This window comes from Candidatus Borkfalkia ceftriaxoniphila (assembly GCF_004134775.1).
GTDB lineage: Bacteria > Bacillota > Clostridia > Christensenellales > Borkfalkiaceae > Borkfalkia > Borkfalkia ceftriaxoniphila.
This window is the reverse complement of record NZ_SDOZ01000003.1, coordinates 1-57671: the sequence shown is the minus strand read 5'-3', so window position 1 is coordinate 57671 and position 57671 is coordinate 1. Positions and strand designations below refer to the sequence as shown.

Sequence of the window (57671 nt, the reverse complement as noted above, 5' to 3'; positions counted from 1 at the left end):
GTACGCAAGATAATCGTATTGATGTGCCCGCGGATCAGATCGCTGCTGATGGAAGCGGATTCGTTATTTTCTTTTTCTTTATCATTCGAGTCAAAATCCATTTATCTCAACCTCCTGTTGGCAGTATTATACAATATATGGCGGATTTTGTCAATATATTAAGTAATATGTCTGATATAATTTAAAGGATGGCAACGAGATGGGGAAAAAGAAAGTCTGTGCAAGTTATAGACTTTTTCTTCGTTTTGGTGTAAAATAATGGAGAGAAAAAGAGGAGTGCAAAACCGATATCCATGTCTTACGAAAAATACGAATGCGAGCATAAACTCGTTACTTCCGACACCGACTTTAAACAAGAATTAAAGCCCTCCGCAATCTTGAATTTTTTTCAGGAAACGGCGGGGATCAATAGCAGTTTGCTGGGAGTCGGCTATCCCGACCTGCGCCCGCGAGGGCTTTTTTGGGTGTTATCCAAAATTTATGTGGAATTGACCGAGCCGGTGTATTACGGCGATACGGTGCAGATTGCGACCTGGCCGCACGAGCCAAATAAAGCCATTTTCGAGCGCAGTTTTCTGGTGTGTAAAAATAACGAACCGCGCGTGCGCGCGCTTTCGCGTTGGTGTCTGTTGGACTCTGTAACGGGGCGGATCGCGCCCGCTTCCGCCATCAATCAGAAAACGGAGCGATTCATTGAAGAACGCGCAGTGGATTTTTGCGATTGGCGAATTCCTTTCGTTGAGGACAAAATCGAACCTTCGTTTACGCTGAAAATCGCGCATTCCGAATATGATTTGAATTATCACGTCAACAATATCAAATATGCCGATTATGTATTCAACTGTTTTTCCATCGAAGAACTGACTGCGCGGCGCGTAAAAAGTTTTCAGATCAACTACGTAAAACAGACGCATGAAAAGGACGTTTTGAATTTTTATCGGGATCAGATCTCGAAGGATGTCTTTATCGTAGAAGGCGTAAAAAACGGTGAAGAATCGGTGATTTCGGCAAGGGTGTGTTTTGCTTGATTTTGAATACACTGTAATGCGCTCGTCCAGACGTTCTCTCGGGATTACCGTTCGCGACGGAAGGGTGATCGTCCGCGTGCCGATGCGTTTTTCAAACGAGAGCCTTTGTCGGTTTTTAGGCGAACACAGCGACTGGATACAAAAGAAACTTGCCGAGCAGGAGCAATCGCGTCAACGCTTTGCTTCGGTAAAGGAATATCGAACGGTTTTAATTTGCGGCACCGAAAAGAAATTGTTGCTCGGCGCGGCGAAAAATTCCGAAAGCACCGATACTGTCTGCTTAAAAGAGATTGCTTATCTTCGTAAATGGCTGGAAAAGAATTATTCCTCCTGCATCGAGGAAGACGTTTACCGTCTGGGAAAGAAGATCGGAGTTATGCCTGAAGACCTGCAAGTGCGGGATTTTAAAGCGAAGTGGGGCAGTTGCGATTCCCGCGGCCTGATCAAAATAAATTGGCGCATCCTGTTTTTGCGCCCGCCGCTACGTGAATATATTTTGGTACACGAACTCTGTCACTTAAAGTTTCTCAACCATTCGGCTGACTTTTGGGCGGAAGTGGAACAGTTTTGCCCTTCATACCGCAAATTGAGGAAAGAGTTAAAAGATATGGCATTTTTGACGGAATTATATAGATAATTTCAATATGAATAGTACTATGTGTGACATAAACGGAGGTAAAGGTATGAAAATCAATGTTAAACCCTCTACGGATCTGGCACCCGTATCGGTGGTTATGGTGTCCTGCGGAGATATGGAAGCATCGGATATCGTTACGATTGCCTGGACGGGTACGGTGAATTCCGAGCCGCCGATGCTTTCGATTTCCGTGCGCCCCAGCCGCTATTCTTATGAATTGATCAGAAAGACGGGTGAGTTTGTCGTCAATCTGGTTACGAAAGAGTTGCTGCCCGTGTGCGACGGGTGCGGCGTAGTGTCGGGGCGATTGGTGGACAAATTCGATAAGTTTTCTTTGACGAAAGAGGCGTGCGAAAAAGTGCGCGCTCCCCGGATCGCGGAAAGTCCCGTTGCTTTGGAATGTGTCGTGAAAAATACGGTCGAACTGGGGACGCACGTCATGTTTGTAGCGGAGATCGTCAATGTCGCGGTTTCCGAAAAATATGTATCCGATAATAAGCGTCTGTTTATTCCCGACGGTGATTTGGTCGCTTACGTGCAAAATCGTTATGTGGCGACAGGGAAAACTTTGGGAACCTACGGTTTTTCTGTCAAAAAAGAGTAGCTGCGGGGTGCGCAAAAAAGAGAGGCGGAAAGGGTGTCACCATTAGGGAAACAGGCGTAGGCGAAAAACTTACGCCTGTTTTCTTGTCTTTTACGGCAACTCTATTTCGCCTACGTGGGTTAAAAATATTGTTACTGTTCTTTTGAATCCGTTTTCAGTTTTTACCTTTTCGGAAACAATAATTTTGTCTATTAACAACCTTACTATTTCGGGAGTAAGTTTATTTATCCTTCCCGTTTTGACGACAACCGAAACGAAATTATTTATATTGTCGTTTATCTCGTCGTAGCGTTCTATTTCGCACTTACTGTTTGCTATTGTTTCTTTTAATGTAAACTGCTCTTGTTCATATGTTTCAGCCATCAAGATGAACCGCTCTTCCGAAATCTTTCCTAAAACCTTATCTTCATAAAGACTTTGAATTACTTTATTCAGAGTCCTTATTCTGTTTTCGGCTTCGGATACCTGTTTCACTTTCTTTGCGATTTCTTTTTTTGAAAGCATTCGAGAGTGTTCGATAGCAACATCAATAAACTCTTTTTCGTGGTCGATAACAAAATCCGAAACTCTTTTCAAATAACTCAAAACAATTTTTTCAATTGCTTCTACCGTTATATGGTGAGAAGAACAGGTTGATTTCTTCTGTTTGCGATAAGACGAACAGTTAAAATATTCTTTTTGCTTCATTGTAGAACAACGACAAAGATACATTTTCTTTCCGCAGTCAGCGCAATATACCATACCCGAAAACACATTCATTTCACCCATCGGGGTAGGCCTGCGCCTCCCTTCGCGAATTTTTTGAACCGTTTCGTATGTTTGCTTATCCACGATTGCCTCTTGCGTTCCTTCAAAGGTAACCCATTTCGATGGATCGTTCCACAATTTCTTTTTGTTCTTGTAGGATTTTTTAGTCGTGCGAAAATTTACTGTACATCCCGTATAATGTGGGTTGCTAAGAATATTTTTTATTGTGTCAGAACACCACAGTTCCGGTGTAGCAGATTTGGCGGGATGTTTTATTCCGAGTTTATCATAGTGGCAAATGGGCGTTTCAACTTTTCTTTCGTTAAGAATACGTGCAATCTGAGTTGGTCCAAATCCTTGCATACAAAGATTAAAGATTTCCTTTACTGTTTTTGCCGCTTCTTCGTCAACAATCCATTTATCCTTGTCATTCGGATCTTTTATATACCCAAAAGGCGGAACGGTGCAAAGATGTTTTCCTGAATTGCCTTTTGAACGGAAAACGGCACGTATCTTCTTACTTGTGTCTTTTGCATACCATTCGTTGATAATATTACGAAATGGCGTAAAATCGTTATCAACTTGACTGTTGCTATCCACCCCGTCGTTGATGGCAATAAATCTAACTTCGGCTTCCGGAAACGTGATTTCTGTATATACGCCGACTTTCAGATAATCTCTTCCGAGTCTTGACATATCTTTTACGATTATTGTCCCGACTTCTCCGTTTTCGACTTTTTGCATTAGGCGTTGAAAATCCGGTCTTTTGAAATTCGTGCCTGAATAACCATCATCAACAAACGTTTCAATATTACGAAATTTATGTTCTTTCGCATACTTCATTAGTATTTCTTTTTGATGTACTATGCTGTTACTATCACCTTCTTGTTCGTCATCGCGGCTTAATCTGCAATATAATGCCGTGATTTTTTCTTGAATATTATTTTGTGTTCTCATAGTTTACTCCTTCTGAGAACACTCTGCAAGTTCGTTATATTTAACCGACAGCATATCTTCTACATAGGCTTCTATTATCCTTTTTGTGATATCAAAGATATTTGTCTTGGCGGTTACGCTTGGTTTGACAACGACAGTATAAACCGTGTTGCCGATTTTCTTATCATATACTATTTCTTTAATCGTGTTTTCCGTAATTTAATCTCCTTAGATCTTATTACGCAAACACGCTAAGAAGGGGAAAGATTACTTATTTTGCGTTGTGTTACTCAGTTCTCGCTTTAACGCTTCGTATCCTTCCACAATTAACCTAACTTTCGTTATGTTGTTCACCCGAAGAAACTCATTTATTTCATCATATAGGGCACGTGGAATCATCGTTCCAAAATTGCCGCTCGTTTGTTTTCTTCTTTCCTTGTGCTTTTCTTCATACTTCCTGCGGGTTATGCGTCTTGATGAGTCTTCCTTTCGTTCCATAGTTGCAATACTCCTTATGCGTAAACGATTTCGTTTAAGATTTCTTCTTCAATACGGTCTTGCATTTCTTTTATTCGTCTGACGTCTTCTAAATAATTGCCTGTCCGTTTGTATTTTTCATCTTTAGACAATTTGTCGTACATAACAGAATAAAGTTCTTCCGCTTGCCTGTCTATTCCGTGAAGATAATCGGGAAGATCGCCGCCGAGCACCCAATATTTTCCGACATTATGCTCTTGCAAATAGATTTTGGCAAGCGTACCGTATTTGCCGTAAACGTGTTTTATCGGTTTTACAATACTTTGATACACTTTGATTTCTTCAACCGTTAAGCCTTCACCGTTTTGGGCTTTCATTAAAATTTCGTCGTTATTCATAGCAAAACTCCTCATTAAACATTATCGTATCTATACGACAATATTATTTTATCGTATTCACTTATCGAAGTCAAGCTCTTTTCTGTGAACAAAGGCATAAAGAGTGCAAAATTTTTGTTTTAGGGTAGTGATTTTTTTCGTTTTGAGAAAAGTCGGTTTCCGACTTGTTCAAACCTGCGATTTTCCGATAGTTTGGAAAATCCTTATCCTGCTTGTTTTTTGATGCCGAATAACTAACTATTTTCTTGCTGATTTCGTGTTATTATCCTTTGATAATTCTTTAACTTGTGTTTGGTTTCATCGTTTTCGCTCCTTATTTCGTTTGTTTTTTTCTGTTATCCCTTTATGAGCAACAGCCGAGAAACTTCTCTCTACTATTATTGGAAAGTTGCCGACTGTCTGGCGGGGTATTTTACAAGAATTTTTCCAAACTCCCTTCACTATATATGGACATTCTAAAGCCATTTTGTTAGGGTATTTTACAAAAGTTTTTCTAAACCTCCTTCACTATAATTGGAAAGTTGTCGCAATAAATACAAGGTTTTATAAAACTTTTTTATCCTCTATAGACAATAAGCCATAAGCACGCCTTGATACTTATTCGGACACTTTGAAATACCCCCTCACTATTATTGGAAAGTTTTAAGCCGTTTGTTGGGGTGTTTTTGAAAAAATTCATAATTTTTTCACATAGGACAAACATTGGCTGGTTAAATTTTCCCGCATTTATGTTAGAAATTTCAACGCAAAAACTTCTTTCTTCTTCATAAAAGAACAGGAAGTCTGATAAGATCAAACTTCCCGTTTCGCTTTAAGTATTCTTTATCTTTCTAAACATTTTATCAATGCACTTCTTTTTCTGTTCGTAATTCGGATGCACATAGAGATTGAGAGTTGTACTTATATTAGAATGACCTAAAATTACGCTGACTGTTTTATAGTCGCATTTACTCTCAATACACCGAGTTGCAAAACTGTGGCGAAGTCCGTGAAATTTAATTGGCGGTATTCCTAATTTATCAAGCAACTTTTTATAGTAGTTACGATATGTTCGCGGTTCGGTTGGCGTTGCCTCATTAGTCAAAACGAAATAATCGTTGTTGACGACCTTTTTTAGTGGCTTTAAGATTTCATAAAGGTCTTTAATCATCGGAATATCTCGCATTGACGTTGCTGTCTTAGGCGTGTCAATTAACAGTTCCGTCTTCTTTATGCCGTTTTCCTTAACATAAATCCGCTGGATTGTTTTCCTGATATGTATAACACCGTTTTCCGTGTCGATATCATCCCAAGTTAAAGCACATATTTCGCCGATACGAATGCCCGTGCTTAAACAAATGAAGATACCGAGATTGCGAAACGTGAAGTTATCTTCTACAAACCGCATAATTTTCTTTTGGTTTGTGATGGATAACACTTCAAGTTCCTGCCGTTCCCGATCTGTCGGGAAGATAACGTCAATCGGAGCATAGACACAATAGTTTTTCTTTGCCCCGAATTTAAGAATCATCCGCAAAACGATAAGCATATCTTTAATCGTTTTTTGCGAAAGCCCTCCGTTCAACTTCTGCAAGACAAAATCTTGCACGTCCTTTTCGGTAACTGCTGTGAGATTACCGAACGCCGGCTGTAAGTGTGTTTCAACGATAAGAGAGTATGCTGCAAACGTTGATTTCTTCACGAACTGCCTTTTTTCTTCCTTCCATAAGCCTGCTATTTGGCTTATGTTTTTTTCTGTGACCATAATCGTTTTACCTCCTTGAAAATAGTCCACATAAATTTTAGTAAATTATTGAAGAAAGAAAATACGTTTAGGGACAGCGCACTCTCAATTAGTGATAAAAACGATAGCAAAATTTCGATAACTAATGAAAATATTAGCGATTTTCTATGTTTTATGATTTTGTTTTGGACAGCGATTCTATTATCAATCAGTTGAAGAAAATCAGCAATTTTATCCTGTTCGACTTTGCCTGTAATTGCAATCGGGTAACCTGAATATTCTTGCGAATTTATGCCGGGTTGTCCTGACCTCATAGACGTTAATTTAACCCATCTATCATACTTTTTGCTTTTGGTTTGATAATAAATGAAAGTTCCGTTATATTCTGGTTTTATTCTCGCGCGAATCAAAAATCCTGCGAAATATAATTCGCCATCGTTAGGGTTATATAAGTAACTTTTTCCAACGCTTGCACCTGTTCTTGCAAAAAGGATGTCGTTTTCTTTTACAAGATATTTTTGCTCAAATTCGCCATCGGGTGAAGATAATGGATTAGGTATAAAAGCACTCGTTTCTTCGTCGATATCTGTTATTCGGATATATTTATGTTTTCCGTCATATTTTACCGCAGCCGCATTCATTCCGTATTCAAGAGATATTGAGCATTTTCCTATGGTTGAATATTCCCATTCTTGCTCAAACGATTTGAATCTCAAAGTTGGAACATAACAAACATAATTTCTCAAAAGTTCCAACTTTGAGATTCAACGAATTTACAACAAATTGGCAAAGTACAACTCTTAAAAATGTTTGTGAATATAGGAAAATCCGTAGGACTACCGAAAAGAAAAACTATGTTTCCACGGAAAATATTATGCAAAATTTTCAAGGAGTAGAGAGATTTATATCCGCAGAGTACATTTCGGGTGATGGGTTCAATAAAAACGATATTCTTATGGGGAATATTCGTCCTTATCTCAAAAAAGTATGTTTTGCAGATTTTGACGGAGTATGCAATGCGGACGTGTTGGTGTTTAACAGCAAGACTATAAATCCCAAATTTCTTTATTATGTGCTTGCTAATGATAATTTCATAAATTACGTAATGAGTTCTGTTAAAGGCTCAAAAATGCCCCGTGGAGATAAAAACTTTATAATGCAATATCCACTTTCTTTACCGAGCGAAACAGAACAATTAAAAATAAGTGATTTTATTGGATGTTTAACAAAACGAATACAAGTCCAAAACAAAATCATAAAACATAGAAAATCGCTAATATTTTCATTAGTTATCGAAATTTTGCTATCGTTTTTATCACTAATTGAGAGTGCGCTGTCCCTAAACGTATTTTCTTTCTTCAATAATTTACTAAAATTTATGTGGACTATTTTCAAGGAGGTAAAACGATTATGGTCACAGAAAAAAACATAAGCCAAATAGCAGGCTTATGGAAGGAAGAAAAAAGGCAGTTCGTGAAGAAATCAACGTTTGCAGCATACTCTCTTATCGTTGAAACACACTTACAGCCGGCGTTCGGTAATCTCACAGCAGTTACCGAAAAGGACGTGCAAGATTTTGTCTTGCAGAAGTTGAACGGAGGGCTTTCGCAAAAAACGATTAAAGATATGCTTATCGTTTTGCGGATGATTCTTAAATTCGGGGCAAAGAAAAACTATTGTGTCTATGCTCCGATTGACGTTATCTTCCCGACAGATCGGGAACGGCAGGAACTTGAAGTGTTATCCATCACAAACCAAAAGAAAATTATGCGGTTTGTAGAAGATAACTTCACGTTTCGCAATCTCGGTATCTTCATTTGTTTAAGCACGGGCATTCGTATCGGCGAAATATGTGCTTTAACTTGGGATGATATCGACACGGAAAACGGTGTTATACATATCAGGAAAACAATCCAGCGGATTTATGTTAAGGAAAACGGCATAAAGAAGACGGAACTGTTAATTGACACGCCTAAGACAGCAACGTCAATGCGAGATATTCCGATGATTAAAGACCTTTATGAAATCTTAAAGCNAAATCAATAGTCCATTTGCAAGCAGATGAACTGAAAAAGATTTTTATTGCATACCCAACCATCGAGGAGCAACAAAAAATATCGGGGTTCATTGATAAAATTGACGAGCGCATAGAAGTCCAAAACAAAATCATTAGCAAGTATGAAACCCTAATTAAAGGACTTTGCGATAAAATCTTTAGACACGATAAATCGGTTTGTTTGTTCGATTTAGTAAAATGTAAGACTTCAACATTGCAAGAAAATGAAGTCGCAACATATTATAACGGCAAATATAAAGTTTTTGGTGCGAGTGGAATAATAGCAACCATTAACAAATATCAATTTGAAGAAGACGGTATCTTGGTATTGAAAGACGGTTCAAAAGCAGGGAAAATTCAATATGCCGAGGGTAAATATTCTGTTGTTGGAACGTCTGTTGTTTTAATCCCTAACAATGCCGATGACGCAAGGTATTTGTATTTTGCAATGCTGTCGATTGATTTTGATAAATATAAAGTCGGTTCTGGCATTCCGCATATATATTTCAAAGATTATTCTTGTGAACGAATTTATTATCCAAATTCAGCGTTGAGAATAAGGATTGCAAAAGTGCTTGATGCCTATGAACAAAAGGTTGAAATAGAAAAAGAAATGCTTTCGGCTTTGCAAAAGCAAAAAGCATTTCTCTTACAGTCAATGTTTATATAAACATTTTTGAGAGCAGATATTTTTTCTGCTCTTTTAATTTCTGTAATAGCATCCTTTCACAAGCGATTTTTTCATCTAAAACAGTTAAAAGAGCAATTCTCTTTTCTTGATGATTTATCTCTGGAATATGACAGATAATGCTGTTCAAATCTTTCAAATATGCACAATCCATAGTCCCCTTGACGGTAATACGTCTAACTTGCCCCCTAAAATAGGTTGTTTTCATATAGTAATAGAGATATTCCGTCATAACAATAGGCGATGGGACGATACCTAAAACGCCTTGTTTTGTCGCAATGGGATATGTGTTTATGGAAATTCGCCCGATTGTAGCGCCATTAGAAAAAATCACAGAGTTAGACGGAATAAGCCAAGCCGCCGATTTTTCTAGTCCCAAATACGTTATGTAATCTGAATTTCTTTTTATATATTTTTGAGATAAGTCATCTATTTTGATAAATGGTATTGTTCCATTTTCGTAGTAACTATCATTATCTGTCGTAGGCGTTCCGCCTTCACCTGCTTTCAGATATAAATCCTTAAACGTATAATAATTGTCTTCTTTTTTATTGAGTAAACAATCTATAATTCCTTTAATTAGGGTTTCATACTTGCTAATGATTTTGTTTTGGACTTCTATGCGCTCGTCAATTTTATCAATGAACCCCGATATTTTTTGTTGCTCCTCGATGGTTGGGTATGCAATAAAAATCTTTTTCAGTTCATCTGCTTGCAAATGGACTATTGATTTTCCTTGTGCTATTCGTGCAATATCATATTTTCTGACCGAATTTATTTGATTGCTCAAAAATGCACCGTCTAAATCGCTGCGAATAACGGTTAAATCGCCACCCAGTAAAATATCGTCGTAAGGAATGCAGACTGACGTCGCAATATCTTCGGCTGTTTCACCGGAACAAGGAATAATTACATCGTTCTTTTTGCTGTGAAATAACGTAGTTGGATCTAAACTCGTTTTGCTTTTTATTCTTTTTGCGATTGCGGTTTTATACGTCGTATAAAGTTCTCCATATAGAATGCACGGAGTTCCGTCACTTGACAAATTTTCCTTTGAAATGCCGTATCCTTTACGGAAAGTGCAGACCTTGCCCATAGACGAAACTTGCCATTCGCCACTGTAATTAGGAAATCTCAAAGTTGGAACATTAGGGGTTGTTTCGTTGCTTTTCGACATAATTAGTCCTCCAAAATTCCGAGTTCTTTCAGGTATTTGTCAATCTCCGCGTCAAGACTTGCACGTTGGCTTTCAAGGTCTTTTATTTCCGCCATAACGGCTTTGATATCAATTTCTTCTTCCTCTTCAAACGTATCAACGTAACGGGGTATGTTAAGGTTATAATCGTTACTTTCGATTTCTTCCATAGTCGCAACGTGGCAGAATTTATCTATATCTTTACGCTCAACGTAGGCATTTACGATACGGTCGATATCGTCAGAAGAAAGTTGGTTCATATTTTTGCCCGGCGTAAAATACTTACTTGCGTCGATAAAGCAAATGTTGCCGGCGTTGCCGTTACGGTATTTACGCAAAACAAGGCAGCATACGGGAATACCCGTGCCGTGGAAAAGGTTTGCGGGTAAACCGATTACGGCATCGAGAACGTTCAAATCCTTTATCAAATATCTGCGGATAGTATCTTCACTTCCGCCACGGAACAAAACGCCATGCGGCAGAAGAACCGCAACACGTCCGTCATCGTCCATATGATAAACCATATGTTCAACAAAAGCGAAGTCCGCTTTGCTTGACGGAGCAAGTTTTCCTGCGCCGCTGAAACGTGGATCGTCAAGGAATGAAGATGCTGCCGACCACTTTGCCGAGTAGGGCGGATTTGCAACCTGAACGGTAAATTTAGTCGTGCCGAAATTATCCTTTTCAAGTGTGTTGTCGTTGAAAAGATTGAAGTATTGATACGGAACGTCGTGCATTAACATATTCATACGAGCAAGGTTGTAAGTTGTTCCGTTGAGTTCTTGTCCGTAGTAATGACCTACGGCGTGTTCTGCCGTTCCACCGTTTGCGATAACTGCTTTGCGAACTTCCAAAAGCATAGAAGCCGAGCCGCAAGTGGGATCGCAAACACTTTTAACGGATTTCAGTCCGACGGTCGCAAGTTTACTGCAAAGTTCGGAAACAGCACTCGGCGTAAAGAATTCGCCGCCTTTTTTACCGCTGTCGGAGGCAAAAAGACCAATCAAAATCATATAAGCCGTTCCGAGAACGTCAAATTGAGCGTCATCGTAGGAAAACTCAATATCGTTTACACGGTTTATAACCTTTGCAATTTGCTTTGTGCGGTCGGAAACTTCTTTGCCCAAGTCTTTATCTTTCAAATCCATTGCGTCGAAAATACCGTCAAATGCGGCTTCCGATTTCTGACCGAGAGTAGATTGCTGAATAGACGCGATGGCTTTTTCGAGATAGTCAACCGAAAATACTTTGCCGTCGTATTTACCCGCAATCATATTGACGATATAGCCGAAACTATATTCGGGGCGAATGATATAACCAAGACTGTCAAGAGAATACTTGTCGAGAGCGGCAAGCAATTCTTCATTGTTGGACGCGAGAGCGTCGGCATAAGTCATACCGTCGTTTTTAAGTATTTCTTCCATATACTTTTCCGTCTTTTCGGAAAGGAAACGGTAGAAGATGATGCCGAGAATATAGTCCTTAAATTTGCTCGCGTCCATAGTGCCACGCAAATCGTTTGCGATAGCCCAAAGTTTATTAGAAAGTTCCTGTGCTTGTTGTTTATGAAGTTGGATATCTGTTGCCATAATTTTATACTCCTTCGGCTCTGAATTTTTCGTATTGTTCTTTAACAAATTCTTCTATTTCGGACGACAATTTGATTGTTTTAAGTAGTCCGTATCCTTTTTGACTTAATCTCTTTCGGATATCTTCAAGACTGATAACGTGCTTGAACTGATATTCCGACATAAATGACTTGATGGTATCGACGTCAATGCCTGTTTCTTCTGCAAACATTTCGATATCCATATTCTGCTGTTGAACTTCAAATTCTTCATATGCTTTTACGATATCTTCGTCCGGCGAAAGACTGAAAAACTTTTCCGTAACGAAACGCTTTAACATTTCCTGTTTTGCTCTCAATCTCTCGTTGTCTGAACGTTCGATTTCTCGCAAAATCAAGTCAATAGAGCGTTTTTTCTCGTTTTCGTCTTTCTTGATTACGTCTTTTAACAGGTTGAGAATGTAAACGACGTTGATTTTATCCGTGCGGATAAGTTCGATATTGAAGTCGATATCGACAAGCGTTGTTTTGACGTTTTTCTCTCTATCTTTCTTTGCTAAATCGTAGTAGTAGAGATACCACGATTTATATCCCAAGAACTCGTCTTCGTCCAGGACGTTTACAAGGTCGTTCCACTCGAATTTTGAGAATGTTTTTAACGTAGAAAGCGTTTGCGCAACCAAACGGAAAGCAACGATAAACTTTCTTTGGTCGTCTTCGGATTGCAATCTGCCCGCAATATCGTAAGACGGTGCAATGTTACGCAAGACTGCAACTCTGTCGGCATATTCGGCAACGTAATAATCGTAATTTTCAAGCAAATATGCGTTCGGATTGCCATCGCCCGAAAACAGTTTAAGGGCTTTGTCCTGTTCGTCTTTGATATTACGGAATGTGATTATTTGCCCGTACTGCTTTGTTTCTTTGTAAATACGGTTCGTGCGGCTGTATGCCTGAACGAGAGAATGCCAGAATAAAGGCTTATCCAAATATAACGTGTTAAGCGGCTTTGAGTCAAATCCCGTTAAGAACATATTTACAACAAGCAAAATATCAATCTGCGGAACTTCTTTTTGTTTCAAACGTTTCGCAATATCCTTGCGGTAAGCGTCGAACGTATCAAGACCGAAAGACAGTTTTTCTTTACCGTCAGAGAACATTTCGTTGTAGTCCTTGATACATTGTTCCAAAAACTCTCTCGATTGCGGTGTGTCTGCGCCTTCGTCCATATCTTCGTTTGCCGCATAAGTAAATATTGCCGCAATCTTCAAGCCTTTTTTGTTCAACTTCTTGAAAGCAGTGTAATACTTTTGAAGAAGCGGTACTGACTGAATTGCAAAGAGCGACGTATAGGTGTCCGTACCGATTTTCGTATGCTTTTCGTAATGTTCCAAAATGTTATTTGTAACGAGTTCGATACGTTGCTGGTCGCTATAAATGTTTGAAATATCAATATTGTTACGCTTGCAGTATTCTTCGAGATTGAAATTCGGATTATTGCTTTGCTCGTGAACGATACGCCTTACCGTCATATCGGCTGCGTTTGTCGTAACAATGTTGAATGTGTTTTGATATTCGACAGAGAATTTCAAAACGTTGCCGTCTGCGATGGCTTCCTTGATAAGATACTTATGCAAACAAGCGTCCATATTGCCGGCGTTAAATATATCTGCCGTTGTCTGACCTGTTGCTCCTTTGTTTTCTTCAAAAATAGGTGTTCCCGTAAAGCCGATAAAGTTAGCGTTCTGGAAATTTCTGCGAATATCACCGTGCATTTTACCGAACTGACTTCTATGACATTCGTCGATAACAAACACACATTTTTTCGTCTTGTACGTTTCCATAATAGCCTTATATTTCTCGTTACGAAGTGCGCAAGCGAGTTTCTGAATGGTCGTAACAAGCATTTTTTCGCCGCTGTTTTTCAAACGCTTAATGAGTTCCGCGGTTGAATCGGTGTTATCGACGCAATCTTCTTCAAATGAGTTGTATTCGTCAACGGTCTGGTCGTCCAAGTCTTTGCGGTCAACCAAAAAGAAAACTTTATCAATTCTGCCGTTATCACGGAGAAGGGACGCGCACTTGAAAGAAGTAAGTGTTTTACCTGAACCGGTTGTATGCCAAACATAGCCGTTTCGGTTTTCTTCCAACACACGACGTAAAACTGCTTTTGTTGCGTAAATCTGATACGGACGCATTACGATAATGTTTTTCATCGTGTCTTGTAACACGGTATAGTCCGTCAATAAAGCAGTTATATTGAATTTCGTGAAGAAATCGTCCGTGAACTCGTTGAGTTGATTGATACGCTCGTTATTTGCGTCCGTCCAGAAGAAAGCAAGACTTTTCAGTATGGCTTTGTATGTACCGTCCGCATTCGTTTCGTTTTCATTAGCAAAATATTTCGTCTGAATAGAGTTTGAAACGACGAAACATTGAATGAAATGGAACAGCCCTCTGAACGAATACCTACGATAGCGGTTTATCTGATTGATTGCTTCGTTGATTTCAACACCGGGGCGTTTCAATTCAATCTGAACAAGCGGTAAACCGTTAATGAGAACCGTAACGTCGTAACGATTTTTATAAACGACTTCATTCATATGGTCTTTATCCATCGTTACTTGGTGCGTAACCTGATAAATATTGCGGTCTATGTCTTTCGACAAAAACTCAATATAGATACGCTTGCCGTTGTCTAATTCCAAAACCTGCTTATCGCGCAAAATTTTTGCCGACTCGTAAACGGTTTTGTTTTCAATTTGTGTGCGAAGTCTGTCAAATTCAGCAATCGACAGTTCTGCAACGCCTTTGCCCTTGATGATTTCTTCTTTATTGAACTCTTCAAGTTGTGTCTTGAAGTTCAGCATAACTTCGGTGTAGTTCTTTAATTCGACATATTTGTAACCGATAGTCCCTAATCTTTCAATAAAGAGATTTTCAACTTCATACTCGCTTATCGCCATTTTGCAACTCCTTTTCAAATATTTTCATTAACTGTTGTGTTAAAATGTCCGTTTTTTTCGTTTCTATTGAATGTGTCAGTCTATCCCGCTGCCGTTTCAGTTCGCTTATCTTACCGATTGTTCGTTGCGTTTCGATAGGTAGTAGCGTTACTTCAAAACTTTTCAGCATACTTAACGGAATAATAGATACGGCGGTTGTGGCTTGTTTTAACTTTTTTAATTGTTTAAGTGCCGCTGTATTATTGTTGATAAACCAACATAAATAGTAGGGATCAACTTCCGACATATCATTTATTCGTATAATAGCAAGATTTGAAAGAATGAGTTTGTCAGCACGATTTCTTTCAATCACGATTGCTTTGCCCGAACTCAATCCGACAACTACGTCGTATTCTTTTGTTAAAGAATACGTCCCGATTTTATCGCCTTGAACGGTTATATATTTTGCGATAGGCAAATCGTCTGAAACGTTAACAATGTAGTTAAGTTCTTGCATTGTAATCGTTTCAATGGATTGACCTGTTGTAACTTCTATTCGTGTCGGAATGTTACCTTGAATTATATTTGCGAGAGATTGTAGTTCCACTTGACACACATCCTTTTTTGAAATTTACATAAATATCATACCACAAGAAAATTGATTTGTCAAGGACTTTTAATGTTAAAATTTTGAAATTTAATTAAATTTCCTTTTTGCGACGCTATTTAGCATAACAAAAGACTCGAAGTTGTGAAACTTCGAGTCTTTTGCCACTTGCAGGTGTCCCCATTAAATTAATTGATTATTTTATAATCCCTAATGGGGACACGAAAAAAGCCTCTCTTTTTTTAATCAAGAATATCGTCCAGAATTTTATCGTAATTTTGTTTGCTTTTTGTGTAGACGGTAGGGAGTACGACGCTCTTGCCGTATACGAGATCGCCTTCGGAGTTTTTCACGTAAGGGGTCACTGTATACGTATACTTTTTGTTTTTCACTGTATTTCTGTCTGTAAAATGTTCTTGATATTTTCCGTCATAAATTGTTTCAGTTTTACCGTCATATTGTCTTTTTATTAAATATGAATAGTACTCTGCATGACATAAATCAATTATTACATTGCCGTCTTTATATCGGATCGAGGGCGTCTGGATCTGCGGGCTTGTAAAGCGCGCGGAACTTTCCTGCGGGATCTTATCGGATTTGAAAAGATCGGTGACGACGTATTCCGTCGGCGCGTATTCGTCGGCGAGCACGATGCGATGATTGTTTTCATATTCGAATTTATCGAGTTTTAAAGATACGAGTTCGCCAGGTACTTCAAAACGGCTCGGCGCGCTGTCGGCATAAATTTTTTTGTGCAGAAGATATGCGTAGTGACAGGGCAGTCCGCCGCCCGTGACGTCGGTCACGGTGTTGTCGTAATTGCCCATCCAGACGGCAACCGTGTCTTCCGGGGTGTAGGAAATCGTGTAGGAATCCGTGTTTCCTTTTTCCGTGCCGCACGTTCCCGTTTTTGCGCAGACGGGAAAGGGAAGGTTCGAAAGTTTTTTCGCCGTTCCCGTTTTGGCTGTTTCGTATAAAATATCGTTGATCATGCCGACGGTATCCTTGCCGAAAACTTTTCGCGATGCGATCTCCGCCGTGTAGAGCACGTTCCCCCGACTGTCTTCGAGTTTTTTAATAAAGCGCGGCTGAGCGAAAAAACCTTCGTTTGCAAAGACGGTGTACGCGCCCGCGAGTTGCGTCAGGGTGTAGCCGCGGCTCATGCCGCCCAGCGCCAGGGCGAGGTGTTTATCTTCGTCTTTTAACGGCAGATTCATTTCCCGCAGATAATGTTCGCTTTTTTCGATGCCTAAATCGTTCAGAATTTTTACGGCGGGCACGTTCAGGCTGCGGGAAAGCGCGGCGCGCGCGCTCACGTAACCGTTGTAAACGTCGTTGTAATTGGACGGGGAATAACCGCCGAAATCAATTTTTTCGTCCAGAATCGGGGTTGCGGGCACGATCCTGTTTTCTTCGAATGCGGGCGCGTACACGGCGAGCGGCTTGATGATGGAACCGGGCTGTCTGCTGCTGTTGCCTTCGGTAGAATAAAATGCTTTGACGCCGCGCGTCTTGTTGTCGAGAATTACGATGCTTTTGCCCGAACGGTCGGCTGTGGTTTTCAGTTCTTCCGCGTATTTTTGCAGGGGGGCATCCATGTAAGTGTAAATTCTGCACCCGTCCAGAATGGCGTACGGGGAAACGCTGAGAACGTTTTCCAGTTCGTCGTACACGCTCTGTATATACGTCTGCGATTTGATGGCGTTGTCCGACTTTTCGGGGATAGGACTTTCCTTGGCGATTTTTGCCTCGCTCTCGCTGAGGTATCCGTATTCCTGCATCTTCGTCAGAACAAGGTTGCGCCTTTGCAGACATTTTTCGGGATGATTGAAAGGGGAATACGTGTTGGGCGCTTTGATGAGCGCGGCGAGGAGCGCGGATTCCGCGACTGTCAGATCTTTCGCCTCTTTATCGAAATAAAAATCGGCGGCGCTGGCGATCCCGAAACAACTGTGCCCGAAATAAATGGTATTGAGATACATTTCCATGATCTCGTCTTTGGAATACTTTTTTTCCAGTTTGACGGTCAGTTTGATCTCTTTGAGTTTTCTGGAAATGGTCTTTTCGTTGGTGAGGTGAGTATTTTTGATCAATTGCTGACTGATGGTGGACGCGCCTTCCTTGTAGGAGCGGCTTTTCAGGTTGTTGAAAAAAGCCTTTCCCATTCTTGCGACGTCCAGGCCGTGGTGCTTATAAAAATTTTTATCTTCGATGGATACGAAGGCGTTTTTCAGATGATCGGAAAGCGCCTCTATTTTTACGCTTTTATTCGCCTTGTTCGCGGAGATCTGTGCGATCTCGTTTCCGCCGTTGTCGCAGATCACGATATTGTTTTCGGATAAAGTCAGCTTTTCTTCGTTGAGTTTGCTGTCTTTGGTCGTGATCAGAAAAAAAGCCGCGGCCACAGCCGTCAGAACGAGCAGCGAACACAGGCCGATGATAAATATTTTCCTCAAAACTTTCATAGTCAACCCTTTTACGTTAGTATAAGAAAAAAAATAAAAATTATTTAACCATTCTATTTTTGAATAACTTGAAAAATTTCCGAAAAAAAGTTATAATGGAATCTGAAATATCATTGCTTACGGAAAATTATGAACGAGAAACATTATCATATCATTACATACGGCTGTCAGATGAACGTGCACGAATCGGAAAAAATCGCGGGCACGCTGAAAAAGATGGGCTACGAGCCTGTTGCTGACAGCGAAGACGCGGATATCGTCGTCTTTAATACCTGCTGTATCCGCGAAAACGCGGAAAATCACGCTTATGGAAACATCGGCGCCCTGAAAAAACTCAAAAAATCCAAAAAAGATCTTTTGATCGCGGTGGGCGGCTGTATGACGCAGCAGCCGGGCAAGGCGGAAGAACTGAAAAAGAAGTTTCCTTTCGTCGATATCGTATTCGGGACGCACAATCTCGACGAATTGCAGAAACTCGTCGAGTTGAAATTGAAACGCAAAAAATCCGTCGTGGACGTGTGGGAAAAGGAAGGGGAGATTTCCGAAAAAGACAAGCCTTTCCGCACCAGTTACCCGAACGCCTGGGTGAATATCATGTACGGCTGCAATAATTTCTGCACCTATTGCATCGTGCCGTATGTGCGCGGAAGGGAACGCAGCCGCCGTCCCGAACATATCGTTGCGGAAGTGAGATCCTTGCTCGACGAAGGGTATAAGGAGATTACGCTGTTGGGGCAGAACGTCAACTCGTACGGGAACGACGCGGACGGCGCTTTCAATTTCCCCGATTTGTTGCGGGAAATCTGCCAAGACAAGCGTAAGTTCCGACTCAGGTTTATGACGAGCAACCCCAAAGATTTCACCGAAGATCTCGTCGCCGCCATTGCCGAAAACCCGCAGATATGCCGCCTCGTGCATCTTCCCGTGCAGGCGGGCTCCGACCGTATCCTGCAAAAAATGAACCGTAAATACACATTCGACGAATATCTCGATAAAGTAAAAATGTTGCGGAAACGCATTCCCGATTGTCAGATCACGACCGATATTATGGTCGGCTTTCCCACGGAAACGGAGGAGGACTTTCAAAAGACGCTGGATCTCGTCGATGCCGCCGATTTTTCCACGGCGTTCACCTTTGTGTATTCCCGTCGGTCGGGCACCGTTGCCGCAGAAATGGAAGGCCAGATCCCGGAAGACGTGCAAAAAGACAGGATCATGCGTCTCGTTTCTCTGGTGAATTCGAAAACGCGTGAAAAATCCAAAGAATATTTGGGTAAGATCGTGGAAATTCTCTGCGAGGATTACGACGGGAAAAAGGGTGTTTATCTCGGGCGCGACGAATACGGGCGCATGGGTTATTTTCCTTCGTCCGAAAACGTGGTGGGCAAATTCGTAAACGTGAAAATTACTGAAGCATCGGGCGTATCGCTTACGGGCGAGATCGTCCGATAAAGGAAAGAGGTTCAAAAGATGAGCGGATTATCTCCGATGATGAGGCATTACCTTCAGATCAAAGACCAATACAAAGACTGCGTCCTGTTTTATCGCCTGGGCGACTTTTACGAGATGTTTTTCGACGACGCCAAGGAAGTGTCCGCGCTCCTCGATCTCACTTTGACGGGGCGCGACTGCGGTCTCGAAGAGCGCGCGCCCATGTGCGGTATTCCGTTTCACGCCGCGGATACATATATCGCCCGCCTCGTCGCGCTCGGAAAAAAGGTCGCCATCTGCGAGCAACTCTCCGATCCTGCCACGAGTAAAGGCATGGTGGACAGAGACGTGGTGCGCGTCGTTTCGGCGGGTACGCTCATCGAAGATGAACTTTTAGACGAGCGCTCCAACAATTTCATTGCCTGTGCTTATAAAAGCGGCGAAGAGTGCGCCGTCGCATACACCGATATCACGACGGGGGAATTCTGCGTGTCCTCGTTTTCGGGCGGGAATTGCGTGAGCGAGGCGGGAGAAAACCTTGTCAAATTATCGCCCGCCGAAATTATCGTCAACGACGAGTTTTTGCTCGCGGCGCGCGATTGTCCCGTATTGAAATACAATTCGCTCCCTTCGTTTTCCTGTTACGTTCCTTGGGCGTTCACCGTGCGGCGCGCCGAAAACAGCCTTTTGGAACAATTTCAAACGAAAACGCTCGCGCCCTTCGGCATTGCGGGCAAAGATATCGCGATCTCCGCCTGCGGTGCGCTCGTCGAATATCTGCGGGAAACGCAGAAACACGCGCTGAAAAATCTCGACGGTTTGAAATATCTCAACGGAAGAAAGACGATGATGCTCGACAGCATCGCGATCAAAAATCTGGAACTGACGAAAACGCTGTACGAAGGGAAAAAGCGCGGCTCTCTTTTGTGGCTTCTGGATAAGACGCAGACGGGCATGGGGGCAAGGCTGTTGACGAATCTCATACTCAACCCGCTCAATTCGCGGGAAGAGATCTGTTTTCGTCTGGACGGCGTGGAGGAACTTTTCAATGCGACGGTCATACGCATCGGGATCGCCGAAACGCTCAAAGGGATCCGCGATATCGAGAGGATCGCGGGCAAAATTTCCAACAACAATCTGACGCCGCGCGACTGCGAAAATCTTGCGCTTTCGCTTGCAATCGTTCCCAGCCTTAAATTTCAGTTGACGGGTTTTTCTTCGCCCGTTCTGATGAAGATCGTTTCCGAACTGCACGAATTGTCAGAAATACGCGACCTGTTAAAGGCGACCATCGTGGAAAACGCGCCCGTTGCGGTCAAGGACGGCGGCTTTATCCGCGAGGGCTATAATAAGGACCTCGACGAATTCCGCAGGATCCGCGACGGAGGGGCGGGCATGATCGCCGAAATGGAAACGCGGGAGCGCGACGCGACGGGCATCAAAAATCTGAAAATCAAATATAACCGCGTGTTCGGCTATATGATCGAGGTCACGAATTCCTTTAAGGATAAAGTGCCGTATCATTATCAGAGGCGGCAGACGATCGCCAATGCCGAGCGCTACGTGACCGACGAACTCAAAGAGGTCGAAGAAAAGATATTGACTAGCGAGGAGCGCAGCATCAAACTTGAACTTGCGATCTTCGAGGATGTGAAGTCCGCGCTTGCGGACAATATTTCCAAACTCAAAGAACTCGCGCAGGCGATTGCCTTCCTCGATTGCCTTGTATCCTTTGCCGCGGTTTCCAAAGAGCGCAATTACTGCAAACCGCAGATAGGCCCGCTCGGCGGCCCCTTGAAAATCATCGACGGCAGACATCCCGTCGTGGAGGCTCTTTCCAAAGAGCGGTTCGTGCCCAACGATACGACGATGGACGGCAAAGATACTTCGATCATGATCATCACGGGACCGAATATGGCGGGTAAGAGCACTTATATGCGGCAGACTGCGCTCATCGTGCTGATGGCGCACCTCGGCTGTTTCGTGCCTGCAAAGAGCGCGGAAATACCCGTGACCGACCGTATTTTTACCCGTGTGGGAGCGAGCGACAATCTGATCCTTGACCAGAGCACGTTTATGGTGGAAATGACCGAAGTTGCCTCCATCATTTTAAACGCGACACCCGATTCTCTGCTGATTTTAGACGAAGTGGGGCGCGGGACGAGTACTTTCGACGGACTTAGTATTGCCTGGGCGGTTTTGGAACACCTCGCGCAGAAGATCAAAGCAAAGACGCTTTTTGCCACGCATTATCACGAACTCACGGAACTGGAAGATAAGATCGAGGGTGTCAAAAATTATAAAGTTACGGTAAAAGAGGCCGCGGGGACGGTGATCTTCCTGCGTAAGATCATGCGCGGCGGCGCTAATAAGAGTTTCGGGATCGAGGTCGCAAAACTGGCGGGCGTTCCTGCGGAAGTGACAGCGCGCGCCAAAGAGATCCTCAAAAAATTGGAGAAAAACGATATTGCGCGCGGCGCGGCGCAAACGGAAGAGATCGCCGTTTCCGAAGAGGAACCGAGCCTTTCCGAAATCGAAAAAATCTTATCCGAATTGGATCTTGATAATCTCTCTCCCATGCAGGCGTTTATGGTCTTATCCGACCTTTCCGAAAAAGTCAAAAGATAAAGGAGTTTTATGGCAAAGATCAATATTCTGGACAGTTCCGTTTTTAACCGCATCGCCGCGGGCGAGGTGGTGGACCGCCCGTATTCTGTGGTAAAAGAATTCGTCGAAAACAGCATCGACGCGGGCGCGACGAGTATTTCTATCGAGATCGAGCGGGGCGGAAAGGACAGGATCTGCGTATCCGACAACGGCTCGGGTATTGAAAGGGAAGATTTTACTTCCGCTTTTTTGCCGCACGCGACCAGCAAGATCGCGCGCGTGGAAGATCTCGACGTCATTATGACGCTGGGCTTTCGCGGCGAGGCTCTCGCGAGTATCGCATCCGTGGCGAACGTGACCGTCAAATCCCGCGCGGCGGGCGGCGACTGCGCCTATCAGATCTCATGCAGCGGCGGGAAAATGGGAGAGATCCTGCCTTGTGCGCGCGACGTCGGTACCGAAATATGTGCCGAAAATCTCTTTTTCAATACGCCCGTGCGCGCAAAATTCCTGAAATCGGATAAAGGGGAAGAAGCGGAGATCACCAATTCCGTTTCCCGTTTTATTTTGGGAAATCCTGAAATATCCTTTCGCTACTTTGTGGACGGAAAACTGTGCCTGCAATCGTTCGGCGGAGGACTTGAAGAGGCTGTCGCCGCCGTGTACGGGGCGAGCGTACTTAGAGAATGTTACGAAATAAGCGCCGTCAAACACGGGATTGCTATACACGGCTATGTGGGGAAACCTTCCTTTACCAAAGCAAACCGCACGTATCAGAGCACTTTTGTCAACGGTCGCTACGTCGTTAACGCCACGATCGGTTCCGCCATATCCAACGCCTTTGCTTCTTATCTGATGAAGAGGCAATATCCTTTTTATATTTTATTTATCGATATTCCGCCCGAAGTGGTGGACGTGAACGTGCATCCCAATAAAGCGGACGTGCGTTTCGAAAACAATCAGGTCATTTACGGCAGTATCTATTCGATCATATCGTCTGTGCTCGACGGCAACGCCAGTGCGTTGGAATATATCGTCGGCGTCAAAGAAACGCCGCAAAAACAGGAAATCGAAGTTGTGCAAAATACTATGCCTGACATAAAAAGCATTGAAACGCCCAAAGATGTGCCTTCCGTGATTGCGGAAAAGAAAACCGAGCCTTTGCAGGAAAATTATACTTGGAATTATAGTTATGACCGTGCGCCCGCGCCTATCTGGCTGCATGATTCGGGCAACCGTGAAAATGAAAATTCGAAAGAGCCGCAAAGAGAAGAACAAGCCCCCGACGTTTTCGAGGAAAACAAACGGTTGATCCTCGCTGCGGAACAAAAGGCGAAACAACAGAAAATTATTTTTGAAAATGCAGTTTATCGCGGCTGTCTTTTCCAGACTTATCTTTTGTACGAGTTGGGCGACGACTGTTATTTGATCGATCAGCACGCCGCGCATGAACGGCTGCTGTTTGACCGTTTCCGGGAAGAAATGCGCAAGCGTGCCGTCGTCAAGCAGCCGATGCTGTTGCCGTATGTTCTCACGGTGAACGCGCAAGAGGCCGACTTTTTGACCGACCATTCCAAAGTTTTGGAGGAGATCGGTTTCGAGTGTGAACAATTCGGATCCAACAGTTTCAAAATTTCCACCGTACCGATGGAATTGCAGGACGTGTCGCTCGCGGACTTTTTCGCCGAAGTGCTTAAAAACGTAGGTACGCTGAAAGGCATTCGTCTCAACGAATTGCTGCGCGATAAATTGGCGATGACTGCCTGCAAACATGCGGTCAAGGGCGGTATGGCGCTGACCGATTCGGAAAAGGACAAACTTTTTGAAATGCTCGGCGGCGATATGGGGTTGAAGTGTCCGCACGGCCGCCCGATCGCCGTCAAACTTTCCCGTTACGAGATCGAAAAAATGTTCAAGAGGATCGTGTAGTGGAAACGAAAGCGCTCGTGATCTGCGGGCCGACCGCATCGGGGAAAACGGCGCTTGCCGTTTCGATGGCGAAACGCCTGCAAACGGAAATCATTTCCGCCGACTGTATGCTCGTGTATCGGGGGCTGGATATCGGCACCGCGAAACCTTCTTTGTCCGAACGGGAGGGTATTTTGCATCATATGATCGACGTTGCGGAGCCGACGGATTCGTATTCGGTCAGCGATTACGAAAAAGCGGCGCTTCCCGTCGTCGAAAGTTTATTGCAGAGAGGAAAAACGCCCGTCATCTGCGGCGGTACGGGGTTTTATATCAATGCGCTGCTCTTTGCGCAAAAATTCGGGAACGCGCCGGCCGATGCCGCCGTGCGGTTAAAATATGAAACCATCGCAAAGGAACGGGGACGCGAATACCTGCATTCTCTCCTGCGGGAATGCGATGCGGAAAGCGCGGCGAAACTTCATTATAACGACGTGAAACGCGTCGTTCGCGCGCTGGAAATATTTGAATTGACGGGACGAAAAAAATCCGAACAGAAGGACGAGCCGATCCCTCGGTTTCCCTATGTGGCGGTCTGTCTCGATTATCCGAGAAAGGAACTGTACGAGCGCATCGAAAAGCGCGTAGACGTCATGTTCGGGCAGGGGCTTGTCGAAGAGGTGCGGGCTTTGCTGCGCGGCGGTGTTCCCCCGACGGCGCAAAGTATGCAAGGGATCGGCTATAAAGAAACTATTGAACTTGTTGAAAATCCGAGTTTGCGAAGTACTGTGTCTGACATAATAAAGCAGAATACGCGAAATTATGCAAAACGGCAGATCACTTTTTTCAAAAAACTGCCGAATCTTATCTATCTTGCGCCCGACTGCGCGGATAACGAAAATATCATTATGGAGTATTTATGCAAGGAGCAGAACGGCTGATCGCAAAGAGCGAAGAACAACTGAAAGAAACGTTTCGGAAACTGGATGAAATATCCTATTTCAATCAGGTAAAGGTGATAAAGGCTTTTCATAAAAACCGCGTGGCGCTCCGCCACTTTTCGGGCAGTACGGGCTACGGCTACGGCGACGAGGGGCGCGATACCCTCAATCAGGTTTTTGCGGACGTATTCGGCGCGGAGAGTGCGCTCGTTTCACCCAATATCGTTTCGGGAACGCACGCGCTGACCGTCGGACTGTTCGGCCTTCTGCGCGCGGGCGACACGCTTTTTTCCATTTCGGGAAATCCTTACGATACGTTGCAGGACGTGATCGCGGGCAAAGATACGGGCTCTCTCGCAGATTTCGGGATTTCCTTTGAAAAAGCCGATCTGAAAGACGGCGCATTCGATTATCACGCCATCGAAAATGGACTGAGAAATCCGAAAGTCAAAGTGGTCTTTATCCAGCGTTCCCGCGGCTACGAATGGCGCGACGCGCTATCGCAGGAAAAAATCTCGGAGGCGTGCGCGTTCGTGAGAAAATGCGGCTTTCAAGGCTGTATTTTCGTGGATAACTGCTACGGCGAATTTGTCGAAACGAGCGAGCCGACGCAAAACGGCGCGGACGTCGCGGTGGGTTCTCTCATCAAAAACGCGGGAGGCGGCATCGCGCCTACGGGCGGCTATATCGTCGGACGGCAAAAATACGTCGAAAAAATCGCGGGCAGGCTGACGGCGCCTTCCATCGGCGCGGAGGTCGGTTCCTATTCTGCGGGTTATCAGTATTTTTACCAGGGACTTTTCCTTGCTCCGCACACCGTAAACCAGGCGTTGAAGGGAAGTTTCCTCATCGGCGCCTGTCTCGATCAGATCGGCTATAAAACTTCGCCGTCGCTGGAAAATATGCCGTATGATATCACCCGCGCCATACAGTTCCCTTCGGATACAAAACTGATCGCATTTATCCAGTCGGTGCAGGAGGCGTCGCCCATCGACAGTTTCGTGCAGTTGCAGCCGTGGGATATGCCGGGATATGAGGACCGCGTCATCATGGCGGCAGGCTGTTTCGTGCAGGGAGCCTCCATCGAACTTTCTGCGGACGCGCCCGTCAAGGAACCGTATATCGCTTATTTTCAGGGCGGCCTCACGTACGAACACTGCAAATACGCGCTCACGAAGATCATCGAAAAACTGTAAACGTCAAATTTCGCCCCGCCGAACTTCGGCGGGTTTTTTATTGCATAATTTATGAAAAGACGGAAATACTGCTTGTATGGATGATACGCTTTGCATACTCTCGTTCGTCGGATTTTTAAGTTTTTTGTTTCCGATTTTTTTGAACGTAAATGCCTTTGTCGACGGAAAAGAGAAAAAGGGGTGCTTCGGCATCTATCTGTTCCGTTTTTTCAAAATTTACGGCGGGTACGCCACTTTGTACAAAGAAGGGATCGCCTTTCATCTCACCAAAAAGAAAGCGGTCCTGCTGCCGTATAAAGAGTTGGGAAACACGCGAAAAAAGTTCGAGATCACGGACGGGTTTCAAGTCTATTCGTATCATCAGATCGTCGAAATCGGCAATCGCGAAAACGTCGGCGGGGCGGTTCTTGCCGCTGCGTTTATCGAATCGTTGGCGGGCGCGCTGTTCGCAAGATTTTTTGCGAAAAAAAAATATCTGTCGCTGAAAAGCGGCGTGATGCTGACGCCCGAAAGCGATACTTTAAAAGTATCCGTGAGTATGACCGCGATTTTTAATCTGCTCGTGCTTTCGATGGCGTCGACGAAAATTTTATTGGAGAAGGTAATTGAATATGAGCGTAAAAGGAAAAAACAAAAAAGTAGAAGAAATGGTGGAAACCTCACTTCATAATCTCAACGAACTCGTGGACGTGAACACGGTCATCGGCAAACCGATCGCGACGTCGGGCGGCTATCAGTTGATCCCCGTATCGAAGGTGACGATGGGATATCTTTCGGGTGGCGGCGAATACGGCGAGATCAAAATTTTGAAAGAGGACGAAAACTATCCCTTCGCGGGCGGCTCGGGCGCGGTCGTTTCGTTAAAACCCGCGGGATTCATTCTGGATACGGGCAGCGACTGCCGCTTTATCCACGTGGGCGACGCGCCGCTCGATAATCTCATCGACAAAGCGTCGGAATTGATGGGGAAGTTCGTAAACAAAAATGACTAAAAAGACGGTTTGTTTGCTGACGGCTCTGTTGGCGGGTGCGTTTGCGGTGGGCGCGGCCGCATATTCGCCCAAAGGCGCGAGCGCGGAAAGTTCCTATTCGGAAATCGTGATGGAAGCCGAAAGCGGACGCGTGTTATACGAAAACGACAGCGATAAGGTCATGCCCATGGCGAGCACGACCAAGGTTTTGACCGCGCTCATTATCGTAGAGGACTGCGATCTTTCGGACGTGTTCGAGATCCCCGCCGAGGCATGCGGCATCGAGGGTTCCTCAATCTATCTCGTCGCGGGGGAAAAACTGAAAATATCAGACCTTTTGTACGGGCTGATGCTCCGCTCAGGCAACGACTGCGCGGAAGCGCTCGCGATCTATCACAGCAAGAGCGTCGCGGCGTTTGCCGAAGTGATGAACGAAAGGGCAAAAAAACTCGGCGCTGTGCACAGCCATTTTGTAAATCCGCACGGTCTCCCTGCCGAAAATCACTATACGACCGCGCGCGATCTATGTACGATCGCCTGTGCGGCGATGCGTAATCCCGCGTTTAAAGAGATCGTGTCCACGCAGAAAGTTGTCGTACAGGACGGCGGCAACGGCAACCGCGTGCTCGTGAACAAAAATAAAATGCTGTACCAGTTCGACGGCGCGAACGGCGTTAAAACGGGATATACGAAGATCGCGGGCAGGTGTCTGGTAAGCGGCGCCGAGCGCGGCGGTATGCAACTTGTTTCCGTGGTTTTGAACTGCCATCCAATGTACGAACGCAGCGCCGAAATCCTGGAACAGTGCTTTGCGAAATACAGCCTTGTTTCGCTGTTTGAACCAAAAGAAATGACGCTTCCCACCGAGGTAAAGGGGAAATCCTGCCGCGTGGAGGCGAAAGAAGGTTTTTCTTATCCTTTGGCGGAAGGAGAACTTTCCAAAGTACAGATCCTCTTCGATTTGCCCGAACAGGTGAAACTGCCCGTAAAATGCGGCGACGCGTTGGGTGAAATGCAAATTCTTCTTGAAAATCAGTTGCTTTTTTCGCAAAAAATCGTTAGTATAGAGAATGTGAAAAAGAGCTTTATCGACATTTTACGCGATATCGCAAATAATTAGTTTTTCAAAGAGGATATATGAGGATCAACAAATATCTTGCGGGCTGCGGCGTCGCGGGGCGGCGCGCGTGCGACAAGATTATCGAAGAGGGCAGAGTCAAGATCAACGGAAAAGTCTGCAAATTGGGCGACGAAGTCAAAGAAAATTCCGATGCGGTATTCGTGGACGGGCAGCGTGTATCGATGAAATCCAAACATCAGTATTATCTGATGAATAAACCCAAGGGATGCGTATGCACCGTCAAAGACGACAAGGGGCGCAAGACCGTCATGGATTTTTTGCCCGCGGGCGTGGGCAGAGTTTATCCCGTGGGGCGGCTCGATTACGATACCGAAGGAATGCTGATTTTGACCGACGACGGCGATTTGGCTTTCCGCTTGACGCATCCCAAAAACGAGATCCCCAAAACGTATCTCGTACGGATCGAGGGCACGGTGGGCGAGACCGAACTCAACAAATTGCGCGGCGGCGTGGAGTTGGACGGGAAGACTACGGGCAAGAGCAACGTGCGCATCGTGGAAACGGATAAAAAGTTTACCAAACTGCACGTTACCATTACCGAAGGGAAAAACAGGCAGGTGCGCCGTATGTTCGAAAGTATCGGCAAGAACGTGGACTTTTTAAAGCGTATCAAAATAGGCGACATGGGACTCGGTTCTTTAGAGCGTGGCAAAGTGCGTAAACTGACCGCGGAAGAAGTTTTCTATCTGACCAATATTTAAAAAAGACGGCCGAATATCGGCCGTCTTTTTTTGTATGCGATTAGTAGAGTCGCTTTCTTTTCCAAAAGTATTGCACTTTCTTTGTCGCCGTGGCGGAGCACCTTTTTTCAATTCGTGCTGAATCTGTTCGTTTCCCGTCAAGGGAAAGTCCTGCACGGCAAAAGGGACTGCCGTAAGGCAGCCCCTTTTTTTTATTTAAGAATATTTACGATAAACTCGCCGTCTTTGGTGTCGATTTGAAGGGTATTGCCCGCGTCGAGGTCGTTCGCGAGAATGGTTTTCGCGATCAGCGTTTCGATCTTGCTCTGCAGATATCTCTTTAAAGGACGCGCGCCATACACGGGGTCGTATCCGTTTTCGACGATCGATTCTTTCGCCCGCTCGGTGATATCCAGTTTCAGTTGTTTGTCGCGCAGCCGTACCGCAAGGTCTTCGATCAGAAGGTCGATGATCTTGGTCACGTTGTCTTTGGTCAGCGGTTTATAATAGACGATCTCGTCCAGACGGTTTAAAAATTCGGGACGGAAACTGCTCTTCAAAAGTTTATCCACCTGTTCTTTCGCCTCTTCGGAAATTTCGCCTTTTTCGTCGATGCCTTCCAAAAGATAAGAGGAGCCGAGGTTGGAAGTCAAGATGATGATGGTATTTTTAAAGTCCACCGTGCGTCCCTGCGAATCGGTGATACGCCCGTCGTCGAGTACCTGCAATAAGATGTTGAACACGTCGGGGTGTGCCTTTTCTATTTCGTCGAAGAGTACCACGGAGTAGGGCTTTCTGCGCACCGCCTCGGTGAGTTGTCCGCCTTCGTCGTAACCGACGTATCCCGGCGGCGCGCCGATCAGACGGGAAACCGAAAATTTTTCCATGTATTCGGTCATGTCGATACGCACGAGGTTGTGTTCGTCGTCAAAGAGGCTCTCCGCGAGCGCTTTGGCAAGTTCCGTTTTGCCCACGCCGGTCGGTCCCAAAAAGAGGAATGAGCCGATCGGGCGGTCGGGATCCGCGATGCCTGCGCGCGAACGGATGATCGCTTCGCTCACTTTGGTCACCGCCTCGTCCTGACCGATGACTCTCTTATGCAGGATATCGCCGAGATGCAATATTTTTTCGCGCTCGCCCTCCATGAGTTTTGCGAGGGGAATACCCGTCCAGCGCGATACGACGCGCGCGATCTCTTCTTCGGAAACGGTGTCGCGGAGCAACGTCGTCTTTTTGTGCGAATCCTGTTTCTGCGCCTCTTCCAGTTTTTTCTGCAAGGCGGGCAGGGCGCTGTATTGCAGTTCCGCCGCCTTTGCGTAATCGGAAACGCGCTTGGCCGCCTCGATCTGCGCGTTGATTTTTTCGATCTCCGCTTTTGTGTCGGATACGGCGTGTATCTCCTGTTTTTCCTTTTCCCATTGCGCTTTCATGGCGCGGAATTTTTCGCGAAGGTCGGCAAGTTCTTTCCTAATGGATGCCAGCCGTTCCTGCGACAGCGTATCGCTTTCCTTTTTCAGCGCCATTTCCTCGATTTCCAACTGCATGATCTTGCGGGAAATGTCGTCCATTTCCGCGGGCATCGAGTCGATCTCCGTGCGGATGGTCGCGCACGCCTCGTCAACGAGATCGATCGCCTTATCCGGAAGAAAACGGTCGGTGATATAGCGGTTGGAAAGGGTTGCCGCGGCGATGAGCGCCTGGTCGTGTATCTGCACGCCGTGGAAAACTTCGTAGCGCTCTTTTAAACCGCGCAGAATGGAAACGGTGTCTTCCACCGTCGGTTCGTCGACCATGACGGGCTGGAATCTGCGTTCGAGCGCCGCGTCTTTTTCGATATATTTGCGATATTCGTCGAGCGTGGTCGCGCCGATGCAGTGCAGTTCGCCGCGCGCGAGCATGGGCTTTAAAAGGTTGCCCGCATCCATTGCGCCGTCGCTCTTGCCCGCGCCGACAATGGTGTGCAGTTCGTCGATAAAGAGGATGATCTTGCCTTCGCTCTTTTTGATCTCGCCGAGCACGGCTTTCAAACGCTCTTCGAACTCGCCGCGGAATTTTGCGCCCGCGATGAGCGACCCCATATCGAGTGCGAAAATCGTCTTGTCTTTCAATCCTTCGGGAACGTCGCCCCGCACGATCCTTTGCGCAAGCCCCTCCGCGATGGCAGTCTTGCCGACGCCCGGTTCGCCGATGAGCACGGGATTGTTTTTGGATTTGCGCGACAAAATGCGGATAACGTTTCGTATCTCGTTGTCGCGCCCGATGACGGGATCGAGTTTCTGTTCTTTTGCGCGCTGTACGAGGTCGAATCCGTATTTGGTAAGCGCGTCGTAGGTGCTTTCGGGATCGTCGCTCGTCACCCGTTCGCTCTTGACCTTTTTCAGTTCAGCCAGGAATTTTTCTTTTGTGACGGAAAGATCTCTGAAAATCTGTTTGATGTCTTCCGTCGCGTAGTCGAAGAGGGCGAGCATGATATGTTCGACGGAAACGTATTCGTCCTTCATGTTTGCCGCGAGCCGTTCCGCCTGCGCGAATATTTTGTCCGTCACGGGGGAAATATAAATCTTATCGGGTTCCCGCCCGCTCCCGCTCACGGCGGGGATCTTTCCGATCGCCGTATCCAGGCGCGCGAGCAACAAGTCGATATCCGCGCCCGATTTTTTCAAAAGGGAAGGGATCAGTCCGCCTTCCTGATCCGCGAGCGCGTATAAAAGGTGCTCGGGCATGATCTGCATATTTTGGTTTTCCAGCGCGATATTCTGTGCGGCAGTCACCGCCTCCATCGCTTTTTTCGTCAATTTTTGTGCGTTCATAAAAATTCACCTCCTTCAGATGATCTGAACGCCGCTGTTCAGATATTGCAAATAGCGCTTTTCCAACGCCTCGATCGAGCCGTATTCGCCGCCGAGAAATCCTTTGAGCATTTCGTCAAAGGTGGCGATATAGTGGCCGATCGCGTTTCCGATCTGCTCTTCGGTGTAATCCGAATCGTTGGGCACGGCGAAACTGCGCAGAAACTTTCCGTTTTCCAGGCTGTATTCGATCGCGTCCTTTGTAAAAAACTGTTTGATGTAAATCGTTTCGAGTTGCATCCACATCTTAAAAAATCTCGTCAACTCCACCAATAGTTCGGGGGATTGCGTACGGAAAATGATCTTCAACTGCCCGATGGTTTCCTTGGGCGTGCGGTACATTTCCACTTCGTAGCGTATGGTGGGGCGGTAGTGATATTTCAAAGAACTTTTGATCGACATCGTCAGATCGTTGGGCTGCGAATACAGCAGAAAGTTGCCGCGGTTTCCCATCATGTTGCCGATGATCTCGAAAATGTTCTGTATATGTTTTTCGGGGGTGGTGAGGGAAACGTATTCCGCCAGAATCTGATTTACCAGATTGGAACGGTTTGTATTGTTCTGTTCCGCCAGTTTGTCGATTTCGCGAATGACCTCCTCGGCGAGCATCAGGCTGTACATATTTTTTTTCATGGTTTCCTCCCTTGCTTGATTTGCCTCCATTATAGCGCGTTGCAAGAATTTGTCAAGCATTTTATATAAAATAATTTACAAATTTATTCGGCGCGACGTACGATTGAAATTTGAAAAAGAATATGGTATAATTTCGGAAAGAGGAAACGATATGAACGAAACGGGAATTGCCGCGATCGGCATCGCTTTGATATTTTTGATGACTACTGCGGGTTCCGCGCTGGTATTCTTTTTCAAAAAAGACATTTCGGCCAAGGTCAACGCCGCATTTTTGGGGTTCGCCTCGGGCGTGATGGTCGCGGCGTCGGTGTTCGGGCTGTTGGTGCCCGCCATGGAGCAGGCGGAAAATTTCGGAAAATTCAACTGGGTGCCTGCGGCCGTGGGATTTCTGGCGGGCGGCGCGTTTCTGATCGTATTGGATAAGATCGTTCCGCACGCGCACGAGGGCGGCGAACACGAGCACGGCGTGCATGCGGCGCTCAAAAAACCTACGAAAATGTTTTTGGCGGTCACGATCCACAATATCCCCGAGGGGCTTGCCGTCGGATTCGCTTTCGGCGCGGCGCTTGCGGGCGGGGAAATGTCCTCCGTCTATGCGGCGCTGGGATTGGCGATCGGGATCGGGATCCAGAATTTTCCCGAGGGCGCTGCGGTCAGCCTGCCCATGAAAAACGCCATGGGCAGCCGCTCTAAAGCGTTTTGGTACGGCACGGCGAGCGGCGCCGTGGAACCGATATTCGCGCTCATCGGCTTGTTTTTGGCGGCGTTTTTAAGTTCCGCCATGCCTTGGCTCCTGTCGTTTGCGGCGGGCGCGATGATCTTTGTCGTGGCGGAAGATCTGATCCCCGACGCGAAACTGGAAAAAAGCCCGTATATAGGCGGCATAGGCGTCATGCTCGGATTCACTTTGATGATGATCTTGGACGTGGCGCTCGGCTGAAAGGAGGTTTTATGGAAGAAGAGAAAGATATCAAGCAGTTTTTTCCCGAAGCGGAAACGATTATTTTGCTGCGCGAGGGCACGGAAAAAATACTCGGTGAAACGGCGCGCAAAAAAGTGCTGTCCGCGTTGGAGAGCATGAGCGAGAACGCCGTACAGATGCCCGCGTTCGGCGTCAGTATCGACGAACTCACCCGCAAGGATATGCAAAAGGGCGTATGGCTGCGATTATCGTACGCCGAAAATCAGTCGTGTTTCGGCATGGATTTCAGCGAACTCGCCTTCGAGGTCGTTCCCGAATACATGGGATTCAATCTCTGCCGTCTGTATGAAGGCGCGTACACGGGGCGGTGTTTTTACCTCGATCTGCGCGGCGGCGATATGCGCGCGCTGTACGAAGTATTGACAAGTTTATAAAATAAAAACGGCGGACGTCGCGTCCGCCGTTTTTTTATAGTTCGATGTTCGAATAGGCGTCTAATATGGTTTCCAGTTTTTTGTCCTCGGCGGCGTTTTCTACGAATTTCTTGTAGCAGTCGCACACGTTTCCGTTTTTGTCGAATCCCGTATCCCTGCATTTTTTACAGCGGTATTGCGGCGTCAGTTTGTCTTCGGAAAGCCGCATGGAAACGAGCAGGGCAGCGCGCTGCTTTTTCAGTTGCGTCAGATTCTGCGCAAGCGCCGCGCCGTCGCCGCCGAGTGCTTCGGCTTTGGCAAGTTGGATCTCCGCGGAGCGCAGTTCTTCCTCGTTCTTGCAAAAATCAGGATTGTGCCTTGCAACGGAAAGATAGTACGCGGCTTTATCCTGCGCGCGCTCGCGCAGATTGAAATAGTAGGATTGCACTTTTTTCTTGAATTCGGCGCTCTTGTCCGCGTTTTCCGCCGTACGGAAGGCGGTGCGGGCGTCCTTTTCCAGAGCGTCGGGCGAGAAAATATTCTGCGATTTCCAGGAAGACAGCACCGAAGTTATGTAGGGCACGGGGCTGGATTTTCCCGCGGCGAGTTGTGCCGCTTTTAAGATCATCTCGTCGGAAAAATTCCAGTTTCGCCAGTTTTTCAGGCATTCGCGGTCCCAGTTGTTCACGCGGCGGGTGAGCCCGCAGGCGGCGAGCACCTCCGAAAGAAAATCCTGTTCCGTCGCCTCGCCCTGCATATACGTGACGATGCTTTCCGCGGAGATCACGCCGATTGCCGCCAATTTTTTGATGAGTTCGTCCATCTTTTCGAAAGATTTTTTCTCCCTTTTGAAACAGTATTTCGCAAGGCTTATGAGCGACGCGTCGTCATAACCGAACGACAGCCAGACGCTGACGAAATTGTCGACGTAAGTATCTATGATCTGGCAGTACACGCCCAGTTCTTTGGCGATGGAAAGGGTGAGATTTTTGATCTGCGCCTTGCGCGAAAGATATTCTTTGATCTCGGCGCGGTCGAATTTTTTGTTCGCGTACAGTTCCTTTAAGATCTCGTCCAGTTTGTTCATGCCGCATTTTTTAAAGAGCGACGCGACGAATTCCACCGTATCCGTTTCGAAGAGGAGTTCGCCTGTCCAGCGCTTTAAAAGATTGTAATCTTCCGGTTCTGGCTTTTTCGTCGAACCCATCGCGCGCAGGATGCGTCCGATATCGCCGCTTCTCAAAACGTAATCGGAAAGTTTCTTTTCGATCTTTTCCACGGTGGTCACGCCTTCGTAGGCGAAATTGCGCGCCACCTGCAAGATATAATTCTGCGCGATGGTTTCGCCTTTCAGATCGATACAGTATTTGACGATGAGGATCATCGCCTCGGGCTTGATGGAGTACTGTTCCATGACGGCGAAATACTTTTCGAATTCGCTCGTGGAGATCATCTTTTGCGGCATGAGCGACTGCACCGCCTTGTTGAAATCGGAATATTTTTCCGTCCTGATCTTTTTCGGTTTACCCTTGCTGTAATCGGAAGGGAAGTATTTCACGCAGAACGGCTCGATCGAAACGATCTGCAATAAATCGAAATCTTCCCAGAAACGGAACAGATCCATTATTTGTTTCTCGCTCATATTCAGATCCCGCGCCGCCTCGGTGAGAGTAAATTCTTCCTGTACGTTCTGGCACAGATACAGCCCGTACAGGTATACTTTTACCGCGTCGCCGTCGGCGAGCGCCATATATTTGGTGATAAACTGATTTTCGACGTTGGTGTAAGAGGATGCCGAAAATTCTTTGGAATACGAACAAAAACCCATGTATAAAACTCCGATGTAACACTTGATTTATTTTTAGAATTGCGCTATACTATTATATAAGCAATTTTCCGTAAAATCAAGGTTATTTACAACATTTTTTTGAGTTTGTCATTGAAAGAGGTACTATGAAGGTTTTGCACACGTCCGACTGGCATATCGGCAAGCGGCTTTTGGGCCGCGAGCGCATCGGCGAACAGCGGGAAGTTCTGCGTGAAATCGCGGCTCTTTGCGAGCGCGAGAGGGTGGAACTCGTACTGGTCGCGGGGGACGTGTTCGATACTTATCTTCCTTCTTCCGAGGCGGAAGATCTCTTTTATACCTCGGTCAGGGAACTTGCGGGCAAGGACCGCGCGGTGGTCATCATCAGCGGCAATCACGACGATCATATCCGCTTAGCCGCGGCGACTTCGCTTTCCGAAGAATTCGGCATCTACATTTACGGCAACGTTTCGCACGTGCCCGCTCTTTCCGCCGTGCGCAAGACGCATCCCGTCCGCGCGGGCGCGCATTTTATGGAAATGGAAAACGAGGCGGGCGAACGCGTGTTTCTCAATTTACTGCCGTATCCCACGGAAGCGCGCCTAAAAGAGGATAAAAACCCCGACGAAAGTTTTTGCGACAAGATGCGCCGCTGGATCGAGGCGGGCGAGGCGGAAAATACGGAAAAACTTCCCTCCGTCTTTGTGTCGCATCTCTTCGTGGCGGGCGGAAAGGTGAGCGAGGGCGAGCGGGAAATAGACCTCGGCGGCGCGCGCGCCGTGCCTTTGGAACTTTTGCCCGCGAGCGATTACGTCGCGCTCGGGCATCTTCACCGCAAACAGCACCTCGGCGGCCGCAATGTATTTTACAGCGGTTCCATTCTGCAATACGCCTTCGACGAGGCGAACGTAGATAGAAAGGTGATGCTGTTCGATCTCGGAAAAGAGGGCGTCTATAACTTAAAGGAAGTGAAACTGACCTCGGGCAAAACGCTCGTGCGGCTCGCCGCGAACAGCGTAGGCGAGGCGGAAGAACTTTTAAAACGCTACGAAAATTGCTTTATCGAACTGACGCTCTTTTTAAAGGAGCCGCTCATTCCTTCGCAGATCAAAGAATTGAAGGAAGCGAACGAGGGGCTCATCTCCATCATCCCCGAGATCAAGGCGGACTGCGCGCTCGGCGAGTTTGCCAGCCGCAAAAATCTTTCCGCATCCGAACTGTTTACGGAATACTATAAGAGCATGTACTCCGACGAGCCGCCCAAAGACCTTTTGGAACTGTTTATGGAGATATCGGAGGCGCGGGATGAAACCTAAATATCTGCAATTTTGCGGCATCAACAGTTTTTCCGAGCCTGCGGAAATCGACTTCGAAAAACTTTTGCGCGGCGGCATATTCGGCATATTCGGCGATACGGGCAGCGGCAAGACGACCATTCTCGACAGCATCGTGTTCGCGCTCTACGGCAAGATAGAGCGGGCGCGCGGCGGCGTCGGTTCGGATATCATCAACTACGGTTGCGACCGCGCTTACGTGAATTTCGAGTTTGAAACGGAAAGCGATGAAGGGCGGAAAGTTTATCGCATCGAGCGCGAGATCAGGCGCAAAAATTCACTGCAAAAAGCCGAGTTGATACTCATTGACGGCGACAGACGCACGAGCATCGGCGACGGAAAGGTTTCCGCCGTGAACGCGCTCGTGCAGGAGATCGTAGGGCTTTCCTTTGATGATTTCAAAAAGTGCATCGCATTGCCGCAGGGCGAATTCGCGCAGTTCGTCAAAGCGGAAAAGAGCGAGCGGCTCAAACTGATCGCGCGGCTGTTCGGACTGGAAGAATACGGTGAAAAACTCAACGCGCGCGTGCGTGAGAAATACGGATTTTACCTCGGGCAGACGCAGTTCTGCCAAGGAAAACTTTCGGGCATGGAGGACGTTTCCAAGGAAGCGGAGAACTCTTTAAAGTCGGCGCTCAATGAGAGCCTTTCTTTGCAGAAAGCGGCGGAAGAAAATTTTTCGCGCGCGCAGGAACGCTATAATCTGCTGCGCTCCGCGTACGAGAAAGGCGTGCGTGCGGCGCAAGTGGAAAAGCGTCTTGCGGAATTATCCGCGAGAGCGGAAGAAATTTCCGAAAAGCAACAAGCGATCGCCCGTTACGGCGGCGCGGCGGCGGCAAAAAAATACGGGGAAGAAATTCAGTCGCTCCGCGATAAAATACTGCGCGAACGGGAAAAGAGCAAAATGTTCGAAGAGCGCGGGAAAAGCGCCGCGCAGAAACTTGCAGATCTTGAAAAACGCGCCGAAACGGAAAATTTCGACGCTAAGATCAACGAATGCGGCGCAAGTCTTGCGCGCGCGGAATATATTAAGCAGGACAGCGAACTGTTGAAGAGCAAACAGACCGAACGGGACGCTCTCAAAGCCGAATATAAAAAATTCGCAATGCAGGCGGAGAGCGCGGAACGCGAGTTATCCGACCTTACCGAAGAAAAACGATCTCTTGCCGCCGAACGGCAAAAAGCGGCGGCGCTCGGCGATCCCGAAACGCTGCTGCAAAAAAATTTCGGGGGCGCGCTTTTGCGCGGGGAATATTCGAAGTCGTTCGAATATTTCGGCGGCAGGCTGGAAAAACTGCGCGCCGATTATCCCGCCGACGGCAAATTGTATTTTGCCGTGGAAAGGGAACTGACGGAAAAGCAAGCGCATTATCGGTCGCTATTAGAGCAGACGGTGGAAGGGCGCTCGCCCGACGAAATTTTTAAAAGTTTTCAGAACTTACGCGAAACGCGGGACGCATTGACGAAACGGGAGCACAGGCTCGAACTCGCCGAACAGGAAGCGCGGCGGCGCAAAGAGGAAGCGGGATCGAAACTTGCGGAAATCACCGAAAAGGGCGCGCGCGCGAAAGAGGAGATCGATTCGCTGCAAACGAAAATAAACGAAGTTTTGGGCGGACATTCCGATTATAACGCTTTCACGGCGCATCTCCGCGCGTCGGTCAGTTCGTACGAAAAGGCGAAACAAGAGATCGCCGGGGCTTTGGAAAAAGCCCGCGCCGCGCAAAACGAAGCCGCGGCGGCGCAAAAGGAGTGCGAGGCGTCCGTAAAATTGTTTACGGAAAATCTCGCGGCGGCGGAAAAAAATCTTGCGGAAGAACTGGAAAAAAACGGATTTCAAGACCTTACAGAGGCGCAGGGTCTGCTTGCGCGCTATCCCGATATCCGCAAAACGCAGGAAGAAACGGAAAACTTCCAACGCGAAAAACTTTCTCTGGAAGGGCAGCGGTCGGCGTATGCCGACGCGGCGTCGGTGAGCGAAGAAGAACTTGCCTCGGCTAAAGAGGAATTTGAAAATTTTTCCGCGGCGAGGCAGAAACTTTTTTCCGACATAGGAGTTTTCGAAAGCAGGCTGAAAGAGGTGAGCGGCAAACTCACCGAAAAACTGCTCATCGAAAAACAACTGAAACATTTTCAGGGGCGGCTCGATCTTTTAGAAAAACTTCGCTCGCTCATAAAGGGCAACAATTTTATGGAATTCATCGCCTCCGAATATCTTTCCGATATCTCGGCGTCGGCGAGCGAGACGCTGTTGAAACTGACGGGCGGGCGCTATTTTATCCGCTATAAGCAAGGTTTTTTCGTGGGCGACAATTATAACGGAGGCGAACTGCGCGCAGTATTTACCCTTTCGGGCGGCGAAACCTTTTTGGTTTCTCTCTCGCTCGCGCTCTCCCTCTCGGCGGCGATCTACGCGAAATCTCTGCGTCCCATCGAATTTTTCTTTTTGGACGAAGGGTTCGGAACGCTGGACGAAAAACTCGTGGACACCGTCATGGACAGTTTGGAAAAACTGAAAAACACGCACTTTTCCATCGGACTGATTTCCCACGTAGAGGAGTTGAAACACCGTATCGACAATAAAATTATCGTTGTCGGCGCGGCGGAGGGCGGAAGTTCGAAAATACAGATCAATTATTAAATCGGGAGTTTGCATTTGGCTAACAAAATTTTAACACCGTCAACTTTATGGAACGATTTCGACGATACGCTCGGACTTTGCGCGGAAGAAGAGGCGATCTCTTCCGAAAACGGCATGCGTTTGAACCGCGTCCGCTTTTCGGGGCGGGAAACGGGCAAGGGGAGAGTGCGTATTTTCGCGAATTTCGCGCTTCCTGCGGAAGGGACGAAATTCCCCGCGCTGCTCATTCTGCCCGACGCGGATAAGACCGTGTGCCCCGCGCTCATGCAGCGCTTTACCGCGCGCGGGTTTGCGGTGCTCATGCCCGATTACCGCGGTAAATTTCCCGATTGCGAAGAATACACCGAATATCCCGAGAACGTGCCTTACGCGAATTTCGCGGAGGCGGGCAGACACATCGCCTACGCCGACGAAACGGCAAAGGAAACTTCCTGGTACGAATGGGTGGCTGTGGCGCGTTACTGTATGCGCTATCTCAAATCGCGCGAAGAGATCGGGCGCGTGGGCGTGCTCGGCATCAAGCGCGGCGGCGAGATCGCCTGGCAGTTGATGGCGACTTCTTCCGATCTTTCCTGCGGCGTGAGCGTATGCGCGGGCGGCTGGATGACTTACAAGGGCAAATACAAATTCGGCGAGAGTTCGGAAGTCAAACTGGACGACGAGCGTTACCGTTTTCTGGCGGCGGTCGATTCGCAGGCATATGCGCCCTATGTGCGCTGTCCCGTTCTCATGCTCAATTCCACCAACGATCACAATTTCGACGCCGACCGCGCCTTCGATACCTATGCGCGGATCAATCCCGAAATGGAAAAAACTTTTCATTTCGCTTCCCGCTACGACGGGCATATCGGCAATACCAGCCTTGCCAATCTCGATCTGTTCACCGACAAATTTCTGAAAGACCGCGCCGTATTCATGCCCGCGCCCGTGGATATCGTCATCGAAGAGGACGCGGACGGCGAACTCGTCGCGCGGCTCACGATGGACACCAACGGCGAATTTACCGAATGCAAGGTATTTATGGCGGAGGACAATCTCGATTCCGCAACGCGCAACTGGGCTTCGTGCGAAATGAAAAGGGAAAACGACGACGAAGCCGTGTTCCGCCTGAATGCCTACGAAAACGCCAAGATCGTGTTTGCGTTCGCCAAGGCGAAATACAGTTGCGGGTTTTACGTTTCTTCCAAAATCGCGGTCAAACGCGTGGAAAAAAAGTACAAAAATCTACAGCCTTCCGGTCGGATTTTATACAGCAGTTTGAACGGGACGGACAGTTTCACTTTCGACAAAGCGGATAAATATTTTCTCGCCGATTGCATTGCGGACGACGAGAAACCCATCGTAAAACTGTACGAAGGCGCGCACGGGATCAAAGGCGTGTGTTCGCCGCTCGGTCTGAAAACTTTTAAGATCAGCGATTCCATGTACCGCCCTGCGGACAACGCTTTTTTGAAATTCGATCTGTACGCGCCCGAACCGTGCATCGTGGAGATCGCCGTCAACGTCGTAAAGGACGGCGTTTCGGAAGCATACGTATGCAACCTGAAAACGGGCGGCGGAGAGGCGTGGTATAATCATATTCTCTACGCCAGGGATTTCAAGAACAGCGTCAATAAATCTTTGGCGCAACTGAACGAGGGGATCTCGCTCACGTTTAACAGTGCGGAAACGTTCGCCCTCAATAACTTGCTCTGGGTTTAGAAAATTTCACACAGTTTTCGTAATTATGGTGTAAAATATGATATACTCGATCGGAGATAAGGTCATAACTAAAAAGAAACACCCCTGCGGTTCGGACGTCTGGACGGTCATCCGCGTGGGCGCCGACGTCAAGATCAAGTGCGACAAGTGCGGCCGCGTGGTCATGCTGGGCGTGGAAGAATTCAAAAAGGCGATTAAACAGCCGAGGCGGGATTGATGGAAGAAAACGAAAATTACGGCGAGTTGATACAAAGAAGAAGAGACCCGAACGGCGAAATGCGTTCGACCGCGCGGTTTTTGCTCGTACTGCTCGCGATCATGTTTTGCGTTACGATTTTATTCACGCAAATTTTCAACGGGGTGGTCGTCATCGGGGATTCCATGAAAAATACTCTGTACGACGGCGATTACCTGTATATGAACGTAAGTTATACGCGGCTCGAGCGCGGAGATATCATAGTGATAGACACGCACGAAAAGACGGCTGCGGGTATCGAAAAATATCTGATCAAGCGCTTGATCGGGCTTCCCGGCGACAGTCTGTACGCCGAGGACGGCAAATTATACCGTAAAGAAGCGGGGAAAGAGGACTTTACCCTTTTAACAGAAAATTATCTTCCCGAGGAATGGGACAGGAACAACGAGATCGCCTCGAAGGCGCATCCGTTGATACTTCAGGAAAACGAAATCTTTTTTATGGGCGACAACCGCAACATCAGCGAGGACAGCCGCGGAAAATACCGCAACCTGACGAGCGAGGACGTCGTAGGCATCGTCGCCCCGTGGTCAATTGCCTGCAAAGGCTTTTTGACCGCGCTTTTCAATATATTTTAAGATTTATGGAGAGTTACAAATGGAAGGAAAAATCATCATCACGTCGGACAGCACTTGCGATTTGAGCCCTGCGCTCTTAGAGGAAAATCATATCTCGCTCGCGCGGCTCAGCGTCATTCTGGGCGATACTACCTATCGCGACGGCGAAGGTATCGAGCCGCAGACGATTTTCGATTTCGTGGAAAAAACGGGCGATCTGCCGAAAACGGCCGCGCCCAGCCTGGAAGATTATCTGCACTTTTTCAGATCGTTCACAGATAAGGGAAATACGGTTATACACTTTAATATTTCCTCCAAAGCGTCGGGTTCGCACGGGTTCGCCGTGGCGGCGCAAAAGGAGATCGGAGAGGACAAGGTGTACGTTGTCGATTCGTACGCGCTTTCCACGGGGCAGGGGCTTCTGGTCATGAAGGCTTGCGACCTTGTTAAAGAGGGAAAGTCCGCAAAGGAGATCTATGACGCCGTGATGAGTCTTCGCGACAAAGTAAATACTTCCTTTATTCCCGATACGCTTTTGTATCTTTTCAAGGGCGGACGCTGTTCGCGCCTCTCCTTTTTCGGGGCGAAAGTGCTCAATATCCATCCCTATATCGACATGAAGGACGGAGAACTTTACCCTAAAAAGAAATATATCGGCAATATGTCGAGATGTTTGAAAAATTACGTCAAAGATTTGGTCGCGGAGTATCCCTCTTACGACGATACCCGATGTTTTATTACGCACAGCAGCGCGGAGCCCGAACTCGTGGAAAGCGTGCGCAAGATGGTCGAAGAAAATTTCCGTTTCAAAGAGATCATCGAAACGGTCGCGGGGAGCATCATTACCAGCCATTGCGGAAAAAACACCATAGGCGTGTTGTTTATTACGAAATAAGAAAAACGGAGCGTTTTACATGACAGTTATTTTCAACGACAGCGATCTACTTTCGGCATATTCGCAAAAGCGCAAAATCTTTTGGTTTTATATGCTCGTCCTCGCGGTATTTGCGGCGCTTTGCATCACCTGCCTCGTCGTATTCATGAATATGCCGTACAAAGCCCCCGCGCAGGCGATCCCTAAATGGATCGTGTACGTCGCGTCGGTGCTGTTCGTCATTTTCTCGTTCCCTTACCTGGGGATCAAATATTTGCGTATCCGCAAATATTACAAACTGATCGCGTACTTATCCGTCGGGCTCAAACAGGTCAACGAGAGCAAATTTCTGCGCTACGAGGATTACGAAACCAAAGACGGCGTCGACCTGTACATCCTCATTTTCTCCGAATGGAATGCGAAAAAATCCGAATACATGGACCGCAAGATCATGTTCGACAAGGAAAAACCGCTTCCCGAATTTCAGGGAGGGGATATCGTACGCTATCTTTCGCAGGGAAATCTGATGGTTGCCTACGAGGTGATCGGCCACGACGATTCCTTTGTGGACGAGAAGGGAAAAGAAGACAAACGAAACAATTTACAGGAGATATAATATGCGTGCAGTAGTTACGGTTACGGGAAAAGACAAAAAAGGCATTATCGCAAAAGTGAGCGCGTTTCTCGCGGAGCGCGGCGTCAATATCGAAGATATCAGTCAGACGCTCCTGCAGGAATACTTTGCGATGATCATGCTCGTGGATATCAGCCAGAGCAAACTGGAACTTTCCGCGCTTTCCAAAGATTGCGAGAAACTGGGCGACGAGATCGGTATGTCTATCCGTTTGCAGCATGAGGCGATCTTCAACGCCATGCACAATATTTAACGGGAAGCGGAGTAAGATATGTTTAACAAGAACGACGTATTGGAAACTATACACATGATCGAGCGGGAGCATCTGGATATCCGCACGATCACTATGGGGATATCGCTTCTCTCCTGCATCCGTGCGACGGCGCAGGAAACCGCGGCAGCCGTTTACGATACCGTCTGCCAAAAGGCGAAAAACATCGTAAGGGTCGCCTCCGATCTTTCGGGGGAATACGGCATACCCATCGTCAACAAGCGCGTATCGGTCACGCCCGCAAGTCTTATCTCGGCGCCCTTTCCCGAACAGGCATATTTGATAGGCGAAGCGCTCGACAGGGCGGCGAAGGAACTCGGCATAGACTTTTTGGGCGGTTATTCGGCGCTCGTACATAAAGGTACCGCCGATTACGAAAAGATCTTTCTGGAAAGCATTCCCGAAGTTTTAAAAAATACCGAAAGGCTCTGTTCGTCGGTCAATATCGGTTCTTCCAAATCGGGTATCAATATGGACGCGGTCAAACTGATGGGCGAGATCGTGAAAAGGACTGCGGAACTCACCGCCGACAAGGACGGTCTCGGGTGCGCGAAACTGGTCGTGTTTGCCAACGCGGTGGAGGATAATCCGTTCATGGCAGGCGCGTTCCACGGCGTGGGAGAGAGCGACACCGTCATAAACGTCGGCGTTTCGGGCCCGGGTGTCGTCAAACACGCGTTGGAAAACATTCCCGACGCCAACCTCAACGACGCGGCGGAGATGATCAAGCGTACGGCGTTCAAGATCACCCGCGCGGGCCAGTTGGTCGCTAAAGAGGCGGCAAAGCGTCTCAACGCGGAGTTCGGTATCGTCGATCTTTCGCTCGCGCCTACGCCCGTCATGGGCGACAGCGTCGCGCACATTCTCGAAGAACTGGGGCTGGAATGCGTGGGAGGACACGGCACGACGGCGGCGCTCGCCATGCTCAACGACGCGGTGAAAAAGGGCGGCGTGATGGCAAGTTCGCACGTGGGCGGGTTGTCGGGCGCGTTCATTCCCGTCAGCGAAGATATCGGCATGATACACGCGGCGGAGAAGGGGCTTCTGAACATCGACAAACTCGAAGCGATGACCGCGGTGTGTAGCGTGGGGCTGGACATGATCGCCATTCCCGGCAAGACGCCCGCCACGACCATCAGCGCCATCATCGCGGACGAAGCGGCGATCGGCATGATCAACAATAAGACGACCGCTGTGCGCGTCATTCCCGTTCCGGGAAAGGACGTAGGCGACAGCGTGGAATTCGGAGGGCTTTTGGGCCGCGCGCCCGTCATGCCCGTCAATACGACGGACAGTTCTCGTTTCATTCTGCGCGGCGGAAGGATTCCCGCGCCCATTCACAGCAATAAAAATTAGTAAGGAGATAATATGGAAAGAAGTTCGGTCGAAAACAAATACAAATGGAAAATAGAAGATATTTTCGCCTCTGACGAGGAATGGGAAAATTACTTCAAAGAGACGGAAAAATATCTCGATTTTAAACATTATGAGGGAACGCTGACAAGCGCGGAAAACGTGGCGAAAATGTTCCGCGCGCAGGAAGAGGCGTCCATACGGATCGAGCGCCTGCACCTGTACGCCCATATGCGCCACGACGAAGATTCCCGCGCGTCGGAATACACGTCCATGCAGTCGCGCTCCATGTCGCTGTACGTGCAGTTTTCTTCGGCGATCTCCTTTGTCGATCCCGAACTTACGGCGCTTCCCGCAGAAATTTTACAATCGTTTGCGACCGATAAACGCCTTTCCGATTACGACTATTATTTCCGTCAACTCATCCGCGGCAAAGAGCATATTCTCTCCGCGAACGAAGAAAAGATCCTTGCCATGGGCGGCGAAGTGTATTCTCAGTTTCACGAAATTTTCGGCATGATCGACAACGCCGATATCAAGTTGGGCTGCGTGACCGATGCCGACGGCAATGAAATTCCGCTCACGCACGGCATGTACGGCGTGATTTTGCACGGCGAGGACAGGGAACTCAGGAAAAAGGCGTTTGAAGCATATTACGACGCTTATATCTCCCTGAAAAATACCATTGCCGCGACGTATTTCGGTAACGTCAAAAAGGACGTATTCTTGAGCCGCGCGCGCAACTATTCGTCGTGCCTCGAAAGGGCGCTCGACGGCGAGGACGTGAACGTCGTCGTCTATAAAAACCTTCTCGATTCCGTGGACGCGAGCCTGCCTTCCATGCACCGCTATATCCGCGACCGCAAGAAGATCATGAAACTCGACGAACAGCACATGTACGACATTTACGCACCCCTCGTTTCCGATGCGGAAATGAAACTTTCGTATGAAGAGGCGTGCGATCTGGTCGTCCGAGGGCTTGCGCCTCTCGGCAAAGATTACCAGGCGCTCCTTCAAAAGGGATTTAGCGAAGGCTGGGTCGACGTGATGGAAACAACGGGCAAGCGCAGCGGTGCGTACAGCACGGGTATTTTCGGACTGCACCCTTACGTGCTTTTGAATTATCAGCCGACCACGCACGACGTTTTCACCATCGCGCACGAGATGGGGCATTCGCTGCATACCTATTTCTCCAATCAGAATCAGCCCTACGCGAAAGCGGATTACCGAATTTTCGTGGCGGAAGTCGCAAGCACGGTCAACGAAGTTTTGCTTTTGAAATACGTGCTTTCCACGACGGAAGACGTGAATCTCAAAAAATATTTGCTCGCCTATTATCTGGATACCATCCGCACGACGCTGCACCGTCAGACAATGTTTGCGGAATTCGAATACGTCGCGCACGATATGGTGGAAAAAGGCGAAGCGCTCACGAGCGACAATCTCTCCGCCGCGTATCTCAAACTCAACGAAAAATATTACGGCGACGGGATCGTGCACGACTGGCAGATCGCCCACGAATGGTCGCGTATCCCGCATTTCTATACTTCTTTCTACGTCTATAAATACTCGACGGGCATCATCAGCGCGATTTCCATCGCCTCGCGCATTCTCAAAGAAGGGGAAAGCGCCGTGCGCGATTACAAGGCGTTTCTCTCGTCGGGCGGCAGCGACAGTCCCGTGGAACTTTTAAAGATCGCGGGCGTCGATCTAACCGAGCGCAAGGCGTTCGACACCGCCATGCGCGAATTCGACGACACGCTGAAAGAATTCGAAACATTGAACGGAATCGAAAACTGATTTAGTTTACGAAGGGTAAAGATGGTCAAGGCACATTATCAAAATGATCTGAACGAATACAAGCGTTTCGGTATTTTTCATACGCTGCGCGCCCGTTGGTGGTATATCGCCATGCTGTCAGGGCTGTTTTTGGTGTGCGGAGCGGGACTTCTTGCGCTCGGTATTTTGCGCGGCGATGCGGGCATCGTCAGTTGCGCGGCGATCTGTTTCGTCGTGGCGTGCGGATTTCCCTTTTTAAATTGTTATTTGCAGGTCAGCCGCATCAAGCAGAGCGTGGCGCGCAACCGCAATTTCAATGAAACCGAACAGCATTTCACCTTTTCGGAAGAGGGACTCTCTCTGCAGATCCGCATCGGAAACCGCGCGAGCGATTACGAGGTTCCCTATGCGCAGATTTTGAAAGCGTATGAAACAAATACGAATTTTTACTTGTATATCGGCAGGGCGCAGGCTCTGATCATCAACAAAAAAGACGTGGACGAGGGGAGCGTGGACGAGTTGTGCGCGCTGCTCCGCAAAGGGCTGAAAAAGCGGTTCCGCGAAAAGAAGAAACTGCGGAAATCGTAAGTTTCTTCGGAGAAATACTATGGCAAAAGAAAACGAAAACAACGAAATCAATAAAACGAGCGTAATGCCGAACAATCTCGAAGCGGAACAGGCGCTGCTGGGCTGTCTGCTCATCGATATCGACACGCAGACGGATATTCTCGATAAACTCACCGAAGAGGATTTTTATCAGGAATCGCACAAACTGATCATCGGCGCGATGAAACGCGTGTTCAACGAACGCAAGCCCGTCGATCTCGTAACGCTGTCCGACGAACTGGAAAATTCGCAATCGCTGGACAAGGCGGGCGGGCTCACCTATATCACGGATCTTGCGAAACTGACCCCTTCGGCTGCGAATTACAAATATTATCTGGACATCGTCAAGCGCGACAGCGTGAACAGAAAACTGATCCGCGCGTCAAAAGACATCATCGAACGCGCAATGAGCGGCGCGGAAGCGGCGGAAAGCGTATCGTATGCGGAAAGCCTCGTCTTTGACGTTTCCAAAAAGATGGATACTTCCACGCTCGTGGATATGCGCGAAGACGACAGTTACGACCGCGTACTGAGCAAATTCGAGACCATAACTACGGATAAGAATGCGCTTCGCGGCATATATACGGGCTTTACAAAGTTAGATAAAATGACGAACGGGCTGCAAAAATCCGACTTTATCGTTCTGGCAGCCCGCCCCGGCGTCGGTAAAACGACGATTGGCATGAATATCGTCGAGCACGCCGCGCTCGTGGAAAATAAGGTCTGCGCCGTTTTTTCGCTGGAAATGCCGCGTATCCAACTTGCCCAGAGGCTCATGTGCTCGTATGCGCGCGTCAGCATGTCCAAAGCGCTTTCGGGCGAACTTTCGCAGGGCGACTGGAAAAATCTTTGGAAAGCGAGCGCCGCTTTGAAAAAAGCAAAGATTTACATAGACGATTCATCGAAAATTTCTCCCGCCGAGATCCTTTCCAAATGCCGCAGATTGAAGACGCGCAAGGACGGGCTGGATATGATCATGATCGACTATATTCAGTTGATGGAAATGGGCGGCAGGCTCATTGAAAACAGACAGCAGGAAATCGCGAATATTACGCGAAATCTGAAAATCATGGCAAAAGAACTGGACGTGCCCGTTCTGGCGCTCTCGCAGCTCAGACGTATTTCTTCAAAGGAAGAACCGCAACTTTCCGACCTTAGAGAATCGGGCGCGATCGAGCAGGATGCGGACATGGTCATGTTTATTCACCGTCCCGACGTGGCTGCGACGGAAGAGGAGATCAAGAGCGGAAAGATCATCAAAGACGCCGCCGATCTCATCATTGCCAAACATCGTAACGGCGAGTTGGGACGCGTCAAACTGCGTTTCCGCGGCGACCAGGTCCGTTACGTCAACCCGCCTCCCGGATTTCTGCCCGACGAACCGGGTGAGGTCGGACGCGACGATGTGCCCGAAACGAACGATTCCGAAGGTTTCGTCGATCCGGACGACGTGCCTTTCGATTATATGGCGGAATACGCCGTCGCCGATGCAGGTTCCGAAAACGGAACGGACGACGACATGCCGCCGTTTGACGATTTCCCGCCCGACGAGGAGTAGACGATGCAGACGCTGCTGAAAAAAATCACGCCGCAGTCTCTGAAAGAGGCGAAAGAGATTTTACTTTCCGGCGGGGCCGTCGCTTTTCCCACCGAAACGGTGTACGGTTTGGGCGCGGATGCGCGCTCGGACGACGCAGTGGAACAGATTTTCCGAATCAAGGGCAGGCCGTCGGACAATCCGCTCATCGTACACGTGCACAGCGATTACGATCTGAGCGTACTCGTCAAAAACGTAAAGCCTTATGTGCAGGCGCTGCGCGAAGCCTTTTTGCCGGGGCCTTTGACTCTCGTGTACGAAAGCAGAGGCACGGTCAGTCCCAAAGTTTCCTGCGGGCTGGAAACGCTCGCTGTCCGCGTGCCTTCGCACGCGGGGGCACAGGAACTGCTGCGATACGTGGATATGCCGATCGCGGCGCCTTCCGCCAATATTTCCAAGCACGTAAGTCCCGTGACTGCGGAGCATGTGTATGCCGATCTCGCGGGCAAAGTACCGCTCATTCTGGACGGAGGGCAGTGCAGCGGCGGCATCGAGAGCACCGTTTGCGACGTGACGGGCGATATACCCGTCGTTCTGCGCAGCGGGCTTATCTCCCAAGAGATGATCGAAAGCGTGGTGGGGTGCTGCGAAACGTACACTCTCCGCGCGGGCGAAGCCGCACGTTCGCCCGGCATGAAATATAAACATTATTCCCCGCGATGCCGCACGAAATTATTTCCGAGCGAGGCGCTCGCCGATGCGGAAAATTGTTTTCGGGAAATCGTCGAAAGCGGCGAAACATGTTATATCCTCTGCGAAAATGCCGTCTGCGAACGGTTTCCGTCCGATCGCGTTTTGGATTTAGGCAAAAATGAATTTGAAATGGCAGCAAATCTCTACGATCTTCTGCGCCGCGGCGAGCGCGAGGCGGACGTGATCGTTGCGATCGAACCCGCAAAGAAAGACGGCGTGATGGCGGGTGTTTTGAACCGCCTGCGCAAAGCGTGCGCGGAATAGGCAGCCTATGAAAAGAAGAAAAGTATTATTTATATGTACGGGAAATACTTGCCGCAGTCCCATGGCGGAATCGATCCTGCGCGCAGAGATAAAAAGACGGAAAATAAAATTCGTGGATTCCGCATCTGCAGGTATTTTTGCGGAGAACAGTCTGGAGATCCATCCGAACAGCGCCGCCTGCCTTACCTGTCACGGCATTGATTTTTCCAAATTCCATCCGCGCCAACTCAATCACAAAATGATCGAAAACGCGTATGCCGTCATCTGCATGACGGACGCACAAAAAGAACTTTTAAACGGTTTTTCCAACGTATATTCCATTCGGGACGTCGCGGGATTCGATATTCCGGACCCGTTCGGGCGGGGCGCGGAGGAATACCAAAAGACTTACGAACTTTTACTCGTAGCGGTCGATAAAATCATCGAAAAATTTTTCACGGAGGCTTGATATGAAAATAGCGATAGCGTGCGACCACGGCGGTCTGGACTTAAAGAGGACGGCAGTCGATTATCTGCATACGCACGGATATGAAGTCGTCGATTTCGGTACGAACGAGGCGTGTTCCTGCGATTATCCCGATTTCGCGCTTCCCGCGGCGGAAGCCGTTGCAAACGGAACGTGCGATCGCGGCGTAGTGATCTGCGGTACGGGCATCGGCGTTTCGATTGCGGCGAATAAGGTCAAGGGAATACGCTGTGCGCACTGCCACGATACCTATTCCGCAAAATATACGAGACTGCACAACGACGCGAATATGCTCGCGTTCGGCCAGCGCGTGATCGGCGAAGGGTTGATGCTGGAAATTCTGGAAACCTTTTTGACCACCGGTTTCGAAGGCGGCCGCCATCAGAAACGTATCGATAAGATCACGGCGATCGAAAATAAATATTTCAAATAGAAATTCAAATTTATACAAAGGGAGAATTGAAAATATGTCCAAGGTTTACTTAATGGAGCACCCGCTCGTGCGGCATAAAGTCACGATGCTGCGCGATAAAAACACGAGCACGAAAGATTTCAGGGAACTGGCGGAGGAAATTTCTCTTTTGATGGCGTATGAGGTCACGAGGGACCTTCCGTTGGAAGACGTGGAAGTGGAAACGCCGATCTGTAAAACGACGGCAAAAGTAGTATCAGGGCGCAGTCTCGGCATCATTCCCATTCTCCGCGCGGGGTTGGGTATGGTGAACGGCATGCTGAAACTCGTGCCGAACGCGAAAGTCGGGCATATCGGGCTGTACCGCGATCCGCAGACTTTAAAACCCGTGGAATATTATTGCAAACTCCCCGCAGATGCGACCGAGCGGACATTGATCGTCGTCGATCCTATGCTCGCGACGGGCGGCAGCGCTGCCGCAGCCATCGGTTTTTTGAAGGACAGGGGCTGTAAAAATATTAAATTCTGCTGTCTGATCGCGGCGCCGCAGGGGCTGAACGCTTTACAGGCGGCGCATCCCGACGTGGATATCTTCGTGGCGGCGATGGATGAAAAACTCAACGATCACGCGTACATTGTGCCCGGGTTGGGCGATGCGGGCGACCGACTGTTCGGAACCAAATAATTTTTCGTAACATGATGCCGCTGATTCGAAGCAGCGGCATTTTTCTATGGAGCCATATGAAGTACAGATTTTTTAATGCAAACGTCATGATCTCTCCCGAACAAAACATTTTCAAGGGGGAATTATGTACGGACGGGGCCGATATCGTCTATGTCGGCAAAAAGAAAAACGAAGGTTTTATTGCCGATCGCGAAATAGACTGTAACGGAAATCTTTTGATGAGCGGTTTTTGCAACGCGCATTCGCACGCGGCAATGAGTTTGTTTCGCGGCATAGCGGACGATCTGCCTTTGGAAAAATGGCTGTTCGACCGCATATTTCCCATGGAAGACCATCTGACGGAAGATGACGTTTATTGGGGAACTTTGCTACAGATCGCGGAATTTGTGAGAAACGGAATCACTTGTTTTGCCGATATGTATTTCTATCCCGATACGATTTATGAAGCGGCAAAAAAATCCAATCTGGCAGTCGCTTTATGCGGCGGCATAAACGGCGAATCCAATGAAAAAGATCTGCGGTTTATACGGGATCACGTGGATTTGTATAGTACTATGTCTGACAGAGTCCGCTATATTATAGGCCTTCACGCCGAATATACCTGCGAAGAAAATTTGATCTCGGACGTATCGGATATTGCGGCTGAATACGGTTCGAAAACGTATATTCATCTTTCCGAAACGCTCAAAGAAGTGGGCGACTGTACGGTGCGTCACAATCGTCTGACCCCGCCGCAATATCTTCATAAATTGGGCTTTTTCGAAAACGGAGGGCTTGCCGCGCATTGTACCTATTGCGATAAGGACGATCTCGCGCTTTTAAAGCAATGCGGCGTCGTGCCCGTCGTCAATGCGGCAAGCAATTTAAAACTTGCCTCGGGCGTTGCGCCCGTCTATTCCATGCTCAGATCGGGCATGAAAGTGGCGCTCGGGACGGACGGCTCCGCGAGCAACAACGCGACTTCGATGTTCCGTGAAATGTACTTGTTTTCCTGCCTGCAAAAAGAAGCAATGAAGGACGCTTCGGCAGTCAGCGCGGAGGAAGCGCTGACCGCCGCGACCGTGAACGGCTATGAGGCGCTCGGATTTCGCGGCGGAGTTTTAAAAACAGGTAATTTTGCCGATATTATACTTATCGATCTAGCCGCGCCCAATATGCGGCCACTTTCCGACGTAAAAAAGAATCTCGTATACAGTGCGGATTCTTCCAACGTTCTCATGACCGTCGCGGGCGGGAAAATCGTTTACGAAAACGGAAAGTACGATATCGGGGAAGAAATTTCGACCATTTACCGCGAAGCGGAACACCGCCGAGACAGGTTATTGCATGAAGCGGGATTTAAGGAGTAAACAATGAACGAGATTTGGGAAACGATCAAAAATTTCTTTATCAACTTTTTCCAGAACGGCGCTTTGACGATCGTGCGCTGTATTGCGTTTTTCATTTTAGGGCTGATCATTCTGAAGATCGTGCGCAGCATCGTGGTGCGTACGACTATGAAGAGCCGATTGGACAAGTCTGCCGCCACTTTCATCATTTCCATCGTGACGGTCGTCTTATATATCGCGCTCGTGATCGTCGTCGTCAGTGCGCTCGGCTTTTCTACCGCGGGCATCATCGCTGCGTTTTCCGCGATCGCGCTCGCCGTCGCACTCGCTTTGCAGGACAGCCTGGCAAGCCTTGCGAACGGCATTATCATTATATTTACCAAACCCTTTAAAAAAGGCGATTACGTAGAGATCAACGGCAAAGACGGACTTGTGCAGGATATCAGGTTGTTCAATACAAAGATCGTTACTTATAATAATGAAGAAATTCTTCTTCCGAATAATCAGATCCTGGGATCGACGCTCATCAATTATAGCACGATGTCGCTGCGCCGCGTGGTCATCGAAGTTCCCATTCCGTACAGCGCGGAACTTTCCGAGGTCAAAGAAATTTTGCTTTCGACGTTGAACTCTCATCAGGACGTCGTCAAGACGCCCGCGCCCGCGGTCGTTCTCGACGGGTACGGGGACAGCGCCCTCAAGTTCAAGGCGCGAGCCTGGACGCCCAACGAAAAATATTGGGATACGCGCGCATCTCTGTTCGAAATGATTTTTAATAACCTTCGAGAAAAGGGAATCGAGATACCGTTCAATCAACTCGACGTACACCTGCAAAGAGATGAGGAAAAGGAGGCGAACGCGCAATGACGACGACGGAATTGATCATCACGTATATTTTTTACGGCGCCATCATCGTAATCGGCCTGATCGTGCTCGGCATCATCCGCAAAAAGTCCAAGACGCCCGCAAATTCAGAGATCAAGCAAAAACTTTCCAATATCGTGGAAAAATTCGATGCGCTCATCAAGCAGATCGATACGGGTAACACAGATTACTATAAAATGTTCAGACAAGTTACCAATATCGTTTACCGTATTGATACGGCGGTCATTTATGTATCCGAGGCGGCTGAGCGCGAACGGGATACAACGTACGATAAGATCCGTATCAATCTGGAAAATGCGCGAGGCTATATCGCGTCTTATAAATTCGAGAAAAAGTCCAACTATCACATAGAGGATTTTATAAAAGCGAGGGCGTCGCTGCAAGATTGCATTTCGACGATGGAAGGCATTATGGACAGAGGAAAAGCACTGAAAGGAAACTGATGGATAAGACGATCATCGCAATCGGTGGCGGCGAACTAAAAACAAAGACCACCTTGAAGATCGACGGATATATCGCCGATCTCGCCAAATCGCGCGCGAAAGCGGAGCGCGCCTACGGGCTGTTCATTCCCACGGCGAGCCACGATTCCATGCCGTATTTCAATAGTTTCCGTAAAACCTATACGTCCGTTTTCGATATCAAGGCGGACGTGGCGCTGACCGTTTACAATGAAATGAGTTTAGATAAGATTCGTGAAAAATTCAAAAAAGCGGATTTCATTTACGTTGGCGGGGGTGATACGGTGTTCATGCTTGAACACTGGAAAAAGAGCGGAATGCTGGAACTCATAGAAGAGGCATACGAAAGCGGTACGGTCGTGTGCGGATTGTCCGCCGGGGCGATCTGTTGGTTCGACAATATCTACACCGACTCTGCAAGTGTCGTCGGCGGACAGCCTTATGCGATGCACAAAGGGTTGGGTTGGATCAAAGAAAATATTTCTCCGCATTATAACCTCAGAGTGCTTGACTTTGATAAAATTTTGCTATATAATAATATAGCTGCGATCGGGTTGGAGGACAACAGCGCGATCGAAATAACCAACGGTAAAATCCAAAAAAGTATTTCCGCAGGCGGAAACGCATATCGGATTCGTGTTGAAAACGGCGCCTTGGTTAAAACAATAATCGAATAAATCTTTTGCCTTTTGGGCAAAAGCATATGCGAGTGTGGTGAAATTGGCAGACGCGCTAGATTCAGGTTCTAGTGGAGGCGACTCCATGCAGGTTCAAGTCCTGTCACTCGCACCAAAAACACAATATATAGTGGGTATTGCATAGCGATACCCACTATATTTATGTATAGAAATTGTTTTTTTCCTGTTTTTTTGGGGAGTGATTTGGGGAGTAAATCAATAGTTGAGTTTGAGGGCTTCCGCTTGTTGGTACTCTTCTGAAAAGTGGGTATAGACGCTTGCGGTGACGTTGTTTCCCAAACTGTGCCCAACCCATAAACTGACCAGATCGCGCTCGATTCCGCACTCGCGCGCACGCGTGACAAAAGTATGGCGCAGATCGTGGGCTTTATGCTTTGGAAGAAATTTTTTAATCGTATTCGTTACGGAACTTTCGGCGAATTCGAACAGGAAACTTTCGGGTGCACCGCAGTCCATAGTCAATAAAAGCATTCTCAATTTTGGGAAAATAGGAAATTTTCGAGTAACGATTTGGCCCTTTTTTAAGTTTTTAACCTTAGCGCAGTAGCAAGTAACCGTGTTGTTTTTTAAGTCGATATCTTTCCATTTCAAATGAAGCGCTTCGGTTCTTCTTACACCAGAATAAAGCATAAACAAATAAATTTTTTCAAAACTGTGGTTTCGCAGTTTTTCAACCAACTCTAATTCTTCTTGTTTAGTCAACGCCAAACCGGACTCCCTTTGATGCTTAGGGATAAGAACTGCGGAAAGGGGGCTTTCTTTTAAGTACTTATTGGAAATAGCAAAAGAAAATATGCCGCGCAGGAGTGTAGATACTTCTTCGATAGTGCGGGTCTTACCCTGTTCATACAAATCGTTGACTACGTTTTGAATATCGAGCGGTGTAATTTTATCGATCGGTTTACCGCCGAAATGATTTAAGATATGGTTGCGATATGTAACCAGGTTGTTTTTAAAACTATCTTCATGCAAAAGCGGCTTTTTCACTTTATATAAATAAATTTCAGCAATCTCGGCAAAGTTCTTTTTTGAACCTTGTCGGGGTTGTTTTTTTAAGTCAAAAATAAATCTTTTAAATTTCTCTTTTGCGATATTTAAGTTTTTTGAGGAAAAAGATTCATTGTAACCATTGCGACGATATCGGATCTCCCAAACTCCATCATCGCGTTTGCGCGGTTTTCCGTCTTTTAAAAAAGGCATATCGTTTAACTCCTTTTCTGAAAAAACGTCGCTGATTTTAATATTGTTGTTATTTGAGCTTATCTCTAATTTGGGTAGAGACGGAAATGGTTCCAATTTTTGTGCTCTTTGTTTTTCTTCGGCTGCATCATAAATATCTCGAACAATATCTAAAATGCCGCCTAATAAGCCGTTCATGGATTGATGGAATTCGAAAGCCGTTTGTTTTAATGTCAGAACGGTTTGAGTCAACTTTTGTACATCAAATTCAAAAATATCGTACTTTTTAGTCATCATTCATCCTCCCGTATAAAGTTATACTTAGGATACTATTTTAAAGTTGAATGAAAATGAAAAAAAGTAGATATGTAAATAATACCAAAATTACCAAAAATTTCCAACTTATATGTTATCTAATGTTCTCGGTTTCGTGAGTCGCAAAATCGAATCATAGAAAAACTTTTGCATTTCGGGATGGAGTATTCGATAGCGCTTGATCATCTCCGTCTCCTCATCGGTCAAATTCAGATCATTGGTCGGCAGTCTAAGTGGCTGCCGGTTTTCTTGATGCTGAAAATCATTTCTTCGATTAAAATCGCCTATTGTTTCTAATCCAGCGAGATAATCTATTGTAACTCCGAAATATTTGGAAAGCATAATGAGATCCTCGATACTTGGCTCATTTCTGCCTTGTTCCCAGTTGCTAACGATATATCGTTCTAAGTTTAAATTTTTTGCTAATTGTAACTGAGATAAATTATTTTCAGTTCTTAAACCTTTTATGATGTCTTTAAATGGCATAATTTGCTCCTCCTTTACTCTTTTGTGTAAATTATAGCAAAAAATGCTCGATAGTACTTGACAAGAGCAAAAATTACTCTTATAATAAAAACAAGTAGAGCAAATAATGCTCAAACATGGAGGTTAAAAAAGAGATGAGCACAAAGGCAGCAATGAGCGGGAACGCAGGCATGGCAGCGACACCGGCGGAACAGAGCACTCCGTTGGAACTATGGAAGGAAAAGAACTATTTAGAATTGCATTCGGAAATATTGGTGTACGGCAGGTTAACGTGCGAAAACCTTTTGCAGATGGCTAAGGGGTTAAAACGCATGAACGATGAGAAACTGTTCAAAGCGGGTGGCTATTCTACATTTGAAGAGTACACGGAAACCGCGCTCGGCATCAAAAAGAGTCAAGCGTACACGTACATAAAAGCACTGGATACGCTCGGCGATGAATTTTTCCAGTTGACTGGAAAAATCGGTATCACAAAAATCAGCCTTTTGGCGGATTTGACAGAAACGGAACGGGAAGAACTCACGCAAACGACCGACGTCGAATCGACGACTGTCAAAGAATTAAAGGCAAAGATCGAAGAATTGCGCGGGGAAGTGGCGGAAAAAGAGAATAAGATCACCGAAT

At 47.3% G+C, this 57671-nt stretch carries 53 protein-coding genes, 1 tRNA gene and 1 pseudogene (1 of these 55 running past the window's edge); 39 read left to right on the top strand and 16 right to left on the bottom strand.

What is annotated here, in order from left to right; translation table 11 throughout:
- On the bottom strand, nt 1-101 hold the 5' portion of the coding sequence (locus ESZ91_RS08915) for a PadR family transcriptional regulator (RefSeq protein ID WP_129226406.1). The gene continues 1585 nt to the left of window position 1, outside the view; only the first 101 of its 1686 coding nucleotides appear in the window; its start codon is at nt 99-101; its stop codon lies off the left edge, out of view.
- A gap of 192 nt (nt 102-293) precedes the next feature.
- On the opposite strand from ESZ91_RS08915, the gene ESZ91_RS08910 reads away from it, so the two are divergent.
- Genes ESZ91_RS08910 through ESZ91_RS08900 form a run of 3 tightly spaced genes read left to right on the top strand, consistent with a single transcriptional unit; the run spans nt 294 to nt 2269 of the window.
- The gene (locus ESZ91_RS08910; RefSeq protein ID WP_129226404.1) at nt 294-1028 is read left to right on the top strand and encodes an acyl-[acyl-carrier-protein] thioesterase; all 735 of its coding nucleotides are present in this window, start codon (nt 294-296) and stop codon (nt 1026-1028) included.
- Complete coding sequence (locus ESZ91_RS08905; protein ID WP_129226402.1) at nt 1021-1665, top strand: M48 family metallopeptidase; 645 nt, start codon at nt 1021-1023, stop codon at nt 1663-1665. Before ESZ91_RS08910 ends, ESZ91_RS08905 begins: the two co-directional genes overlap by 8 nt.
- Before the next feature lie 46 nt (nt 1666-1711).
- Entirely contained in the window at nt 1712-2269 is a 558-nt protein-coding gene (locus tag ESZ91_RS08900; RefSeq protein ID WP_129226400.1) for a flavin reductase family protein, read from the top strand.
- Between the two features lie 90 nt (nt 2270-2359).
- On the opposite strand, the gene ESZ91_RS08895 is transcribed toward ESZ91_RS08900, so the two are convergent.
- From ESZ91_RS08895 to ESZ91_RS08870, 5 genes are all read right to left on the bottom strand, one after another.
- Nucleotides 2360-3973 carry a recombinase family protein gene (locus ESZ91_RS08895; RefSeq protein ID WP_129226398.1) on the bottom strand — a complete coding sequence of 538 codons (1614 nt, stop codon included), beginning with the start codon at nt 3971-3973 and terminating at the stop codon, nt 2360-2362.
- A gap of 246 nt (nt 3974-4219) precedes the next feature.
- Nucleotides 4220-4450 carry a hypothetical protein gene (locus ESZ91_RS08885; protein WP_129226396.1) on the bottom strand — a complete coding sequence of 77 codons (231 nt, stop codon included), beginning with the start codon at nt 4448-4450 and terminating at the stop codon, nt 4220-4222.
- Between the two features lie 14 nt (nt 4451-4464).
- The gene (locus tag ESZ91_RS08880; RefSeq protein WP_161971114.1) at nt 4465-4827 is read right to left on the bottom strand and encodes a TnpV protein; all 363 of its coding nucleotides are present in this window, start codon (nt 4825-4827) and stop codon (nt 4465-4467) included.
- Nucleotides 4828-5638: 811 nt separating this feature from the next.
- Entirely contained in the window at nt 5639-6571 is a 933-nt protein-coding gene (locus ESZ91_RS08875) for a tyrosine-type recombinase/integrase (protein WP_129226392.1), read from the bottom strand.
- Nucleotides 6550-7296: a restriction endonuclease subunit S gene (locus ESZ91_RS08870; protein ID WP_201270889.1), complete on the bottom strand. Its 747-nt coding sequence runs from the start codon at nt 7294-7296 to the stop codon at nt 6550-6552. Before ESZ91_RS08870 ends, ESZ91_RS08875 begins: the two co-directional genes overlap by 22 nt.
- Between ESZ91_RS08870 and ESZ91_RS08865 the strand changes: the two genes are divergently transcribed.
- From ESZ91_RS08865 to ESZ91_RS08855, 3 genes are all read left to right on the top strand, one after another.
- On the top strand, nt 7269-7982 hold the full coding sequence (locus tag ESZ91_RS08865; RefSeq protein ID WP_322788362.1) for a restriction endonuclease subunit S: 714 nt from the start codon (nt 7269-7271) through the stop codon (nt 7980-7982). The genes ESZ91_RS08870 and ESZ91_RS08865 overlap by 28 nt on opposite strands.
- Complete coding sequence (locus tag ESZ91_RS08860; protein WP_201270888.1) at nt 7961-8596, top strand: tyrosine-type recombinase/integrase; 636 nt, start codon at nt 7961-7963, stop codon at nt 8594-8596. The genes ESZ91_RS08865 and ESZ91_RS08860 overlap by 22 nt, the downstream gene beginning before the upstream one ends.
- Before the next feature lie 5 nt (nt 8597-8601).
- On the top strand, nt 8602-9276 hold the full coding sequence (locus ESZ91_RS08855) for a restriction endonuclease subunit S (protein WP_129226388.1): 675 nt from the start codon (nt 8602-8604) through the stop codon (nt 9274-9276).
- Here the strand turns inward: ESZ91_RS08855 and ESZ91_RS08850 are convergent.
- The 5 genes from ESZ91_RS08850 to ESZ91_RS08830 form a co-directional block, all read right to left on the bottom strand.
- A complete protein-coding gene (locus ESZ91_RS08850; protein WP_129226386.1) occupies nt 9269-10471 on the bottom strand; it encodes a restriction endonuclease subunit S in 1203 nt (400 codons plus the stop codon). The two genes, ESZ91_RS08855 and ESZ91_RS08850, sit on opposite strands and share 8 nt — an antisense overlap.
- A gap of 2 nt (nt 10472-10473) precedes the next feature.
- Nucleotides 10474-12078 carry a type I restriction-modification system subunit M gene (locus ESZ91_RS08845; RefSeq protein ID WP_129226384.1) on the bottom strand — a complete coding sequence of 535 codons (1605 nt, stop codon included), beginning with the start codon at nt 12076-12078 and terminating at the stop codon, nt 10474-10476.
- Between the two features lie 4 nt (nt 12079-12082).
- Nucleotides 12083-15022 carry a type I restriction endonuclease subunit R gene (locus ESZ91_RS08840; protein WP_129226382.1) on the bottom strand — a complete coding sequence of 980 codons (2940 nt, stop codon included), beginning with the start codon at nt 15020-15022 and terminating at the stop codon, nt 12083-12085.
- On the bottom strand, nt 15003-15608 hold the full coding sequence (locus ESZ91_RS08835) for a restriction endonuclease subunit S domain-containing protein (protein ID WP_129226380.1): 606 nt from the start codon (nt 15606-15608) through the stop codon (nt 15003-15005). The genes ESZ91_RS08840 and ESZ91_RS08835 overlap by 20 nt, the downstream gene beginning before the upstream one ends.
- Before the next feature lie 242 nt (nt 15609-15850).
- Nucleotides 15851-18073 (bottom strand): transglycosylase domain-containing protein, encoded by a 2223-nt coding sequence (locus ESZ91_RS08830; protein WP_129226378.1) that lies wholly within the window; start codon nt 18071-18073, stop codon nt 15851-15853.
- 129 nt (nt 18074-18202) lie between these two features.
- On the opposite strand from ESZ91_RS08830, the gene miaB reads away from it, so the two are divergent.
- From miaB to ESZ91_RS08785, 9 genes are all read left to right on the top strand, one after another.
- Nucleotides 18203-19525, top strand: a complete 1323-nt coding sequence (gene miaB / locus ESZ91_RS08825; RefSeq protein ID WP_129226376.1) for a tRNA (N6-isopentenyl adenosine(37)-C2)-methylthiotransferase MiaB — start codon at nt 18203-18205, stop codon at nt 19523-19525.
- 18 nt (nt 19526-19543) lie between these two features.
- Nucleotides 19544-22132: a DNA mismatch repair protein MutS gene (gene mutS / locus ESZ91_RS08820; RefSeq protein WP_201270887.1), complete on the top strand. Its 2589-nt coding sequence runs from the start codon at nt 19544-19546 to the stop codon at nt 22130-22132.
- A 9-nt stretch (nt 22133-22141) separates the two neighbouring features.
- Entirely contained in the window at nt 22142-24040 is a 1899-nt protein-coding gene (gene mutL / locus ESZ91_RS08815; protein WP_129226374.1) for a DNA mismatch repair endonuclease MutL, read from the top strand.
- Nucleotides 24040-24960: a tRNA (adenosine(37)-N6)-dimethylallyltransferase MiaA gene (gene miaA, locus ESZ91_RS08810; protein ID WP_161971112.1), complete on the top strand. Its 921-nt coding sequence runs from the start codon at nt 24040-24042 to the stop codon at nt 24958-24960. The genes mutL and miaA overlap by 1 nt, the downstream gene beginning before the upstream one ends.
- Nucleotides 24939-26156, top strand: coding sequence for a methionine gamma-lyase family protein (locus ESZ91_RS08805; protein WP_129226370.1), 1218 nt, complete (start codon nt 24939-24941; stop codon nt 26154-26156). Before miaA ends, ESZ91_RS08805 begins: the two co-directional genes overlap by 22 nt.
- A 76-nt stretch (nt 26157-26232) precedes the next feature.
- On the top strand, nt 26233-26826 hold the full coding sequence (locus ESZ91_RS08800) for a hypothetical protein (RefSeq protein WP_129226368.1): 594 nt from the start codon (nt 26233-26235) through the stop codon (nt 26824-26826).
- Nucleotides 26804-27148, top strand: a complete 345-nt coding sequence (locus tag ESZ91_RS08795; protein ID WP_161971111.1) for a spore germination protein GerW family protein — start codon at nt 26804-26806, stop codon at nt 27146-27148. Before ESZ91_RS08800 ends, ESZ91_RS08795 begins: the two co-directional genes overlap by 23 nt.
- The gene (locus tag ESZ91_RS08790) at nt 27141-28247 is read left to right on the top strand and encodes a D-alanyl-D-alanine carboxypeptidase family protein (RefSeq protein ID WP_129226364.1); all 1107 of its coding nucleotides are present in this window, start codon (nt 27141-27143) and stop codon (nt 28245-28247) included. Before ESZ91_RS08795 ends, ESZ91_RS08790 begins: the two co-directional genes overlap by 8 nt.
- A 17-nt stretch (nt 28248-28264) precedes the next feature.
- Nucleotides 28265-28969 (top strand): pseudouridine synthase, encoded by a 705-nt coding sequence (locus ESZ91_RS08785; protein ID WP_129226362.1) that lies wholly within the window; start codon nt 28265-28267, stop codon nt 28967-28969.
- A gap of 191 nt (nt 28970-29160) precedes the next feature.
- Here the strand turns inward: ESZ91_RS08785 and clpB are convergent, their stop codons facing one another.
- Together clpB and ESZ91_RS08775 are read right to left on the bottom strand one after the other, a co-directional pair.
- Nucleotides 29161-31758, bottom strand: a complete 2598-nt coding sequence (clpB, locus tag ESZ91_RS08780) for an ATP-dependent chaperone ClpB (RefSeq protein WP_129226360.1) — start codon at nt 31756-31758, stop codon at nt 29161-29163.
- 15 nt (nt 31759-31773) lie between these two features.
- A complete protein-coding gene (locus tag ESZ91_RS08775; protein WP_129226358.1) occupies nt 31774-32430 on the bottom strand; it encodes a ribbon-helix-helix domain-containing protein in 657 nt (218 codons plus the stop codon).
- Nucleotides 32431-32581: 151 nt separating this feature from the next.
- On the opposite strand from ESZ91_RS08775, the gene ESZ91_RS08770 reads away from it, so the two are divergent.
- Both ESZ91_RS08770 and ESZ91_RS08765 read left to right on the top strand, forming a co-directional pair.
- Nucleotides 32582-33370, top strand: a complete 789-nt coding sequence (locus ESZ91_RS08770; RefSeq protein WP_129226356.1) for a ZIP family metal transporter — start codon at nt 32582-32584, stop codon at nt 33368-33370.
- A gap of 11 nt (nt 33371-33381) precedes the next feature.
- A complete protein-coding gene (locus ESZ91_RS08765; protein ID WP_129226354.1) occupies nt 33382-33786 on the top strand; it encodes a hypothetical protein in 405 nt (134 codons plus the stop codon).
- A 34-nt stretch (nt 33787-33820) separates the two neighbouring features.
- On the opposite strand, the gene ESZ91_RS08760 is transcribed toward ESZ91_RS08765, so the two are convergent.
- A complete protein-coding gene (locus ESZ91_RS08760) occupies nt 33821-35593 on the bottom strand; it encodes a DnaD domain protein (protein ID WP_129226352.1) in 1773 nt (590 codons plus the stop codon).
- A 125-nt stretch (nt 35594-35718) separates the two neighbouring features.
- On the opposite strand from ESZ91_RS08760, the gene ESZ91_RS08755 reads away from it, so the two are divergent.
- The 21 genes from ESZ91_RS08755 to ESZ91_RS08655 all read left to right on the top strand — a co-directional run bounded on the left by ESZ91_RS08755 (nt 35719) and on the right by ESZ91_RS08655 (nt 55161).
- Nucleotides 35719-36888 (top strand): metallophosphoesterase family protein, encoded by a 1170-nt coding sequence (locus ESZ91_RS08755; protein ID WP_129226350.1) that lies wholly within the window; start codon nt 35719-35721, stop codon nt 36886-36888.
- Nucleotides 36878-39547, top strand: coding sequence for an AAA family ATPase (locus ESZ91_RS08750; protein WP_129226348.1), 2670 nt, complete (start codon nt 36878-36880; stop codon nt 39545-39547). Before ESZ91_RS08755 ends, ESZ91_RS08750 begins: the two co-directional genes overlap by 11 nt.
- A 15-nt stretch (nt 39548-39562) precedes the next feature.
- Nucleotides 39563-41248 carry an alpha/beta hydrolase family protein gene (locus ESZ91_RS08745; RefSeq protein WP_129226346.1) on the top strand — a complete coding sequence of 562 codons (1686 nt, stop codon included), beginning with the start codon at nt 39563-39565 and terminating at the stop codon, nt 41246-41248.
- 37 nt (nt 41249-41285) lie between these two features.
- A complete protein-coding gene (locus tag ESZ91_RS08740) occupies nt 41286-41465 on the top strand; it encodes a DUF951 domain-containing protein (RefSeq protein ID WP_129226344.1) in 180 nt (59 codons plus the stop codon).
- Nucleotides 41465-42082: a signal peptidase I gene (gene lepB / locus ESZ91_RS08735; protein WP_129226342.1), complete on the top strand. Its 618-nt coding sequence runs from the start codon at nt 41465-41467 to the stop codon at nt 42080-42082. The genes ESZ91_RS08740 and lepB overlap by 1 nt, the downstream gene beginning before the upstream one ends.
- Nucleotides 42083-42101: 19 nt before the next feature.
- Nucleotides 42102-42956 carry a DegV family protein gene (locus ESZ91_RS08730; RefSeq protein ID WP_129226340.1) on the top strand — a complete coding sequence of 285 codons (855 nt, stop codon included), beginning with the start codon at nt 42102-42104 and terminating at the stop codon, nt 42954-42956.
- A 19-nt stretch (nt 42957-42975) separates the two neighbouring features.
- A complete protein-coding gene (locus tag ESZ91_RS08725) occupies nt 42976-43551 on the top strand; it encodes a hypothetical protein (protein ID WP_129226338.1) in 576 nt (191 codons plus the stop codon).
- A gap of 1 nt (nt 43552) precedes the next feature.
- Nucleotides 43553-43822, top strand: coding sequence for an ACT domain-containing protein (locus ESZ91_RS08720; RefSeq protein WP_129226336.1), 270 nt, complete (start codon nt 43553-43555; stop codon nt 43820-43822).
- Nucleotides 43823-43840: 18 nt separating this feature from the next.
- A complete protein-coding gene (locus ESZ91_RS08715) occupies nt 43841-45196 on the top strand; it encodes a PFL family protein (RefSeq protein WP_129226334.1) in 1356 nt (451 codons plus the stop codon).
- 12 nt (nt 45197-45208) lie between these two features.
- Entirely contained in the window at nt 45209-46993 is a 1785-nt protein-coding gene (gene pepF / locus ESZ91_RS08710; RefSeq protein WP_129226332.1) for an oligoendopeptidase F, read from the top strand.
- 21 nt (nt 46994-47014) lie between these two features.
- The gene (locus ESZ91_RS08705) at nt 47015-47560 is read left to right on the top strand and encodes a YcxB family protein (protein WP_129226329.1); all 546 of its coding nucleotides are present in this window, start codon (nt 47015-47017) and stop codon (nt 47558-47560) included.
- 19 nt (nt 47561-47579) lie between these two features.
- On the top strand, nt 47580-49136 hold the full coding sequence (gene dnaB / locus ESZ91_RS08700; RefSeq protein ID WP_129226322.1) for a replicative DNA helicase: 1557 nt from the start codon (nt 47580-47582) through the stop codon (nt 49134-49136).
- A 3-nt stretch (nt 49137-49139) separates the two neighbouring features.
- Nucleotides 49140-50132 carry an L-threonylcarbamoyladenylate synthase gene (locus ESZ91_RS08695; protein ID WP_129226319.1) on the top strand — a complete coding sequence of 331 codons (993 nt, stop codon included), beginning with the start codon at nt 49140-49142 and terminating at the stop codon, nt 50130-50132.
- 7 nt (nt 50133-50139) lie between these two features.
- Complete coding sequence (locus ESZ91_RS08690; RefSeq protein ID WP_129226317.1) at nt 50140-50580, top strand: arsenate reductase/protein-tyrosine-phosphatase family protein; 441 nt, start codon at nt 50140-50142, stop codon at nt 50578-50580.
- 1 nt (nt 50581) lies between these two features.
- Nucleotides 50582-51031 carry a ribose 5-phosphate isomerase B gene (gene rpiB, locus ESZ91_RS08685; protein ID WP_129226315.1) on the top strand — a complete coding sequence of 150 codons (450 nt, stop codon included), beginning with the start codon at nt 50582-50584 and terminating at the stop codon, nt 51029-51031.
- 34 nt (nt 51032-51065) lie between these two features.
- A complete protein-coding gene (gene upp, locus ESZ91_RS08680) occupies nt 51066-51695 on the top strand; it encodes a uracil phosphoribosyltransferase (protein ID WP_129226313.1) in 630 nt (209 codons plus the stop codon).
- Between the two features lie 56 nt (nt 51696-51751).
- The gene (locus ESZ91_RS08675) at nt 51752-53044 is read left to right on the top strand and encodes an amidohydrolase (protein WP_161971110.1); all 1293 of its coding nucleotides are present in this window, start codon (nt 51752-51754) and stop codon (nt 53042-53044) included.
- 3 nt (nt 53045-53047) lie between these two features.
- The gene (locus tag ESZ91_RS08670) at nt 53048-53890 is read left to right on the top strand and encodes a mechanosensitive ion channel family protein (protein ID WP_129226309.1); all 843 of its coding nucleotides are present in this window, start codon (nt 53048-53050) and stop codon (nt 53888-53890) included.
- Nucleotides 53887-54351 (top strand): hypothetical protein, encoded by a 465-nt coding sequence (locus tag ESZ91_RS08665; protein WP_129226307.1) that lies wholly within the window; start codon nt 53887-53889, stop codon nt 54349-54351. Before ESZ91_RS08670 ends, ESZ91_RS08665 begins: the two co-directional genes overlap by 4 nt.
- Entirely contained in the window at nt 54351-55046 is a 696-nt protein-coding gene (locus ESZ91_RS08660; protein WP_129226305.1) for a Type 1 glutamine amidotransferase-like domain-containing protein, read from the top strand. Before ESZ91_RS08665 ends, ESZ91_RS08660 begins: the two co-directional genes overlap by 1 nt.
- 28 nt (nt 55047-55074) lie before the next feature.
- Nucleotides 55075-55161, top strand: a tRNA-Leu gene (locus ESZ91_RS08655).
- A 101-nt stretch (nt 55162-55262) separates the two neighbouring features.
- Here the strand turns inward: ESZ91_RS08655 and ESZ91_RS08650 are convergent.
- Together ESZ91_RS08650 and ESZ91_RS08645 are read right to left on the bottom strand one after the other, a co-directional pair.
- Complete coding sequence (locus tag ESZ91_RS08650) at nt 55263-56543, bottom strand: tyrosine-type recombinase/integrase (RefSeq protein WP_129226303.1); 1281 nt, start codon at nt 56541-56543, stop codon at nt 55263-55265.
- 105 nt (nt 56544-56648) lie between these two features.
- Complete coding sequence (locus ESZ91_RS08645; RefSeq protein WP_129226301.1) at nt 56649-57047, bottom strand: helix-turn-helix transcriptional regulator; 399 nt, start codon at nt 57045-57047, stop codon at nt 56649-56651.
- 170 nt (nt 57048-57217) lie between these two features.
- Between ESZ91_RS08645 and ESZ91_RS08640 the strand changes: the two are divergent.
- Nucleotides 57218-57671, top strand: a pseudogene (locus ESZ91_RS08640) (hypothetical protein); the annotation flags it as partial.

Coding starts and splice junctions, on each gene's coding strand:
- dnaB (WP_129226322.1), top strand. CDS start 47,580: ATGGCAAAAGAAAACGAAAACAACGAAATCAATAAAACGAGCGTAATG.
- ESZ91_RS08670 (WP_129226309.1), top strand. CDS start 53,048: ATGAACGAGATTTGGGAAACGATCAAAAATTTCTTTATCAACTTTTTC.
- ESZ91_RS08845 (WP_129226384.1), bottom strand. CDS start 12,078: ATGGCAACAGATATCCAACTTCATAAACAACAAGCACAGGAACTTTCT.
- ESZ91_RS08705 (WP_129226329.1), top strand. CDS start 47,015: ATGGTCAAGGCACATTATCAAAATGATCTGAACGAATACAAGCGTTTC.
- ESZ91_RS08770 (WP_129226356.1), top strand. CDS start 32,582: ATGAACGAAACGGGAATTGCCGCGATCGGCATCGCTTTGATATTTTTG.
- ESZ91_RS08695 (WP_129226319.1), top strand. CDS start 49,140: ATGCAGACGCTGCTGAAAAAAATCACGCCGCAGTCTCTGAAAGAGGCG.
- ESZ91_RS08895 (WP_129226398.1), bottom strand. CDS start 3,973: ATGAGAACACAAAATAATATTCAAGAAAAAATCACGGCATTATATTGC.
- rpiB (WP_129226315.1), top strand. CDS start 50,582: ATGAAAATAGCGATAGCGTGCGACCACGGCGGTCTGGACTTAAAGAGG.
- ESZ91_RS08840 (WP_129226382.1), bottom strand. CDS start 15,022: ATGGCGATAAGCGAGTATGAAGTTGAAAATCTCTTTATTGAAAGATTA.
- ESZ91_RS08665 (WP_129226307.1), top strand. CDS start 53,887: ATGACGACGACGGAATTGATCATCACGTATATTTTTTACGGCGCCATC.
- ESZ91_RS08875 (WP_129226392.1), bottom strand. CDS start 6,571: ATGGTCACAGAAAAAAACATAAGCCAAATAGCAGGCTTATGGAAGGAA.
- pepF (WP_129226332.1), top strand. CDS start 45,209: ATGGAAAGAAGTTCGGTCGAAAACAAATACAAATGGAAAATAGAAGAT.
- ESZ91_RS08800 (WP_129226368.1), top strand. CDS start 26,233: ATGGATGATACGCTTTGCATACTCTCGTTCGTCGGATTTTTAAGTTTT.
- ESZ91_RS08790 (WP_129226364.1), top strand. CDS start 27,141: ATGACTAAAAAGACGGTTTGTTTGCTGACGGCTCTGTTGGCGGGTGCG.
- ESZ91_RS08775 (WP_129226358.1), bottom strand. CDS start 32,430: ATGAAAAAAAATATGTACAGCCTGATGCTCGCCGAGGAGGTCATTCGC.
- ESZ91_RS08740 (WP_129226344.1), top strand. CDS start 41,286: ATGATATACTCGATCGGAGATAAGGTCATAACTAAAAAGAAACACCCC.
- ESZ91_RS08755 (WP_129226350.1), top strand. CDS start 35,719: ATGAAGGTTTTGCACACGTCCGACTGGCATATCGGCAAGCGGCTTTTG.
- ESZ91_RS08660 (WP_129226305.1), top strand. CDS start 54,351: ATGGATAAGACGATCATCGCAATCGGTGGCGGCGAACTAAAAACAAAG.
- ESZ91_RS08720 (WP_129226336.1), top strand. CDS start 43,553: ATGCGTGCAGTAGTTACGGTTACGGGAAAAGACAAAAAAGGCATTATC.
- upp (WP_129226313.1), top strand. CDS start 51,066: ATGTCCAAGGTTTACTTAATGGAGCACCCGCTCGTGCGGCATAAAGTC.
- ESZ91_RS08760 (WP_129226352.1), bottom strand. CDS start 35,593: ATGGGTTTTTGTTCGTATTCCAAAGAATTTTCGGCATCCTCTTACACC.
- ESZ91_RS08730 (WP_129226340.1), top strand. CDS start 42,102: ATGGAAGGAAAAATCATCATCACGTCGGACAGCACTTGCGATTTGAGC.
- ESZ91_RS08880 (WP_161971114.1), bottom strand. CDS start 4,827: ATGAATAACGACGAAATTTTAATGAAAGCCCAAAACGGTGAAGGCTTA.
- mutS (WP_201270887.1), top strand. CDS start 19,544: ATGAGCGGATTATCTCCGATGATGAGGCATTACCTTCAGATCAAAGAC.
- ESZ91_RS08715 (WP_129226334.1), top strand. CDS start 43,841: ATGTTTAACAAGAACGACGTATTGGAAACTATACACATGATCGAGCGG.
- ESZ91_RS08750 (WP_129226348.1), top strand. CDS start 36,878: ATGAAACCTAAATATCTGCAATTTTGCGGCATCAACAGTTTTTCCGAG.
- ESZ91_RS08850 (WP_129226386.1), bottom strand. CDS start 10,471: ATGTCGAAAAGCAACGAAACAACCCCTAATGTTCCAACTTTGAGATTT.
- ESZ91_RS08650 (WP_129226303.1), bottom strand. CDS start 56,543: ATGATGACTAAAAAGTACGATATTTTTGAATTTGATGTACAAAAGTTG.
- mutL (WP_129226374.1), top strand. CDS start 22,142: ATGGCAAAGATCAATATTCTGGACAGTTCCGTTTTTAACCGCATCGCC.
- ESZ91_RS08675 (WP_161971110.1), top strand. CDS start 51,752: ATGAAGTACAGATTTTTTAATGCAAACGTCATGATCTCTCCCGAACAA.
- ESZ91_RS08795 (WP_161971111.1), top strand. CDS start 26,804: ATGGTGGAAACCTCACTTCATAATCTCAACGAACTCGTGGACGTGAAC.
- ESZ91_RS08830 (WP_129226378.1), bottom strand. CDS start 18,073: ATGAAAGTTTTGAGGAAAATATTTATCATCGGCCTGTGTTCGCTGCTC.
- ESZ91_RS08900 (WP_129226400.1), top strand. CDS start 1,712: ATGAAAATCAATGTTAAACCCTCTACGGATCTGGCACCCGTATCGGTG.
- clpB (WP_129226360.1), bottom strand. CDS start 31,758: ATGAACGCACAAAAATTGACGAAAAAAGCGATGGAGGCGGTGACTGCC.
- ESZ91_RS08805 (WP_129226370.1), top strand. CDS start 24,939: ATGCAAGGAGCAGAACGGCTGATCGCAAAGAGCGAAGAACAACTGAAA.
- ESZ91_RS08885 (WP_129226396.1), bottom strand. CDS start 4,450: ATGGAACGAAAGGAAGACTCATCAAGACGCATAACCCGCAGGAAGTAT.
- ESZ91_RS08690 (WP_129226317.1), top strand. CDS start 50,140: ATGAAAAGAAGAAAAGTATTATTTATATGTACGGGAAATACTTGCCGC.
- ESZ91_RS08645 (WP_129226301.1), bottom strand. CDS start 57,047: ATGCCATTTAAAGACATCATAAAAGGTTTAAGAACTGAAAATAATTTA.
- ESZ91_RS08725 (WP_129226338.1), top strand. CDS start 42,976: ATGACAGTTATTTTCAACGACAGCGATCTACTTTCGGCATATTCGCAA.
- miaB (WP_129226376.1), top strand. CDS start 18,203: ATGAACGAGAAACATTATCATATCATTACATACGGCTGTCAGATGAAC.
- lepB (WP_129226342.1), top strand. CDS start 41,465: ATGGAAGAAAACGAAAATTACGGCGAGTTGATACAAAGAAGAAGAGAC.
- ESZ91_RS08765 (WP_129226354.1), top strand. CDS start 33,382: ATGGAAGAAGAGAAAGATATCAAGCAGTTTTTTCCCGAAGCGGAAACG.
- ESZ91_RS08910 (WP_129226404.1), top strand. CDS start 294: ATGTCTTACGAAAAATACGAATGCGAGCATAAACTCGTTACTTCCGAC.
- ESZ91_RS08785 (WP_129226362.1), top strand. CDS start 28,265: ATGAGGATCAACAAATATCTTGCGGGCTGCGGCGTCGCGGGGCGGCGC.